The organism is Xenorhabdus sp. KJ12.1 (assembly GCF_963876495.1).
GTDB lineage: Bacteria > Pseudomonadota > Gammaproteobacteria > Enterobacterales > Enterobacteriaceae > Xenorhabdus > Xenorhabdus stockiae.
This window is the reverse complement of the sequence record NZ_CAWNQH010000059.1, coordinates 1-57,671: the sequence shown is the minus strand read 5'-3', so window position 1 is coordinate 57,671 and position 57,671 is coordinate 1. Positions and strand designations below refer to the sequence as shown.

At 41.5% G+C, this 57,671-nt stretch carries 55 protein-coding genes, 9 tRNA genes and 1 pseudogene (1 of these 65 running past the window's edge); 32 read left to right on the top strand and 33 right to left on the bottom strand.

Features of this window, described 5'->3' with window-relative positions:
• The 11 genes from pbpC to der form a co-directional block, all read left to right on the top strand.
• Positions 1-29, top strand: partial view of a peptidoglycan glycosyltransferase PbpC gene (pbpC, locus tag AACS92_RS06675; RefSeq protein WP_099110583.1) — the 3' portion only. Its footprint begins 2,293 nt before the window's first position; 29 of the gene's 2,322 nt are visible here — the last part of the coding sequence; its start codon lies beyond the left edge, outside the window; the stop codon is at positions 27-29.
• 184 nt (positions 30-213) lie between these two features.
• Positions 214-540 carry a hypothetical protein gene (locus tag AACS92_RS06670; protein WP_241537967.1) on the top strand — a complete coding sequence of 109 codons (327 nt, stop codon included), beginning with the start codon at positions 214-216 and terminating at the stop codon, positions 538-540.
• A 420-nt stretch (positions 541-960) separates the two neighbouring features.
• Positions 961-1,389: a nucleoside-diphosphate kinase gene (gene ndk, locus AACS92_RS06665; protein WP_086956086.1), complete on the top strand. Its 429-nt coding sequence runs from the start codon at positions 961-963 to the stop codon at positions 1,387-1,389.
• Positions 1,390-1,710: 321 nt separating this feature from the next.
• Positions 1,711-2,907, top strand: coding sequence for a bifunctional tRNA (adenosine(37)-C2)-methyltransferase TrmG/ribosomal RNA large subunit methyltransferase RlmN (locus AACS92_RS06660; protein WP_099110652.1), 1,197 nt, complete (start codon positions 1,711-1,713; stop codon positions 2,905-2,907).
• A gap of 71 nt (positions 2,908-2,978) precedes the next feature.
• Positions 2,979-3,422 carry a fimbrial assembly protein gene (locus tag AACS92_RS06655; RefSeq protein WP_099110582.1) on the top strand — a complete coding sequence of 148 codons (444 nt, stop codon included), beginning with the start codon at positions 2,979-2,981 and terminating at the stop codon, positions 3,420-3,422.
• Positions 3,423-3,565: 143 nt separating this feature from the next.
• Complete coding sequence (gene rodZ / locus AACS92_RS06650) at positions 3,566-4,639, top strand: cytoskeleton protein RodZ (RefSeq protein WP_099110580.1); 1,074 nt, start codon at positions 3,566-3,568, stop codon at positions 4,637-4,639.
• Positions 4,640-4,788: 149 nt separating this feature from the next.
• The gene (ispG, locus tag AACS92_RS06645; RefSeq protein ID WP_099110579.1) at positions 4,789-5,910 is read left to right on the top strand and encodes a flavodoxin-dependent (E)-4-hydroxy-3-methylbut-2-enyl-diphosphate synthase; all 1,122 of its coding nucleotides are present in this window, start codon (positions 4,789-4,791) and stop codon (positions 5,908-5,910) included.
• Positions 5,911-6,026: 116 nt separating this feature from the next.
• Complete coding sequence (hisS, locus tag AACS92_RS06640; protein WP_099110578.1) at positions 6,027-7,304, top strand: histidine--tRNA ligase; 1,278 nt, start codon at positions 6,027-6,029, stop codon at positions 7,302-7,304.
• Between the two features lie 11 nt (positions 7,305-7,315).
• The gene (locus AACS92_RS06635; RefSeq protein ID WP_099110576.1) at positions 7,316-7,936 is read left to right on the top strand and encodes a YfgM family protein; all 621 of its coding nucleotides are present in this window, start codon (positions 7,316-7,318) and stop codon (positions 7,934-7,936) included.
• A 14-nt stretch (positions 7,937-7,950) separates the two neighbouring features.
• Complete coding sequence (gene bamB / locus AACS92_RS06630; protein ID WP_099110575.1) at positions 7,951-9,123, top strand: outer membrane protein assembly factor BamB; 1,173 nt, start codon at positions 7,951-7,953, stop codon at positions 9,121-9,123.
• Between the two features lie 173 nt (positions 9,124-9,296).
• Entirely contained in the window at positions 9,297-10,790 is a 1,494-nt protein-coding gene (der, locus tag AACS92_RS06625) for a ribosome biogenesis GTPase Der (protein WP_099110573.1), read from the top strand.
• Between the two features lie 112 nt (positions 10,791-10,902).
• On the opposite strand, the gene AACS92_RS06620 is transcribed toward der, so the two are convergent.
• The 5 genes from AACS92_RS06620 to AACS92_RS06600 all read right to left on the bottom strand — a co-directional run bounded on the left by AACS92_RS06620 (position 10,903) and on the right by AACS92_RS06600 (position 15,770).
• Positions 10,903-11,100 (bottom strand): protealysin propeptide domain-containing protein, encoded by a 198-nt coding sequence (locus AACS92_RS06620; RefSeq protein ID WP_099110572.1) that lies wholly within the window; start codon positions 11,098-11,100, stop codon positions 10,903-10,905.
• 512 nt (positions 11,101-11,612) lie between these two features.
• Positions 11,613-12,659: a M4 family metallopeptidase gene (locus AACS92_RS06615; RefSeq protein ID WP_099110571.1), complete on the bottom strand. Its 1,047-nt coding sequence runs from the start codon at positions 12,657-12,659 to the stop codon at positions 11,613-11,615.
• A gap of 206 nt (positions 12,660-12,865) precedes the next feature.
• Positions 12,866-13,954, bottom strand: a complete 1,089-nt coding sequence (locus AACS92_RS06610) for a M4 family metallopeptidase (RefSeq protein WP_099110569.1) — start codon at positions 13,952-13,954, stop codon at positions 12,866-12,868.
• 315 nt (positions 13,955-14,269) lie between these two features.
• Positions 14,270-15,178 (bottom strand): oxygen-dependent coproporphyrinogen oxidase, encoded by a 909-nt coding sequence (gene hemF / locus AACS92_RS06605; protein WP_099110568.1) that lies wholly within the window; start codon positions 15,176-15,178, stop codon positions 14,270-14,272.
• Between the two features lie 334 nt (positions 15,179-15,512).
• The gene (locus tag AACS92_RS06600) at positions 15,513-15,770 is read right to left on the bottom strand and encodes a helix-turn-helix domain-containing protein (RefSeq protein ID WP_099110566.1); all 258 of its coding nucleotides are present in this window, start codon (positions 15,768-15,770) and stop codon (positions 15,513-15,515) included.
• A gap of 673 nt (positions 15,771-16,443) precedes the next feature.
• Between AACS92_RS06600 and AACS92_RS06595 the strand changes: the two genes are divergently transcribed.
• Both AACS92_RS06595 and AACS92_RS06590 read left to right on the top strand, forming a co-directional pair.
• A complete protein-coding gene (locus AACS92_RS06595) occupies positions 16,444-17,355 on the top strand; it encodes an endonuclease/exonuclease/phosphatase family protein (protein ID WP_099110565.1) in 912 nt (303 codons plus the stop codon).
• Positions 17,348-17,806: a hypothetical protein gene (locus AACS92_RS06590; protein ID WP_099110563.1), complete on the top strand. Its 459-nt coding sequence runs from the start codon at positions 17,348-17,350 to the stop codon at positions 17,804-17,806. The genes AACS92_RS06595 and AACS92_RS06590 overlap by 8 nt, the downstream gene beginning before the upstream one ends.
• A gap of 242 nt (positions 17,807-18,048) precedes the next feature.
• Here AACS92_RS06590 and AACS92_RS06585 read toward each other — a convergent pair whose 3' ends face one another.
• From AACS92_RS06585 to AACS92_RS06530, 12 genes and pseudogenes are all read right to left on the bottom strand, one after another.
• Entirely contained in the window at positions 18,049-19,710 is a 1,662-nt protein-coding gene (locus AACS92_RS06585) for a terminase large subunit (RefSeq protein WP_099110562.1), read from the bottom strand.
• Positions 19,707-20,060 (bottom strand): phage terminase small subunit P27 family, encoded by a 354-nt coding sequence (locus AACS92_RS06580; protein WP_047685603.1) that lies wholly within the window; start codon positions 20,058-20,060, stop codon positions 19,707-19,709. The genes AACS92_RS06585 and AACS92_RS06580 overlap by 4 nt, the downstream gene beginning before the upstream one ends.
• Before the next feature lie 118 nt (positions 20,061-20,178).
• Complete coding sequence (locus AACS92_RS06575) at positions 20,179-20,604, bottom strand: HNH endonuclease (RefSeq protein WP_099110560.1); 426 nt, start codon at positions 20,602-20,604, stop codon at positions 20,179-20,181.
• Positions 20,604-20,905: pseudogene (locus AACS92_RS06570) on the bottom strand (head-tail connector protein). Before AACS92_RS06570 ends, AACS92_RS06575 begins: the two are co-directional and overlap by 1 nt.
• Complete coding sequence (locus tag AACS92_RS06565; RefSeq protein ID WP_099110559.1) at positions 20,902-21,237, bottom strand: phage head closure protein; 336 nt, start codon at positions 21,235-21,237, stop codon at positions 20,902-20,904. The pseudogene AACS92_RS06570 and the gene AACS92_RS06565 overlap by 4 nt, the downstream one beginning before the upstream one ends.
• Positions 21,234-22,451 carry a phage portal protein gene (locus AACS92_RS06560; RefSeq protein ID WP_369800394.1) on the bottom strand — a complete coding sequence of 406 codons (1,218 nt, stop codon included), beginning with the start codon at positions 22,449-22,451 and terminating at the stop codon, positions 21,234-21,236. Before AACS92_RS06560 ends, AACS92_RS06565 begins: the two co-directional genes overlap by 4 nt.
• Positions 22,452-22,453: 2 nt before the next feature.
• A complete protein-coding gene (locus AACS92_RS06555) occupies positions 22,454-23,002 on the bottom strand; it encodes an HK97 family phage prohead protease (protein WP_099110556.1) in 549 nt (182 codons plus the stop codon).
• A gap of 18 nt (positions 23,003-23,020) precedes the next feature.
• Entirely contained in the window at positions 23,021-24,166 is a 1,146-nt protein-coding gene (locus AACS92_RS06550; RefSeq protein ID WP_099110555.1) for a phage major capsid protein, read from the bottom strand.
• Positions 24,167-24,291: 125 nt separating this feature from the next.
• Positions 24,292-24,969: a hypothetical protein gene (locus AACS92_RS06545; RefSeq protein ID WP_153044774.1), complete on the bottom strand. Its 678-nt coding sequence runs from the start codon at positions 24,967-24,969 to the stop codon at positions 24,292-24,294.
• A gap of 483 nt (positions 24,970-25,452) precedes the next feature.
• Positions 25,453-28,191, bottom strand: coding sequence for a DUF927 domain-containing protein (locus tag AACS92_RS06540; protein WP_241537966.1), 2,739 nt, complete (start codon positions 28,189-28,191; stop codon positions 25,453-25,455).
• Between the two features lie 2 nt (positions 28,192-28,193).
• Positions 28,194-28,604 (bottom strand): hypothetical protein, encoded by a 411-nt coding sequence (locus tag AACS92_RS06535; protein WP_193756949.1) that lies wholly within the window; start codon positions 28,602-28,604, stop codon positions 28,194-28,196.
• Positions 28,594-28,854 (bottom strand): hypothetical protein, encoded by a 261-nt coding sequence (locus AACS92_RS06530; protein WP_153044773.1) that lies wholly within the window; start codon positions 28,852-28,854, stop codon positions 28,594-28,596. The genes AACS92_RS06535 and AACS92_RS06530 overlap by 11 nt, the downstream gene beginning before the upstream one ends.
• Before the next feature lie 61 nt (positions 28,855-28,915).
• Between AACS92_RS06530 and AACS92_RS06525 the strand changes: the two genes are divergently transcribed.
• Entirely contained in the window at positions 28,916-29,095 is a 180-nt protein-coding gene (locus AACS92_RS06525; protein ID WP_099110550.1) for a YlcI/YnfO family protein, read from the top strand.
• A gap of 177 nt (positions 29,096-29,272) precedes the next feature.
• Here the strand turns inward: AACS92_RS06525 and AACS92_RS06520 are convergent, their stop codons facing one another.
• Positions 29,273-29,551, bottom strand: a complete 279-nt coding sequence (locus tag AACS92_RS06520) for a helix-turn-helix transcriptional regulator (RefSeq protein WP_193756948.1) — start codon at positions 29,549-29,551, stop codon at positions 29,273-29,275.
• Between the two features lie 133 nt (positions 29,552-29,684).
• Positions 29,685-30,902 (bottom strand): tyrosine-type recombinase/integrase, encoded by a 1,218-nt coding sequence (locus tag AACS92_RS06515; protein ID WP_099110649.1) that lies wholly within the window; start codon positions 30,900-30,902, stop codon positions 29,685-29,687.
• Between the two features lie 320 nt (positions 30,903-31,222).
• Between AACS92_RS06515 and AACS92_RS06510 the strand changes: the two genes are divergently transcribed.
• A complete protein-coding gene (locus AACS92_RS06510) occupies positions 31,223-31,645 on the top strand; it encodes a GNAT family acetyltransferase (protein WP_099110548.1) in 423 nt (140 codons plus the stop codon).
• 27 nt (positions 31,646-31,672) lie between these two features.
• On the opposite strand, the gene AACS92_RS06505 is transcribed toward AACS92_RS06510, so the two are convergent.
• Positions 31,673-32,125, bottom strand: coding sequence for a hypothetical protein (locus tag AACS92_RS06505; RefSeq protein WP_153044772.1), 453 nt, complete (start codon positions 32,123-32,125; stop codon positions 31,673-31,675).
• Positions 32,126-32,335: 210 nt separating this feature from the next.
• On the opposite strand from AACS92_RS06505, the gene AACS92_RS06500 reads away from it, so the two are divergent.
• From AACS92_RS06500 to cysM, 5 genes are all read left to right on the top strand, one after another.
• Positions 32,336-32,962 carry an RpoE-regulated lipoprotein gene (locus AACS92_RS06500; protein WP_099110545.1) on the top strand — a complete coding sequence of 209 codons (627 nt, stop codon included), beginning with the start codon at positions 32,336-32,338 and terminating at the stop codon, positions 32,960-32,962.
• A gap of 442 nt (positions 32,963-33,404) precedes the next feature.
• Positions 33,405-34,238, top strand: coding sequence for a sulfate/thiosulfate ABC transporter permease CysT (gene cysT, locus AACS92_RS06495; RefSeq protein ID WP_099110543.1), 834 nt, complete (start codon positions 33,405-33,407; stop codon positions 34,236-34,238).
• Entirely contained in the window at positions 34,238-35,086 is an 849-nt protein-coding gene (gene cysW / locus AACS92_RS06490; protein WP_099110542.1) for a sulfate/thiosulfate ABC transporter permease CysW, read from the top strand. The genes cysT and cysW overlap by 1 nt, the downstream gene beginning before the upstream one ends.
• A 20-nt stretch (positions 35,087-35,106) precedes the next feature.
• Complete coding sequence (cysA, locus tag AACS92_RS06485; protein WP_099110540.1) at positions 35,107-36,195, top strand: sulfate/thiosulfate ABC transporter ATP-binding protein CysA; 1,089 nt, start codon at positions 35,107-35,109, stop codon at positions 36,193-36,195.
• Positions 36,196-36,331: 136 nt separating this feature from the next.
• The gene (cysM, locus tag AACS92_RS06480) at positions 36,332-37,213 is read left to right on the top strand and encodes a cysteine synthase CysM (protein ID WP_099110539.1); all 882 of its coding nucleotides are present in this window, start codon (positions 36,332-36,334) and stop codon (positions 37,211-37,213) included.
• A 239-nt stretch (positions 37,214-37,452) separates the two neighbouring features.
• Here the strand turns inward: cysM and crr are convergent, their stop codons facing one another.
• From crr to cysZ, 5 genes are all read right to left on the bottom strand, one after another.
• Complete coding sequence (crr, locus tag AACS92_RS06475) at positions 37,453-37,962, bottom strand: PTS glucose transporter subunit IIA (protein ID WP_099110538.1); 510 nt, start codon at positions 37,960-37,962, stop codon at positions 37,453-37,455.
• Between the two features lie 65 nt (positions 37,963-38,027).
• Positions 38,028-39,755 carry a phosphoenolpyruvate-protein phosphotransferase PtsI gene (gene ptsI / locus AACS92_RS06470; protein WP_099110537.1) on the bottom strand — a complete coding sequence of 576 codons (1,728 nt, stop codon included), beginning with the start codon at positions 39,753-39,755 and terminating at the stop codon, positions 38,028-38,030.
• Positions 39,756-40,015: 260 nt separating this feature from the next.
• Positions 40,016-40,273, bottom strand: coding sequence for a phosphocarrier protein Hpr (ptsH, locus tag AACS92_RS06465; RefSeq protein ID WP_038262654.1), 258 nt, complete (start codon positions 40,271-40,273; stop codon positions 40,016-40,018).
• A 462-nt stretch (positions 40,274-40,735) separates the two neighbouring features.
• Positions 40,736-41,689 carry a cysteine synthase A gene (cysK, locus tag AACS92_RS06460; RefSeq protein WP_099110535.1) on the bottom strand — a complete coding sequence of 318 codons (954 nt, stop codon included), beginning with the start codon at positions 41,687-41,689 and terminating at the stop codon, positions 40,736-40,738.
• A 108-nt stretch (positions 41,690-41,797) separates the two neighbouring features.
• On the bottom strand, positions 41,798-42,565 hold the full coding sequence (cysZ, locus tag AACS92_RS06455) for a sulfate transporter CysZ (protein WP_099110534.1): 768 nt from the start codon (positions 42,563-42,565) through the stop codon (positions 41,798-41,800).
• A 220-nt stretch (positions 42,566-42,785) separates the two neighbouring features.
• Between cysZ and zipA the strand changes: the two genes are divergently transcribed.
• The 4 genes from zipA (at position 42,786) to AACS92_RS06435 (ending at position 47,510) form a co-directional block, all read left to right on the top strand.
• The gene (gene zipA / locus AACS92_RS06450; protein ID WP_099110532.1) at positions 42,786-43,703 is read left to right on the top strand and encodes a cell division protein ZipA; all 918 of its coding nucleotides are present in this window, start codon (positions 42,786-42,788) and stop codon (positions 43,701-43,703) included.
• 61 nt (positions 43,704-43,764) lie between these two features.
• Positions 43,765-45,798: an NAD-dependent DNA ligase LigA gene (ligA, locus tag AACS92_RS06445; RefSeq protein ID WP_099110531.1), complete on the top strand. Its 2,034-nt coding sequence runs from the start codon at positions 43,765-43,767 to the stop codon at positions 45,796-45,798.
• A 226-nt stretch (positions 45,799-46,024) separates the two neighbouring features.
• Entirely contained in the window at positions 46,025-47,215 is a 1,191-nt protein-coding gene (locus tag AACS92_RS06440; protein ID WP_099110530.1) for a NupC/NupG family nucleoside CNT transporter, read from the top strand.
• Between the two features lie 79 nt (positions 47,216-47,294).
• Complete coding sequence (locus AACS92_RS06435; RefSeq protein ID WP_099110528.1) at positions 47,295-47,510, top strand: DUF3820 family protein; 216 nt, start codon at positions 47,295-47,297, stop codon at positions 47,508-47,510.
• 83 nt (positions 47,511-47,593) lie between these two features.
• On the opposite strand, the gene AACS92_RS06430 is transcribed toward AACS92_RS06435, so the two are convergent.
• The gene (locus AACS92_RS06430; RefSeq protein WP_099110527.1) at positions 47,594-48,949 is read right to left on the bottom strand and encodes an MATE family efflux transporter; all 1,356 of its coding nucleotides are present in this window, start codon (positions 48,947-48,949) and stop codon (positions 47,594-47,596) included.
• 513 nt (positions 48,950-49,462) lie between these two features.
• Here AACS92_RS06430 and AACS92_RS06425 point away from each other — a divergent pair.
• On the top strand, positions 49,463-50,743 hold the full coding sequence (locus tag AACS92_RS06425) for a hypothetical protein (protein ID WP_099110525.1): 1,281 nt from the start codon (positions 49,463-49,465) through the stop codon (positions 50,741-50,743).
• A 105-nt stretch (positions 50,744-50,848) separates the two neighbouring features.
• On the opposite strand, the gene AACS92_RS06420 is transcribed toward AACS92_RS06425, so the two are convergent.
• The 3 genes from AACS92_RS06420 to gltX form a co-directional block, all read right to left on the bottom strand.
• Positions 50,849-50,924: transfer RNA gene (locus AACS92_RS06420), tRNA-Ala, on the bottom strand.
• A gap of 31 nt (positions 50,925-50,955) precedes the next feature.
• Positions 50,956-51,031: transfer RNA gene (locus AACS92_RS06415), tRNA-Ala, on the bottom strand.
• A 184-nt stretch (positions 51,032-51,215) separates the two neighbouring features.
• Positions 51,216-52,631, bottom strand: a complete 1,416-nt coding sequence (gene gltX / locus AACS92_RS06410) for a glutamate--tRNA ligase (protein ID WP_099110524.1) — start codon at positions 52,629-52,631, stop codon at positions 51,216-51,218.
• A gap of 281 nt (positions 52,632-52,912) precedes the next feature.
• Here gltX and AACS92_RS06405 point away from each other — a divergent pair.
• The 7 genes from AACS92_RS06405 to AACS92_RS06375 all read left to right on the top strand — a co-directional run bounded on the left by AACS92_RS06405 (position 52,913) and on the right by AACS92_RS06375 (position 53,703).
• Positions 52,913-52,988 (top strand) — tRNA-Val (locus AACS92_RS06405).
• Between the two features lie 58 nt (positions 52,989-53,046).
• Positions 53,047-53,122: transfer RNA gene (locus AACS92_RS06400), tRNA-Val, on the top strand.
• Positions 53,123-53,203: 81 nt separating this feature from the next.
• Positions 53,204-53,279 (top strand) — tRNA-Val (locus tag AACS92_RS06395).
• A gap of 42 nt (positions 53,280-53,321) precedes the next feature.
• Positions 53,322-53,397: transfer RNA gene (locus AACS92_RS06390), tRNA-Lys, on the top strand.
• A gap of 30 nt (positions 53,398-53,427) precedes the next feature.
• Positions 53,428-53,503, top strand: a tRNA-Lys gene (locus AACS92_RS06385).
• A 30-nt stretch (positions 53,504-53,533) separates the two neighbouring features.
• A tRNA-Lys gene (locus AACS92_RS06380) sits at positions 53,534-53,609 on the top strand.
• An 18-nt stretch (positions 53,610-53,627) separates the two neighbouring features.
• A tRNA-Val gene (locus AACS92_RS06375) sits at positions 53,628-53,703 on the top strand.
• A gap of 163 nt (positions 53,704-53,866) precedes the next feature.
• On the opposite strand, the gene AACS92_RS06370 is transcribed toward AACS92_RS06375, so the two are convergent.
• From AACS92_RS06370 to AACS92_RS06355, 4 genes are all read right to left on the bottom strand, one after another.
• Positions 53,867-54,538: an L-fuculose-phosphate aldolase gene (locus tag AACS92_RS06370; RefSeq protein ID WP_099110648.1), complete on the bottom strand. Its 672-nt coding sequence runs from the start codon at positions 54,536-54,538 to the stop codon at positions 53,867-53,869.
• Positions 54,539-54,551: 13 nt separating this feature from the next.
• Positions 54,552-55,655 carry an S-methyl-5-thioribose-1-phosphate isomerase gene (mtnA, locus tag AACS92_RS06365; protein WP_099110522.1) on the bottom strand — a complete coding sequence of 368 codons (1,104 nt, stop codon included), beginning with the start codon at positions 55,653-55,655 and terminating at the stop codon, positions 54,552-54,554.
• A 15-nt stretch (positions 55,656-55,670) separates the two neighbouring features.
• Positions 55,671-56,930 (bottom strand): S-methyl-5-thioribose kinase, encoded by a 1,260-nt coding sequence (gene mtnK, locus AACS92_RS06360; protein WP_099110521.1) that lies wholly within the window; start codon positions 56,928-56,930, stop codon positions 55,671-55,673.
• Positions 56,931-57,143: 213 nt separating this feature from the next.
• Entirely contained in the window at positions 57,144-57,509 is a 366-nt protein-coding gene (locus AACS92_RS06355) for a YkgJ family cysteine cluster protein (protein ID WP_099110519.1), read from the bottom strand.
• Positions 57,510-57,671 lie beyond the last annotated feature (162 nt).

Sequence of the window (57,671 nt, the reverse complement as noted above, 5' to 3'; positions counted from 1 at the left end):
TCAGCATAATTAATTTTGTATTAAAATAATCCGGTTACGATTTGTGGTGTAGGTCAAAAATTTCGTCATAGACAAAAAATTAAGCGTATTTTTTATTTTAAAGTAAACTTATTGCTGCTCTGTTCGGAATATATTGATCTTTTAAGATGTTGAGTCAGTAAGTTGTAATTTATTTAATAGCTGTATGTTAATTCAACCAGTGAGGAAATAAAGATGAAAGTTGTTTCATATGCTTTGTTACTGGGTTTATTTTATATACCCGTTTCTTTGGCAGATACATCAGCAAAAGATATTGATAATAAAATAGTCATTAAAGAAGTGGTTAATCAGGGCGCATTGAAAAAATGCACACATTTATTACCTGAAGGACATAAATATACTATTAGCATTATCGGTACTTCTGATAAGACAACAAAAGACAGTAATGAGCAGTTTACAGGGCAATTTGAAGTTTCTGATGAAACTAAAAAACCACTGGATGAGAAAAGACAAGAACAGGTTAAGCCTTTTATTCAGTGTGTGAAAGATACGGTTTTGTAACTGAAGTTGTTTAAATAATGATATAACGCGCGAAGTCAATGATCTTGGTCAGAATGCCTAAGCGGGAAATTATCGCCTGCATAGGCATTATTTTATAAAATGAATCAATAAGACAGTGCATATCGATAGAAAAGTAAGATATCTGAAATAGGAGTTAGTGCTGAAAATGTGTTTAACTCGTATCGTCTTTAATTGGTTTGTACTGCAAAAATGTGATTTGTGCTAAAAAATTATCATTTTCGCTAAGAATGTTTTAATAAAATGTTGTGTTTTTTGTAGGCAAGCCGAAAGTCTCCTCCTATAATCAACGCCTATTTTTATTCCTGTCAGGAAAACAGGATAAATTCTGTCCTTCTGTGTTATCAGGGGGAATATAAAATTAAAATGAATCATCGCTGAAAGTGCCAAAGGGGTTATCCAATGACGATTGAACGTACTTTTTCCATTATTAAACCTAATGCTGTGAAGAAAGATGTTATCGGTTCCATCTATGCTCGTTTTGAAAGTGCCGGTTTTAAAATCATCGCTGCTAAAATGCTGCATTTAACTCGTGAACAAGCTGAAGGTTTTTATGCCGAGCACAAAGGCCGCCCTTTCTTTGATGGTCTGGTAGAGTTCATGACATCCGGCCCAATCATGGTACAGGTTTTGGAAGGTGAAAATGCAGTTCAGCGTCACCGTGATCTGATGGGTGCAACTAACCCGGACAACGCGCTGGCCGGTACTCTGCGTGCTGATTATGCCGACAGTTTTACTGAAAATGCGGTACACGGCTCAGATTCCATTGAATCTGCAAACCGTGAAATTGCTTACTTCTTCAGTGATGATGAAGTTTTCTCTCGCAGCTAATATTCAATAAGTTTCGAGCCGCTTCAAAAAGACGACCTGAAAGATGGTCGGGATGTTTAGTTCTCGTAGCATCTGAACAGTAAAGTTTGTACAATGTCGCGCCCCGCTGATTTGACTTAGCGGGGCGTTTATTATTTCATTTCAACAAACGATTAACGCTGGATATGTTTTCGCAAAAGAGAACATGTATTGAGTTATGTTTATGAATATGAAGTCTGTTTACTGAATCAGTAGTCACCGCATGAAAACTTAGTGCTGAAATACAATCAGCACAGAGCCGAAAGTGTAACAACGAGGCGATGTAACAATATGTCCCAGACAATGTCCCAACCTAATACAGCCGAACAATGTTCAACTTTTGCCACTTCTTTCACACCTGATAAGACTTTTACGCGGGATAAGACAAGCGGCAAAATTAATCTGCTTGATCTCAACCGCAAACAAATGCGTCAGTTTTTCATTGAAATGGGGGAAAAACCTTTTCGTGCCGATCAGGTCATGAAATGGATGTACCACTATTGCTATGACGACTTTGAGCAAATGACTGATATCAATAAAGTGCTCAGGGCAAAACTACAACAGGTTGCTGAAATCAGAGCACCTGAAGTTGCAGAAGAACAGCGTTCTTCGGATGGTACTATCAAGTGGGCAATTACTGTTGGCGATCAACAGGTCGAAACAGTTTATATTCCGGAAGATGACCGGGCGACACTGTGTGTCTCATCTCAGGTAGGGTGCGCTTTAGAATGTAAGTTTTGCTCTACTGCTCAACAGGGTTTTAACCGCAACCTGCGGGTTTCTGAAATTATTGGTCAGGTCTGGCGTGCCGCTAAAATTATTGGCTCGCTGAAATCCAGTGGTCGCCGTCCAATCACCAACGTGGTAATGATGGGCATGGGTGAGCCGTTGCTGAACCTGAACAATGTGGTGCCGGCCATGGAAATCATGATGGATGATTTTGGATTTGGCCTGTCAAAACGTCGCGTAACCCTATCAACATCCGGCGTAGTGCCTGCACTGGATAAACTGGGTGATATGATCGACGTCGCTCTGGCAATTTCTCTTCATGCACCAACTGACGATATCCGTGATGAAATTGTACCGATTAACCGTAAGTACAATATCGAAGAGTTTCTGGCTGGTGTCCGCCGCTATCTGACTAAGTCGAATGCTAATCAGGGACGGGTCACTGTAGAGTATGTGATGCTCGATCACGTGAATGACAGCGTGGAACAGGCTCACCAATTAGCAGAATGTCTGAAAGATACACCAAGTAAAATCAACCTGATCCCCTGGAACCCGTTCCCCGGAGCACCTTACGGGCGTAGCTCCAACAGCCGGATTGACCGTTTTTCCAAAGTACTGATGGGATATGGCTTTACTACCATCGTGCGAAAAACCAGAGGTGATGATATCGATGCTGCCTGTGGACAGCTAGCTGGCGAAGTTATCGACAGAACCAAGCGGACAATGAGAAAACGTCTGGCAGGTGAACCTATTCAGGTAAAAACAGTCTAATTTTTTGTTCAATTCTTGTAATTGGCTAAAAATCTGGCGAAGTTTGACATATCCTTATAAATGAAAATGATATGATACGGAAATCAATAAATTGGTCTATAGTTTGTTTGAGTCTGGTGGCTGGTTGTGCGGAACATTCTCAGAACCGGGCTCATCATGCTGTTGCAGTAGATACCCGATTACAGTTAGGGAAAGCGTATCTGGCAGAACGGAATTTATCGGCTGCCAGATTTCATTTTCAGAAAGTTTTACTGGCTGAACCCCGTCATCCGCAAGCTCATTTGGGAATGGCGTTGCATGAACAATATGCGGACCAGCCTGAATCCGCCGACCGTCACTACAGAATGGCAATGCAGTACGGAGCAGGAGATGATACTGTAATAGGTCATTATTACGTTTTTCTCTGTGAACAAAGACGGTATAAAGAAGCTAAAAATTTGGTCTCGGACAATTTGGTCACAGATAATTTGGTTATAAAGAGTAACACCGGCTTCTATGCCCATTGCGGTGAATAATTGCAATAAGTAGGAGTTGTGATAAATGATTGCCTACGTTTTATGCAGTATGAAATGATTTCGCTACACAAGTTAAATTGTGTCTGATAGTCAATTAACTTGTGTGAATATTTTAACCTGAACAGTACCAGTGTCCTTAGATAATGAAGACTGAAACTCATCCAGAAGAAGCTAATCTGACAACGGGTCAGATCTTGCGTCAAGCTCGTGAAAAACATGAGCTTTCTCAGCAGACTGTGGCAGATCGCTTGTGTCTTAAAGTGTCCACTGTTCGTGATATTGAAGAAGATAATGTTCCTGACAATATCGTACCCACATTTTTTCGCGGTTATATCCGTGCTTATGCGAAACTTGTTCAGGTGCCTGAGTCTGAGATCTTAGCCAAGATCGATGTACAGATGCAGCATAAGGCAGTAAAAACATCTCAGATGCAGAGCTTTTCTGCCCAAAAAATACGTAAGAAACGTGATGGCTGGCTGATGAAATTCACATGGCTTGTCATTATTGTGTTATTGGGTATGACAGGTGTGTGGTGGTGGCAGAATTATAATATTCAGCAAAAAGACTTGGCTTCAATGACAGAACAGTCTGATATACAGGCACAAAAGTCTGCCAGTGAACTGAGTGATACTCAATCTGTGACAGCCAGTTCCAACCTAAATACGACAGAAGTGCAATCTGGTACAGCTCAGACAGAGAAGAATGTACAAGTACCATTAAATAGCACAACTACAGACAGTCAGGTGCCATTATCTTCCGGTGCTCCTTCATCAACTCAGACTGGCTCAGTGCCACAGTCGGGTAGTCAGCCGCTGACAGCTTCTGGCAATACTGCCTCCACTGGTGTTTCTCCTGTAAATCAGGGAGCAGAGAATTCAGTTACAACGAATATCACGCCAGATGCTGTGTCATCAACGAATCCTGTATCAACAACAACCCCCTTATCAACGACTGAAAATCAGTCCAGTGTCGCGAACAGCAATGAACTGGTATTTAATTTCAAAGGCAGATGCTGGCTGGAAATTAAAGATGCCAACGGTAAGAAACTGTTTAGTGGTACCAAAAGTAAGGGCGATAGCCTGAAATTATCAGGTGCTTTACCTTATTCACTTAATATCGGGGCACCTGCTCAGGTCGAGGTAGAGTTTCAGGGAAAACGTGTGAATATGGATGCGTTTATTAAGAAAGGCACCAATGCCAGACTGACACTGCCATAAGCGGATTTATGGTTTTGACACGTTTACTGGGCACATACTTTGAGACGAATGTTGAGCTGGGGTTCAGGTTCGTCTATGTGTATTATTCACCACAGCATAGTTGTAATTTTTATAAATAAAATACAGGGATGTAGGGGAGTAATGTAAAAATGCATAATGAATCACCGATAACAAGACGTAAATCCACACGTATCTATGTCGGTAATGTACCTATTGGAGATAATGCACCTATTGCGGTGCAGTCAATGACGAACACACGGACAACAGATGTTGAAGCGACTGTTAATCAGATCAAATCGTTGGAGCGTGTAGGTGTTGATATTGTCCGTGTTTCGGTGCCAACCATGGATGCGGCGGAAGCCTTTAAACTCATCAAGCAGCAAGTCAATGTCCCGTTAGTTGCCGATATCCATTTTGATTACCGTATCGCGTTAAAAGTTGCCGAATACGGTGTTGACTGTTTGCGTATTAATCCCGGGAATATTGGTAATGAAGAGCGGATCCGTCAGGTTGTAGATTGCGCCCGCCATCATAATATACCAATCCGTATTGGGGTTAATGGCGGCTCTTTGGAAAAAGATTTACAGGAAAAATACGGAGAACCGACACCAGAAGCCTTGGTGGAATCGGCTATGCGCCATGTGGATATTCTTGACCGTCTTAACTTTGATCAGTTCAAGGTTAGTGTCAAAGCATCTGACGTCTTTCTTGCTGTAGGTGCCTATCGTTTGCTGGCTCAGAAAATTGATCAGCCGCTTCATTTAGGCATTACCGAAGCAGGCGGTGCCCGTGCTGGTGCGGTGAAATCTTCAATCGGTTTAGGAATGCTGTTATCCGAAGGTATTGGGGACACTTTGCGTATCTCTCTGGCGGCAGATCCGGTAGAAGAGGTTAAAGTTGGCTTCGATATTCTGAAAGCACTGCGCATTCGTTCCAGAGGTATCAATTTCATTGCCTGCCCGACCTGCTCACGTCAGGAATTTGACGTTATCGGGACAGTCAATGCGCTTGAACAACGCCTTGAAGATCTGATCACTCCGATGGATGTTTCCATCATCGGCTGTGTTGTCAATGGTCCCGGAGAAGCTGAAGTTTCTACATTGGGCGTGACCGGCGCAAAAACAAAAAGTGGTTTTTATGAAGATGGCGTCCGTCAGAAAGAACGTCTCGATAATAATGATTTGATTGACCAGCTTGAAGCGAAAATCCGGGCCAAGGCTGCGATCCTTGATGCCAGTAAACGGATCAGTATTAATCAGCTCGAAAAGTAAAATTCAATACCGGCTCATGTTATTTGAGTCGGTATTATTTTGTTTGCTGATTGAACCTTGAGAATATTCGCTTTTATAATCGACTCTATTGTAAAAATATTAATAAGAGATAAAACATGGCAAAAAACATTTCGGCTATTCGTGGCATGAACGATTGCCTTCCTGCTGAAACAGCGATTTGGCAACGTGTTGAGTCTACAATAAAACGTGTGCTGGCTGGTTATGGCTTCAGTGAAATCAGAACACCGGTTGTAGAGCAGACCCCGTTATTCAAGCGAGCTATCGGGGAAGTGACTGATGTGGTCGAAAAAGAAATGTATACATTTAATGACCGCAACGGAGAAAGCCTGACCCTGCGCCCGGAAAACACTGCTGGTTGTGTTCGTGCCGGTATCGAACATGGTCTGCTGTACAATCAGGAACAGCGTTTATGGTACATCGGTCAGATGTTCCGTTATGAGCGCCCGCAAAAAGGCCGTTATCGTCAGTTTCATCAATTGGGTGCAGAAGTGTTTGGTCTTCAGGGGCCGGATATTGATGCTGAAATGATCCTGATGACTGCGCGCTGGTGGCGGGAATTGGGCATTGCTGAGCATGTGACACTAGAATTGAATTCCATCGGTTCTCTGGAAGCACGGGCAAACTATCGTGATGCTCTGGTTGCCTTCCTTGAGCAGCATAAAGATAAATTGGACGAAGATTGTCTGCGTCGCATGTATACTAACCCATTGCGCGTACTGGATTCTAAAAATCCGGAGGTTCAGGCACTTCTTAACGATGCTCCGGCTTTGTTTGATTATCTTGATGCAGAATCAAAAGAACACTTTGACGGACTGTGCCGGAATCTGGATGCTGCGGGTATTCAGTATCGTATCAACCAGCGTCTGGTGCGTGGTCTTGACTATTATAACCGCACCGTTTTTGAATGGGTCACTTCTGCTTTGGGTGCACAGGGTACGGTCTGTGCCGGTGGGCGTTATGATGGTCTGGTTGAGCAACTGGGTGGGAAATCAACACCTGCGGTCGGCTTTGCCATGGGCATGGAGCGCATGATCCTGTTAGTTCAGGAAGTGAACCCTGAATTTGTTGCAGACCTCATTGTTGCAGATGTTTACCTTTCTTCCTTCGGGGAAGGCAGTCAACAGGCAGCACTGATTCTGGCAGAGAAAATCCGTGATGAATTACCGGAATTACGCCTGATGACCAATCACGGTGGCGGTAACTTTAAGAAACAACTGGGGCGTGCGGGTAAGCACGGTGCCAAAATTGCCCTGCTCTTAGGGGAAGATGAAATTAGTACAGGTAATGTCACTGTGAAAGATTTACGTAATGGTGAGCAACAAACATTACCACAACAAACGATCGCAGCACGTTTGAGCGAACTGTTAGGCTAAGGAGAGACTCTGTGGAAGTCTATACCACTGAAACTGAACAAGTTGATGCAATAAAGCGTTTTTTCGTTAACAACGGTAAATATATTGCTGTTGGCTTAGTACTGGGGATTGGGGCAATTATTGGCTGGCGTTACTGGCAATCTCATCAAACAAATCAGTTACAAGATACTGCAACAGCATTTGAGCAAATGAACCAGTCATTAGCATCAGGTTCGAAAGAAGGTATCTCGGCCGCAGAGAAATTCGCTAACGAAACGAATAATATCTACGGTGTGATGGCAGATATGGAACTGGCAAAACATTCGGTTGATAAGAATGATTTGGCGCAGGCAGAGAAATATTTACTGACTGCTTCAGGTAAAGCTAAAGATCAGGATATGCAGGCTTTGTCTGATATTCGTCTGGCCCGCATTCAGTTAGCAGAAGATAAAACTGATGCAGCATTAAAAACGCTGGAGCAGGTAAAAAGCAAAGGATGGCAAATCATCACTGAGAATATCAGGGGTGATATTCTGGCGAAGAAAGGCGATATAGCAGGTGCGCGTGAAGCATACTCCAGAGGGTTGGAATCTCAGGGAGCTCAGGCTTTGAAAGAGAAAATGCAAGTTAAACTAGATAATTTATCCAACTAAGGGAGCCAACTCTAATGCAACTGCGTAAAACACTTCTGGTTGGGCTGGTTGCTTCTGTTCTGCTGGCGGGTTGCTCAAGTGAACAGGATACAGTCATAATGTCCCCGTTGCCAAAGGTTGAAAACCAATTCAATCCTCATGTGGTGTGGGATAAGTCAGTTGGAAGTGGAGTTGGTCATTACTACTCTCACTTATCACCTGCATGGCAAGGCTCTGCTGTATATGTTGCCGATCGTAATGGTATTATCAAAGCATTTGATATAGATAGCGGCAAAGAGTTGTGGTCTACCGATTTGTCAGAGAAAACAGGCTTTCTATCGTCACGTTTGCCTGCGTTATTGTCTGGTGGTTTGACGATATCAGGTGATCGTCTGTATGTTGGCACAGAGAAAGCCAAAGTGATCGCATTAGATGCTACAACCGGCAAAGTTGAGTGGGAAACTCAGGTTGCTGGTGAAGCGTTATCCCGTCCGGTGTTAAGTGATAACCTTATCCTGATTCATACCGGTAATGGGATGTTACAGGCATTGAATGAGAATGATGGCTCTATCGCCTGGTCCATCAATATGGATACACCGCCATTGTCTGTCCGTGGCGAATCAGCACCCGCTGTGGCATATGGCGCTGCGATTGTCGGTGGTGATAATGGTCGTGTCAGTGCTGTGCTGCTTTCACAGGGGCAACTTATTTGGCAACAGCGTATCTCTCAGGTCACTGGCGCAACGGAAATTGATCGTCTGAATGATGTTGATATGACACCGGTCATTTCTGATAATGTCATTTATGCCATTGCCTATAATGGCAATCTGGTTGCAATGGATATGCGTTCTGGTCAGATAATCTGGAAACGTGATCTTGGTTCCGTCAATGATATGGTTGTGACTGACAACAATATTTTTGTTGTAGATCAGGATGATCGTATTTTATCCCTGCGTAAAAGTGATGGGGTAACCATTTGGTCCCAGAACGATTTGTTGCACCGTAATCTGACAGCCCCGGAAATGTATAACGGCTATCTGGTTGTGGGGGATGGAGAAGGTTATCTGCACTGGCTGAATATGGAAGATGGTCAGTTTATGGCTCAGCATAAGGTTGATAGCTCAGGCTTATTAAGCCGTCCGGTTATCGCCAGTGATAAACTGATGGTGCAGGCAAGGAATGGTAAAGTTTACCTGTATACACGCTGATATACAGTAAATATTTTAATGCGTTTTATCCGAACACGGCTCCTGTAATGACAGGAGCCGTGTCGTCTTTTTAGTATCTTGCAGTTATGAGAAGAAGATTTTGTTGTGAACGAACTTCAAGCGCCTCTTTTTTTGCGGGATATCGATTTACATTTAGTCATGAGGCATCAAAAATGATACCTGTCGTTGCGCTGGTTGGGCGCCCCAATGTCGGAAAGTCTACTTTATTTAACCGCTTAACCCGTACCAGAGATGCATTGGTCGCGGATTTTCCCGGTTTAACCCGCGACCGTAAATATGGACGTGCGGAAGTTGAAGGGAAAGAATTTATTATCGTTGATACCGGTGGTATTGACGGAACAGAAGAGGGCGTAGAAACACATATGGCTACGCAATCTTTGATGGCAATCGAAGAAGCAGACATTGTCCTGTTTATGGTTGATGCCAGATCCGGGTTGATGCCTGCGGATCATGCGATTGCAAAGCATTTACGCAGTCGTGAAAAATCGTCGTTTTTAGTCGCAAATAAGACTGACGGTATCGATATTGATACATCTGTTGCTGAATTTTATTCTCTGGGATTGGGGGATATACATTCTATCGCTGCTTCTCATGGGCGTGGCGTAACACAATTGATTGAGCACGCACTGTTGCCTTTCTATGCAGACGAGGAAGGTGCAGAGGAAATTGAATTAACGGAAGAAGAAGCTAACGCTGCTTACTGGGCTGAGTTAGAACAGGCTGAACAAGACGCTGTCGAAGAAGCTGAGCAGGAAGATGATTTCGATCCGACAACACTGCCATTGAAGTTAGCAATCGTCGGGCGTCCAAATGTGGGTAAGTCCACACTGACTAACCGTATTTTGGGTGAAGAGCGCGTTGTTGTCTTCGATATGCCGGGTACAACTCGTGACAGCATCTATATTCCGATGGAGCGTGATGGCCGTGAATATGTGCTGATTGACACAGCGGGAGTTCGTAAGCGTGGCAAGGTGACAGAAACGGTAGAGAAATTCTCTGTTATCAAAACACTTCAGGCAATTGAAGATGCGAACGTCGTTATGCTGGTGGTTGATGCTCGTGAAGGCATTTCGGATCAGGATCTTTCCCTGTTGGGCTTTATTCTTAACAGCGGCCGCTCCTTAGTCATCGCGGTGAATAAATGGGATGGCATGACTCAGGAAGATCGTGATCATGTTAAGGATATGCTGGACTTACGTCTGGGGTTTGTTGATTTTGCCCGTGTCCACTTTATTTCTGCTTTGCATGGCAGCGGAGTAGGGAATCTGTTTGATTCTATTCTGGAAGCTTATGAAAGTGCGACCCGTCGTGTGAATACGTCCATGCTTACCCGTATTATGCGTATGGCCGAAGATGATCATCAGCCACCAATAATACGCGGGCGCAGAGTTAAAATGAAATATGCTCATGCCGGAGGATATAATCCGCCAATCGTTGTTATTCACGGCAATCAGGTAACAGGTTTGCCTGATTCGTATAAGCGCTACTTAATGAATTATTTCCGCCGTTCTTTAAAAGTGATGGGTACACCTATTCGTATTCAGTTTAAAGAAGGGGCTAACCCGTATGCGGGTAAGAAAAATACATTAACGGCAACACAGTTGCGTAAACGTAAGCGTTTGATGGAACATTTGAAAAAGCGTTAATTAATCAAAAAAATAAAGAGCTATTTATAGCTCTTTATTTTTGTTTAAGACTATTAACAATTGAATAATTGAATTGATTACCTTCTGGGTTATACTTCTTAATATCGAATGATTAATTACTTTTTTCTTTATCAATTTTAGTTATATCTTTTTTTTGTAACGGAGAATTTTGGGCTGATTTTTTCATTAACTTATTAACATCATGCAATGTTTTTAGCACATACTCCTTATCTTTTTCATCGCAGTGCTTTGCAATATACTCCAGCAAATGGGGCGGGACTATACAGCGTTGATTTGTTGTGTTGCACATAATATACCCAATTTGTTAGTGTGTGAGCCTGGTATCTATATAATATCCTCCGTTTTTCAAGTGCTTCTTTGCTGGCTACACTCACGCACTCCACTCACCGTTTTTATAAATATACGATGCGCTATGATTCCAGAGATTAATGAGCGGCTTTTGTGTTCCATCGGAAACCAGCCTTTATCATTCCTTTGCCGCCGTGATACACATTGAAACTCGTTGGATATAACATACCTTGCTAGTCTAAATGTTAGTCAAAATAATTAAATCAGTCACTACTAAAAATGTAAATTTTTTTATTCATTTATTTTGTTAATTATATATGTAATAAGAAAATAAATTTTCAGAACCACAGCTGATCTTATATTATTGGGAATTCATGTGGTTGAAGAATTTAATTAAGATAAAACTGATTTGATTAGAAAAAATCATAGCCTGATAAAAAAGAATATAGAAATAAATATGACGATAACAACAGGGGTTTTCCTAACCCCTGTGCCAAAAATATTATTTTATCGTCAGCGCAGGACACCCACTTGATGCCATGCATCAGTGACAAGATTTGAAACATTTTTACCAAAGAGCTTGCAGGCATTACTTACCGTTAATTTAGCAAAATCATCAAAATTTGCTTTGTTAGACAGATTATTATCTGTCAAAGTGCTGTACCAGATTTTACCTGCTTGCTCCCATGAATACCCTCCTAAAGCTGTTGCTAACAGGTAGAATGCTCTATTTGGAATGCCTGAATATTTATGAACTCCGCCGTTGTCATTTGAAAAAGGAAGATCTTCATACTGATCCATATGACCTATTTGATCATCATCTGAATACGCAGCTCCCGGCTCCTTGAACGAACGCAGGGCAAGATTTGGATCATTATTAGGGTTCATTTTTGGCCCGAAGATCCCCTGACCAATCAGCCAGTCAGATTCGCCTGCTTTCTGATTATTCGAAAATTGTTTCACCATAATACCGAATACATCTGAAATAGACTCGTTGAGAGCACCTGCTTGATAGGCATAGTCCAGATTTGCTTCATATTGAGTGACACCGTGTGTCATTTCATGGGCGGTAACATCAATACAGGATGTGAAGCGATTAAGATACGACTTCATACCGTCACCAAAAACCATCTGGTTGTCTGCCCAAAACGCATTTGCATAATTTTCAAGATAATGTACTGTAGCGACTAACTTAAGTCCTTTATTATCAATTGAGTTACGGCCAAAAATTTCTTTATAGAATTGATAAGTTATACCAAGATGTTCATAGGCTTCATCAACACAAATATCCTTACTTTCAGAGGAGTCTTCAGTCCGTACTGTTTTTATACCTGGATACTTATCTGTATTTTCGGCATCATATATTATTCTATCCAGATTCTCATTATCTCCTGGATTATATATCAGTGATGAACTTCCCATGCCAGCATAATAATTCATTAAATTATAAGTATGATTTAAAGCTTTTAATATTGGAGCCTTATCATTTTCATCGCAATTTTTAATAATATATTCGAATAAATTTGGAGGAATAATGTTGTGTATCGTATTTTTGTACATAGTGATACCCCGATTTATTTTTAGATGCTGTGTATTTTTTGGGATCCCAATTAAATTATTAGCCTAAGTCACAAGGTTTTCTACTAATTAAATGCTTTTTTCTTATTTTGTTTTTATTAATCTATAAATATAACAAAGAGCTAAAATGGCTATTTGATATTAATTATATGATTAAGATGAAATTAATTTAATGTTGATGAATAATACTATATTAATGTTTTTTCTGCTGTTTTTTTAGGTAAAAGAACGCCAACTTCTTTCCAACACTCTTTGGTAATGTGGGCGATATTCTTGCCAAATAATCTTTCTGCACTCTTAATAGTTAATGTAGCGAACTCATCAAAAGTGGCATATGAAGATAAACGATTATCTAATAAAGTTTCATACCAGATTTTTCCAGCTCTCTCCCATGAATAACCTCCCAGTGCAATTGCAAGTAAGTAAAATGCTTTGTTCGGGATCCCTGAATATATATGAACTCCTCCATTATCCAGCGTAATTGGTAGCTCTTCATATTGATCCATATGAGCAACCTGCCTATCGTTGGAAAATGCTGTACCCGGCCTTATAAATGAGCGTAAGGCAATATCAGGTTTATTCTCTGGGTTAAAACGAGGACCCAGTATTCCTTTTCCCAGTAACCAGTCGGATTCATCCGCTCTTTGATTATTGGCATACTGTTTTACCATTATGCCAAATGCATCTGAAATAGACTCATTCAGAGCACCAGACTGGTAGGCATAGTAGAGATTAACTTCATTTTGAATAACTCCATGTGTTAGTTCGTGTGCTACCACATCAATAGCAGAGGTAAAACGATTGAAGAACTGACCATCGCCATCACCGAAAACCATTTGCTTTCTTGACCAAAAAGCATTTAAGTAATTTTTACCATAATGAACAGTGGCAACTAATTTCAGCCCTTGGTTGTCAAGTGAATTGCGATCAAAAGCCTGACTATAAAACTCATGAGTTTTTCCAAGGTACTCATAGGCTTCATTAATGGCAATATCGTCGCTGTCAGGCATACCTTCACTTCGGATTAATTTCTTTCCGGGGAACTCTTCTTTCTGTTCTGCATCATAAATAGTTCTGTGTAATTTTATTTTTTCATCATGTTTTATCTCATATTCCGGCTGTGGAATACCTTCAAATTCCGTAATGTTCATTAAATTATAAACATGATCTAATGTTTTTAATACATATTGGTTAGTACACTCGTCACAGTGATTGGATATTTGTTCTAAGACAAATGGAGGAATTAAACTGCATCTATTAATTGCTTGTCTGTCCATAATTATCCCCTGTTTTGTCAGTGCTATGTTTATTGTTTTGGGCGCCCATTTGCATACTATCGATAATTAAAGTGATAGTCATTAGGGTAAATATTGACTTTTTATAACAGAATATTGTTAATGGAATGCTATCAATAAATTTATTAATCTATTGATATAAAATCAGGGTTGTAATATATGCAATTAAACTCAAGATGCGTAGCCAGCAAAGAGATAACTTGAAAGTCGATGTGTATATTAAATTTTAAATTTAGATTAGAGTAGTGATAAATAGCCCAATACATATTTATACTATTGGGCTACTCTCGGATTTATTTATATCCAATCTTTTTTTATCAGAAATGATGTATAGAGCTCTTCTTCGGAAGAATTTGGCTCAGGGGAATAATTATACTCCCAGCGAACTAAAGGAGGCATGGACATCAGTATAGATTCTGTTCGTCCGCCACTTTGCAGACCGAACAATGTTCCTCTATCCCAGACTAAATTAAATTCAACATAGCGACCACGGCGATATAATTGGAATTGCCTTTCCCGCTCTCCCCAGCCGATATCTTTTCTTCTTTCAACAATAGGTAGATAAGCTGACAGGAAACCATTACCCACAGCTTGTGTGAAATTGAAGCAAGTATCAAAATCGGGGCTATTTAAATCATCATAAAACAGCCCGCCAATACCGCGAGGCTCATTACGATGCTTAATAAAGAAATAATCATCACACCACTTTTTATATGTGGGATAAATATCCTCACCAAATGGCTGGCATAACGTACTGGCAACAGTGTGCCAGTGAACGGCATCCTCTTTAAAGCCATAATAGGGAGTGAGATCAAACCCGCCACCAAACCACCAGATGGGGGACTCGCCTTCTTTTTCTGCAACAAAAAAGCGTACATTAGCGTGACTGGTTGGAACATAAGGGTTCTGGGGGTGAATAACAAGGGAAACTCCCATTGCCTGATAGCTGCGCCCCGCCAGTTCAGGGCGGTGAGCTGTTGCTGACGAAGGCAGGGAATCTCCGGTTACATGGGAAAAGTTCACGCCTGCCTGCTCAAAAACCTTACCTGATTTTAAGACACGGCTGCGTCCGCCACCTCCTTCCTCCCGTTGCCAGCACTCTTCGATGAAATGGGAATGATCATCCAGACGTTCAAGTTGTTTACAGATTTCGTCCTGTAATGAGAGGAAAAAAGTCTTAACTTGAGATATATTAGCTATATTCATAATTAAAGCATAACCATTTGATATTGTTTAAATAATTGTAATTATTTAACGAGATTGTTTTTATTTGTTTATGCAATTGTTTATACATAGAACGCTGAACAAACCTATAAACAAGACATAAGATAAGAACAGTGTAAAAGAAAAGACAGGAAAGAATAAGAGTGAATTTGTGCTCAATAAAACGAGGCTAATGTGCTAACCGTTCTGATCTTGTGAAGAAGTTGCGGTTTATCTCGCTGAAAGTTTTTAGGAGGGACAATTACGAATGTTACTGCTAGTGAGAAGATACCCACGGCTATCTTCCCGATGATTTTCAAGTGGTGGATTACTATTTTTATGATTTATCCCGAACCTTGCGTTCAATCAATTCACCATACGAATCAAAATAGCGACTCGGCCAGATTTCAGAGGGATGTATTTCGAGATAGTTAGCAATAATCCATTCGCCTTTCGGCCACGGTCTACTAAGAGTATTTGCCAGTGTAGATGAACTAAGGCCAGATTCACGAGAAACAGCCGCTAAGGTAGTACCACGCTTACGTAATGCGGCGATAATGTCGGCTTGATGCCAATCATTTTTAACATTATTCATTCCTGTTACCCCTTCCATTAATTGAGAAAATTGATGGTGGCGATTCAAGCAAGGTTCGCATTACCGGGCTAAGATTCCGGTGAGGCCGAAGCCTCCCCTGCCTGAATCACCATTGAAAGGGTGAACGAGGTCACTGGTAGAAACTTCCTACCAGTGTTCTTAGCTCAGGGATGCGAAGCCCTGACCACTAGATTTTGCTAATGGCGGGGCTACTTTAACTGATTGGTTTATCGGACTCAATAAGCGAATCAGTATAAACGCTTAACTTTTTACGTTATATGCTGTCCAGATGAGATTTGATACCTTTGCTACTCTAGATTCAAGCAAATATGACAGTCAGCTCAGTGCCAGATATAGTCATTCACACCCTGAGAGTTACACTGTGAGGTAATTCAGGGTAATTTACTGTTATTGGAAAATAAGAACCTATTACGACGAAGCAAAATACTTACTGGCACTCAAAGATCGAAATTTGCCTTTGCTTAAAGATTAAAAAGTTTGGCGAGTGTTTCAGGGTGTGAAGCGGACGTTGTTGAGACAGTACTATGCCAATAAATTTTTACTAAAATGCTGCAACTCTCTAAGACTCTGGTCTGATCACTTAACTAGCATTGACGCAAGACCTGCTTGAAATTAGTATTAATATAAATTCCTTCAAGCTAATGATTTTTTTATGAAAAAAACAGGAAGAATTACCTTAGGATGGTGGAATACGAGTCTGTCACCCAAAACAAGGGAAAATCAGGCTACAGAAGAACATAAGTCATATGTTGCGTCCATTTTGTTTCATTTGCTCAATGAAAGATGGGTAGACATAATGTGTTTATGTGAAGTAACTCCTGAGGATATTGATAACATATCAGATGTATTAGGCGAAGAATTTAGTATCTATAATGGTGCGTTTAGAGAAAAGAAAAAAAAGTTTGATATCTGCGTAATTTATAGAATCCAAGTCGTTAAGTTCGTTGAGTCTAGTTTGGTCAGCAGGCCTCACCAGACAGGTAAAACAATTTATGCTGGTCAAAAGGTTGAGTTTGTTATCAATGAAACAACTGAAGCCTTGGTTTTATTTATAGCCCATTGGTCAAGTAGGCTATATGACTATGTTGACTCTCCCAAAAAAGCCCAGTTAGGTATGTTGCTCCAGACAGCTATACATGACTGTATTGATAGTAAAAAAAATAAAGTTATAGTTTTAGGTGATTTCAATGAAGAGCCTTTCAATGAAAGCATTACAGAGCATTTGGGTGCATCACGTGATATAGCATTGGTAAAAAAGCGTCCAGGGCTTTTATACAACCCATTCTGGCGTCATCTGATGTATGCGGCATTGCATCCTAATTCAAATACAACAAGTATTCACGGTGGGACATACTACTATAAAAATGATGATTCAAGTAGATGGAAAACATTTGACCAAATGATGTTTTCTTCCGAGTTTATCGCCGGTAAGTCTTGGCATTTGAACGAAACCGAAACAATGGTGTTCAGTGATTCTAAGCTTATTGGATATATTAACAATGCAAAATCAAAATTCGATCATTTACCTATTTTATCAGTAATAGAGAGGGTCAACAATGGCTGATTTTAGACAATCATTTTCAACGGGAGTCGCAGCAGCGCAAGCTGCCGCTGCAAATAAAAAAGAGATAAATGATTTAATTATGGAGGTTAACAAACAACTTAAAGAAACTTACGATGGCAAAGTTCATTTTGGTGTTTGGAATCTATCAAAGAAATTGCGCAAAAAAGGCACAGTGACAAATGTATTTGTGGATGCATTCAATCTTGATGTGGTGGAATACCAAGGGCTATGCATAACCAATTCCGACAACAAAGAACCAATAGCATTAGTTGAATGGAAAATATCGGAGAATGGATATCCCTGCATTATAAAATATGATGATAGAGATGCTTACTGCTACAATAAAGAAGATCTAGTTACTGAGTTTTCAACTTTGCTCAGTGATGTTAAAACAGGTAAGGCTATTCTTAAACAGTTAGAAATTTTCTCTGAAAAAGGACAAACCACATAAATAGTTTGCACTAGATTGAATGTTATTTGCTAATGGATGTGGCTATAACCAGTCCTGCGCATTTCTACCTAAACCTAAACTAAAATTGATGACTACAAAAGCTCCTGTTCAATTATGTGGTAATTGTCTAACCTACCAACGTCAGCTATTCGCTCATAGCTGACTATCAAATTTAGTCGCACTTTTCTACAGAACACGTCAGATAAAGCAGCGACTAAAATAATAAAAAATCAATTATATATCTAAACCCCATCAAAGCTAGTCAGTCGCTGCTGTTGTTCCTCATTTAAGCTAAACGCAAATTCTTCATGCTCTGCCTGCCATGTACCAAAACTCATCAGGAACGCAATCGCCGGATCTACCTTGTTCGCAGATTTCTTCTTATTCGGTTTGATATTGGCGTTCGCGTCCGTTTCCATCACCACATTGGACATCGCCCACGCGAGCACTGGATCACCATTGTGACGAATGACTTTACGGTTGACAAACACCTCAGCAGATTTTGCCACGGGGCTAAAGCGCATGTAAGTTTGCGGAAACGGCTCAACATCCAGCCCTGCACCCTGTAGTTGAGTACGTAGGTGTGTGGCGTTCCATGTATCAAAGCCCACCAGCTTGATATCAAAGTGCTGGCTGTCTTTGAGAATATCATCACGGATACGGTCATAATCAATGCAATCACCTACCGTGGTGCGTATCCAGCCTGCCTGTACCCATTGGCGATAAACAGCCCGGTTCTTATTGGCCGGGTTCTGTAGCTGGGCTTCCGGTAAATAATGACGGGTCAGTAATAACAGTTCGTTATCCACGGGGAAGATGTAGCAGACGCTGGTGATATCGCCTGTGGAAGAGAGATCCAGTCCGGCGTAGCACTCCAAGCCTTTGAGGTCGTTTTCATCGTATTCTGTCTGGCAGGCTTTCCATGCGCCTTCGCCCATCCACGGTGTTTCACCCTGACACCAGATATTAAAGCGTTTGGTTAACATTTCCGTCCATTGTGAGGGAATGCCGCGGGCTTTCTGTATCGTGTCATGCAATGCGTCACTGTCTACCGAGACATTGAGATTGGGGTTAGCCTTGATCCAAAGTGTTTCATCATCAATTTCGTTCTCGTCGTCCAGCTCGTAGATCAACGCAAACAGTGATTCGTTCAGTTCTTCTCCGCTCAGTATCTGGCAACAATAATCATAGTGCTGTTTACAGGCTGAGATCACGTTACTGCCTGCTGTCGTGATGGCAAACAGAATGCCTTCGGGACGTGCGCCCATTCCCAACTCAAGCGCAGAATACACCGCGTTATCAGGGTGTAAATGATATTCATCGACAATTGCCAGACTGGGATTAGTCCCTTCAATGGTGGCGGCTTTGGCTGCCAATGGTTTTAACAGGCTGTTGCTCTTTGCATAAGTGACTTTGTGTTGTTGGACAGTCACCCGTTTTTTGAGCGGTTTTGATAACAGACACATCTGGCGGGCATCATCAAACACGATACGCGCCTGATCACGGCTCACGGCGGCGGTGTAGATATCCTGCTGCCCGTCCTCCATCACCAGAAACCAGTTAGCCAGTATCGCGGCAACGGTAGATTTAGCATTTTTGCGCGGTACCTGAATATAGGCACTGCGGTATTTCCGGCGACCGGTGGCCTTCACTTTGAAGCCGAACAAGTTGGCAAAAGCGAACTGCTGCCACGGTTCAAGCATAATGGGTTTGCCCCGCAAATGGCCTTTGACGTGAGGACAGTAGCGGGAAAATGCAATAAATCGTGCCACTACATCAGAATCAAACACATAAAGCGGGTTATTCAGATCGTTGAGATAGCGTTTCACGGCCTGTTTTACCCGTTTACAGGCCGGAATTGTGCCATTTTCGATATCAAAAGCGTATTGTTCCCATGAGTTCATAGTCGGTCTAGCTCGTCCTCTTCTTCGGTTTCCACCGGATTTTTCCGCCGTGATACCGGATCAAAACCCAGCAATGAGGACATTTTTATCATGATTTTTTCTGCATCAGCCTTTGCACTTAGTGACGGATTGCGGCTCTCGCTGCCCTGACTGTTGACGATACTAAAACCCCTGATATCAAGGTCTGCCACCGCTTTTCGGTAAATGGCATAGTTAACGCAGTAGAGTTCTAAATTGTTCCAATCAGCGGCGTTCAGGTCTTCCCGCTCGCTTAAGATTTTGCCTTTGGCTTTCCATTGACTGGCGGCAATCTCATTTAAATAAGTAGGCGGTTTCGGTGCTCTTGCCATAATGTTCTCTGTTCCTTGTGATTTATTTTCAAAAAAATTGCCGTGCGTAAAAATTGAAGGAGGGGGCGGTTCCGTTCAGAGGGGCATTTGTCATTTTTGATACCCCCACCCCGTTATTTCAGTTTGTTATTATTCCGAAGTGAACCAACCGTGCCGCTTCTGCTTCCTGTTCCTGATAGCTTCCCTGTTTGCGCTTGGCTTTGGTGATGGGGTCTGTCTGGACGGTCTTACGGTTATGGCAGGCATGGCATAGTGCTTGATGATTGAAGGCAGGCCAAAACAGCACATCCGCTTCACCCTGTATCGGGATGATGTGATCCACAATGGTGGCTGGTGTGTAACTGTTCTGCTTGAGGCAATGCACACATAAGGGATGCGTTTTGAGATACATCAACCTGTATCTGCTCCATCGGTTACTGTAGCCACGTTCGGTACGGGTGCCGCGCTGCCTGTTCTGTTCCCGCCGATGTGCCTCACAGCGACCGGACTTTACCCGTTGCTTACAACTCGGATAACTACAACGCCTTAATGGTTGCCACGGCATCAGTAGATCCCCACATCACGATAGACAGACCACAGTGATTTGATGGTAAAAGGCACTTCTTTCAGCTCAACATCTGTCACCATTTCCCGATTTTCATACAACAAGCCGATATAGAGCAGGCAACCGACTTTAATCGCTGGGGTAAAAGCCAGATTATTACCAAAGCGTTTACCGATATGTTGCTGGCAGACTTCCAACGCAGCGGCGGCATAGTCTGTTAATAAGCTATCATCAAGGGTGTAACTTCCTCCAGTCGGCAATGCTGTTTGATTTCACTCAGGGGAATTTCAATCTGGCTCATCGGAATATCCCTCCCTTGCACAGCAACTCTAGGCGGGTGTATTTCGCATCGGGGATGACCGCCATAATGCTAAAAGCGGTGCCCGTCGTGTTCGCTCCGTGAAAGGTAATGCTGTTCGCTGTGGTCACATCAGCACGATAACGCAGCCAGATACGCACGGTGGCTTCTGAGAACACCGCGCCGGAGGCCACCAGCTCCCGCCCGCTAATGGCTTGGACTTCTGCCCAGACCGTGGCTAAATCCACCCAGTTGTTGAGCACTTCACCAAATTTACCCCGACTGGCTTCATTTTTTTGGATTGTCACCCGGTGCCGTAATCTACCTGCTCTCATTCGTTACTCTCCTTGTCTTGTTTGATTTCCACGGTTTGCTTCCATGCCTGACTGAATTCATCGCCACCGGTACGGGGTGATAATCCCTCGCGTTCACGGGCTTCATTCGGGCACATCACGCCGGATTTAATCGCGGTTTCATAACTCTGAAAGCGTTCTTTCGGATTGGCGCGAAGCAGATCGGCTGTGTCGAATTCGACTTGGTAGCGAATGCCTTTTGTTGGTGAATTCATCAGTAAAGCGAATTTGATTTGCTGCTCGAAATTGGCTAACCACGGGCGCATAGTGATTGTCAGAAAAGCACGGGAAGCCTCGCTAAAGTTACTGTAGGTACTGTTCGAATACTCTTGCAGAAAGATCGGACTGACGTTGAACATACGGGCGATATCATCAATGGTGAAACGGCGGGAGGACAGCCACTCCGCATCCTGATTGCTCATGCCTAATTGCTGGTACTCCATCCCGCCTTCAAGTATCGGTGTTTTGCCTGCATTGCGAGCGCCTTTATAGCGTTCAAGGGCTTCCAGTGCCTTATTCCCTTTGATGCCATCCAGCCAGTCAGCGGCTTTAATCACGCCTGCTGCCATCATGCCCTCTTTCATAATGCTTGCCCCGTGGCGCTGTTGCGCCAACCCCAAACCCAGCGTTTCCCGGCAAATCGTGACAGGCGAGCGCCCCAAAAAGCCATCTTCGGTGGCATAACGCAAATGCAACACTTCTTCCTGTAGATAGGTTTTGACTTTGCCGCTATAGGGTTCGGTAATGGTATAAGCAAAGCGGTGATCGGATAATCGTTGCGGTACAACCGCTGACGGCGGGTAAGGGTGTAATGATTGTGGCTGTCCGTCTTTTCCCCAGACGATGACCGCATATGCATTGCCATTTAACAGGCAATGACGCATCAGGGTTCGCTTAAACTGAAACGGGGTCTGGCAGTCGTTCGGGTATTCATTGAGCAAATAATCAACCGGATGATCGCTCAACCATTCGCGGGATTCTTTCCCGTTCTGGTGCTGAACCCGATAAAGATAGCAGGGCATGGTGGCAATAGCTTCACTAATCACGGTGACGGCATTCATTACTGCGGGCAAACCCTCGGCGGTCGAGGGGGAAACATGTTCGCCCGATTTAGTGTTAGTTATGCCTGCCAGAGAAAAAAATTCATCTACCGTCATGCTACGTCGTTCTGGAGAATTTCGCTTAAAAGGCCACATCATCACACCTCAGACAGTCGCAGCCAGTAATGATACAAATCCGCATTGCAGAGCTTCACCGCATTTAGCGAACGTTTGGCAATCTCTACGCCGCTTTCAGGATAAGCAGGTAAGCTAGTGATCGTGATTTCTCGTAGTTCCGCTTCCAATACTGTTCTGATATACGGCTCTTGACTTGTATCCCATTGATCTTTGATTGCTCTGAATCCAAAACTCATTCCGGCAATATCACCCCGCTCAACCAGTGTCAGCACATCGCGTCCTAGCTGCGTATCAGGCGGGGTGAGTTCGAAACGTAATCCGGTGGCATCCTCACTCAATTGCAATGTACCGGACGTAGTGCGGCCTAACAGGTTCATATGATCATGCTCATACAGTGCTCTGATATCAGCACTTGCCGCTAGACTGGCGCTAAAGGCGTTAGGGGCGAACTGTTCGACAAATTCATCCCACAAGACTTGTGATCGGCTGTTCCACTTAATCACATAACCGGTCAATTTCTTATCATTGGTAGATAATGAAGCGGTACGGATTTCAAAATCATTCTTCATCGATAAACTCCAATATTATCAAGCGGCTTTGATTTCCAGCACCTTGATTGCGTTGGAGTCCACCAGCCCACCGCCCAAATATTTATCGGTGTGTACCTTATAGAATCCCGGCTCGGTGATATTGTCGGGGCGAGTACGAATGCCCGTTTGATGGTCAGCGATGAAGTAACCGCGTTTGAAGTCACCTAGCGCAATGATGTTATCCGGCATAAATTCGAGATAGTGGACAGGCAAGCCCAGCAACATATCAGGATCACCCGCTTGCAGACGTTCGCGCCAGATGTAATCGCCATTGCCGTTTTTTAGTTTTTGCACTTTGGCGGCGGTCGTGGAGTTCATCACCCACACCGCATTTTTACGGTATTTGTTTTTGAGCAAGAATTTCAGGTCAATCAGGCTATCGGCTTCAAGACTGGTTGCTTCCAGCTTTTGTAGTGTACCGAACGCACGTACCTTGTCAGCTTGGGTATCACGGGGATAAGACAGAAAGCCTTTCGCTTTTTTGCTACCGTCACCGCTAACCAGATCTGTTTCTTCGGTATCAACGAAAGTATCTGCGATCTCAGCAGTTAGCCAGCCTAAAATATCCACATCACTAAAATCGATAATCTCTTGCGTGGTTTTAGGGTAGGCATAGACAGGAAACAGCTTGATGCTGACTTCTTCCATCTTCGGCGTGGCAGTCTCACTGCGTACTTTTCCTTCTTCCCCATGAGCAACCGCTGCGCCCCCGACCGAAACAAGCTGTTTATACTCGTTGCTGCGTGTTGTCTTAATCGTACAGATCCGGCGCATGACCGACTCATCAGCCAGTTGCTGCATGATTTGTTTGTTCAGCTCAGGGATAACGGTATAGCCGCCGTCTGCGGGGACGCCTGTAGACAGAGAACGGGCTTCACCCGTCAGAATATAGTGGCGCAGTTCATCATTATTGAGTGTTTCACTGGTTGGCTGAGTCTTTGCTTGATTGCGTTCTGCATCAGATAAAGCCTCATAACGGGCAATTTCCGTATTCAGGTTATCGGACTGGCTGCGCAGCTCGTCGAACTGTTTGGCTTCATCAGCATTGAGTGAGCGTTTTTCATTTTCGGCTTTGGTCAGCAGCGAACGCATTTGTTGGGTTAAATCGGCTTTCTGTTGGCGTAATTCGAGTAGTTTTTTCATGGTGTTTTTTATATCCAGTTTTTCAGTAAAAGATATTTAACAACATGAAAAATAATAAAAAAGCCCTCACCAGATGAAGGCTAAGCATATGAAAACATGAATACAAAAAAATTACATTATTTTACTTAATGGGCTTGATTATACTCTTTAATTAGCTCCTTGACTTTTTTATAAGTAAAATAATTTGGATTTTCTGAACTGAAAAAAGCCGAAAACACTACCAGTAGTATAAAGCAAGAAAAGTAATACACCGTTAACTTCATACTACCCTCACCACCTACAATGTTTAAAGAAGCAGCTAGAGATAATGCTCCCAAAAAACTTGATACTAAGAATAATATAGTTTGAATTATTGTCATTACCCATGTTTTTAATAAATAAAAAAAGCCAATTTCTTTTTCTAACCTCGAATTTTTTACTGGAAATAAAGAATAAACTTTTTTATATGATTCCATTGGAATATTTTTATTTTTATGAAATAAAATTAATTTCGCCCAAACATTTTGAACATCAACACTAAGATTACACTTTAAATAGAATGAATTTAAAGTTCTAATTTCTTCATTTTTTGCCAATGCTCTTATATCTTCTGATATTTTATCATTTCTTGATATCCTTCGAAGAGATTTTATTTTTGTCAGTAACTTTTTCTCTGGATTAAAAATAACGAATGTTTTATACAATAAAGTATTATGTATATTTACAATAGTTAAAATAAATAGTAAGTAAATAAAAACAAATAATAAAAACCCCATCCGTCCATGACTAGATATTAGCTCCATAATTTTGGCAAAATCCATCATAAATCCTCATTGTTAATCTGTGAATTATTCTTAAGCATTTAACACCTGACCAACTTTATAAAACATCCTCTCAATTTAATTTTCATCCAAAAGTAAAACACCGAATACATTATTATAGGATAAATCCCCTAACTATACGTAAATAAATATACATCTATGTAGATTTTCACGGGATAACGGGATATTTAGCTATATTCATTATATTTCAAATAGTTAACTAACCCCGTTTTATCCCACATACCCCGTAGAAAAAATTATTAATCGTAATTATTTAATACCTAATTAATTACTGCCTACCAAATGGAAATTTTTTTCGATGATACAATTAATATAATACTATATAATTTATCATCACATAATGTTACGGGATATAATGGGATAATGCGGGTTAATTAAAATAAATATAACTATCTGATAAATATCCAATTAACTATTTACTGTCCCGTTACCCCGCTATCCCAATGTTTTTATCTTACGTGAGGATTAATCTTCATCATTGAAAACCAGCACTACAAACCGCCCTTGAGTACCATTCACTGAAATAGTTTTACTGATAAAGCGATCTTTCTCCGTTTTAATCAACATTCCGGCTTCTTCCAGAGCTTCAAAGCCTGATTTCTTCTGTAATCCCTGCAATATCTCCTCTTCAAATACACTGGGGATAATGTGATATTCCACCCGCCCATCACTGCGGCGATTATTCACCAGATAGCCTGCAAGATTGTTGATTCTCATTGCGTGAACGGTATCTATGTTTCCATTCAATTTTCCGTAGGCATAAGGCTGAAAACGCGACAGACCGTACTTCTGGATAAAATCACGGGCGCGGGTGACAACCTGATATTTTTCACGGTTTCCGATACCAAAATCTGTTAACCAGTCATCAAAACTTTGCCTTATCGCACTATGGCAATCTTCTTTGCCCCAACCGGTGATATGAGTCGCCAACTCTCCGGCTGCATCCAATAAAGCGAAACGCACAGCTACACGTTTTACTTGGGCTGAGGCTTCTTCTGGCAGGCTATCCAACCACGCTTTCTCTTTACGGGTCACGATTTCTATTGCCTGTTCCTGATTTTCAGACAGCCATAAGATCCATGCCCGTCCCGCTGTACCACAATAACGCTTAGATTCACGCTTAATTGCCCTTGCGTGGGTGTCACCATCCTCATAACCATTGAAAAATTCAGTATCAATAAAAGGAACACTTAACAGCCTGACGAGCTGCCCTGCTTTTGGTGTAATTCCGCCTTTTATCAAAAAGGTTTCTAAATCCTCTTCCCCCGTTGAAAGCGCGGCTATCTTCCAGCGAATAACGGCACGGTTTCCACCTTCTCGTTTACCCTGAATTTTACCGACACCGTTAAACAAGCTGTAAGCACTGTTTGCGACTTCTTTCGAATTAGCACTTTGTCCGATTTCGTCAATGGGCAAAAAACCATCATTGCGAGCGGCGGCTTCATTATTTAAGCCGTGGTGCGTGCCGTGCCACGATAATTTTAGTTCTTCGGGATCACCATATAAGCTACTGGCAGCTTCAACGGTGGTCGTTTTTCCCGCTGAGGATTGGGCGAACAAGTGAACACCAAAACAGCTACCGCCTGCTAACGAATTGAGTGGGGCAGCTAGTCCCACCAGCACACCCAACATCATTGAGCGGTTTCCTTTCATTAATGAAGCAACATGGTTTTTCCATTCGTCGGCAGTTCCCCTAACCACATAACCCGCAACCGCCGATGTACCACCACAGAACGCCACTGGCATATAAGGCTGACCAATAATTTCGCCATCCGGCATAACATACGCCCCACAGTGCCAGCCTGCCGTTTGTGTTACTTCCCACTGGCGGCGATCTCCGCTGCGCTGTAAATGGTCAGATAAAATCGGTAAGAGGCTATTTTTGGTTGTGATATTTATCCCTCTAGAACGCAACCGCGCCCAGCCTATCGGCATCCCAATTTCACGGCGGGGCATGGCCTCAAAGGTTAGTTTGTCTGTACCTTCCTGAGATAATTTAATAATGAGATAACCTTCTCCGCCATCGTTGCCAATGCCGACAACTTCCATGTAATCACTTAACCATTTTTCAATCTCAATGATTTCGCCATTCTGCTCTTTAGGTTCAACCCAATAAATACCCTCTTTTCGGGTATCAACATGCGGTTTTAATGGATCACGCTCTTTTTCCCGATGTTCATCCAAATTAGCTATGATTGATTTTGACACTGATTCTTCTTTCCCTACCTGATATAACCCGTTGCTGAATGCCTGCTTTGCTGCTTCGATACCATGATGTTGGCGATAATCGTCCCAATCAGATTTCAATGCCATAGGCGGTAGCGTGACCCAGCCGTTAATCGCTATAGCGGCTTTTTCTGCCGCTATCTTGCCGACATTCTTTTTTAGCCTGCCGTTTTTGTCCCGCTCTTCCGGTTCGTGCCAATCGTTATCAGCGGCAAGGATAATTTTTGCGTTAGGCCACTGTGTTCTGACCTGCTCGGCAATGGTGAATAAATTGCTTTCATCAATAGCTGCCAATACCACACCCTCATGTAACTGGCTGACGGTTAACGCGGTGGCGTAACCCTCGGTAATGATGAAAGTGTCCGGCGTTCCGGTAATCTCTGAGACGGGAATAAAACTCCCTTTTTTCTGCGTACCTGTAACAAGGCGTTTTTCACCGTTTGGCTTAATGGTCTGTGCGCCCGTGATTGTGCCGTCCAGCGTCTGAGTCACCAGCAATAAAGAGCCATCTTTCAATAACCGCTGATTGGGGCATTGAAGCCCCTTTTTAGTCAGATACTGAGATTCACCGATGATAGAAGTTGCAACCAGTGCAGCGATGCGTTCTGCAATCGGTTTTACTGTTCGGGGGTGCTCTTGGGCGGACTTGGGTTCAGGTAAAGGAAGTGCCAGCGCATCAGCTACCAACTTAGCGGCGGCAAAGATTGTGATCCCTTTGGTTCTTGCCACTAAATCCAGCCCATCACCATAATTAGGTTCATCGCACTGGCGGCAATGCCAATCACCGTTATGGTTATCATCAATAAAATGAAAACGATCAGTGCCGCCGCATATCGGGCAAGCACCATGCTTGCCTTTTACCGGAACTTCAACACCACAAGCAGGCAACAGGCTTTGCCAGTGATTGATGGCTGATGTTTTCACTGTTCGAATCACATCTAACGGGCGGCTTTTCTGATTATTATTTCCCTGATTCATGATCACTCGTCCTCGCCATTAACTGCTGCATAAAGCGAATAGTAGACTTCCTGATTGATATCACAGGCCAGCGAAAGCAAATCATGTAATTCTTCCGAGCAGTGTTGGCTGGCCTGCTCAAGAATGACCTCATATAAAGAGATACATAAACCAGCACGAAATGAGGCCTGACCTAATGGATCGGATTTTCTGTATACAATGCAATTTAATAATTTATTCATCGGTGGCTGAGGAGCATGTTTCAACAGCGCGCGGTGAACCTCCTGATGAATGTCGTGCGCCAATGCAATCAGATTATTTAAATTGGTTTCGCAGCGTTCACCTTTGGCTTTTTGGGTAATGAACGTGAAAAGTGAAATACTCAGACCTGCACGATATAGCGCTTGTTTTAGTGAGATAGGTTTATGACTCATTGTATGCCCCCTGACATAATGCGAAGATCAAAGAGGGCATATCAGCCAGCCGCTGAGTGCCGAATACAATAAGGAATGTAAATTTAAGGCGAGTTTGGTTAGACTGTGTATCAGCCATAGCATTAGCTCCGATAATGTTGTGGTCAGACGCCTCGATAGTGTTAGCGCACTTCGGGGCGTTGCTGTTTGTATCACCTGAATAAAGCATGGTGTCAGCCACCATCGTATTTTTAAGTGTCAGCCACGTCAATTCTTTTTTATAAAAATTTTTTGCGTATACTGTCAGCCACCAACTACTAATGGATGCAGATATGGCAACGAAAGCAGTAAACGCAAAGTCAAAAAAATTAGAAGCTCGTGTACCGCATGAGCTTGTTGATTCAATGGAAAAATTTAAAGAAGAAGGCGAAAGCACTGCGCAATTCATAATTTCGGCTATGTCGGGTGAAATCAAACGCCGCCAACGTAAAGCCAAAGTATCATCTGAGTAAGAATCATCAATTAACCCTCTTAAAGAGGGTTGTCTCTCAAATTGATGGTTATTAAGTATCAAAGAATTTCTATAACTAATATCTACCATCACATCAATTATTCCCGAAATTAAGCTGCTTTTAGGGTGAATTTGGCCGCTGCCAATTAAGGCAGTTAATTTTTTATGACGTTATTATTTAATTGGTAGATTTGCGGCTATATGGGTTATTCACGTTTTCTACTGTGGGCGGATTATGCACCCAATGCAGCAGATCGCTAAGCAACCAAGCGCAGGAGTTACGGCCTAGTGGCTTACGGGCAGGGAAACGACCTTCATTTTCCAATTTCCATGCTGATGTTCTGGAAATAGAGGTGATGTGCTGGCGTTCTTTTTCACGTATAAGCCGATCATAAGGTTCACCATATTCGGAAAGGATAGAGCGACGTTCTTCTGGTGTAGGAGTGCTGTATTGCATGATTATGTTACCCTCACTGTTTAATTGTTTTTGTGAGGGTATTTTACTTAACAGAAATTATTAAGAAAGAAAGCCACATTTGTTACGTATATATCACAATGATCATGTTCATCATCAAACTCATTAGTTCCCATTATTGAGCTGCTTTTAATATAACCACGTTATCATGATTAGCCGCCAATAGATCTAGCCTCTCGCACCACTGGTTTAAAGCAACTCGTTTCTCTGGTAGGTATTGGCTCTTGTTGTATATCGCCATGACGCCCGGCAAAATATGGCCTAAAAGTTGATCAACAATATGTGGGGCTACTTTCATATCATTTAATTTTGTGGAAAAAGTGCGCCTTAAATCATGCAAAGACCATTTATCTACATGGCCTAATCTTCTCCATATCTTCGTTCCATACTCAGATACTGTTTCGGTGCTTTTAAATTCCCCTAATAGGTAATCACTTTTATTATTTTGATAAACAAGGTTTTCTAAGAATGATTTCATACACTCAGGTATCGGGCGAATAATTCTTTCACCTGTCTTGCTATTTTCTTTTGGGACAGTCCATAACATAGAATTCAAATTCCATTCTGAACATTTAGATAATCTAATCTCTCTCGTCCGGTAACCAAATACAATCAAAATTTTCAATAAATTATTATAATAGGGCAGGTAGCTTCCTGATCTTATAGATTCCCATAATTGACCAAGTTCATTATCTTCTAAATAACGCTGGCCTTTAGTTTGTTTTTTTCCGACATCAGAAATAGTCAAATCATCCAATACATGGCTAATTGCATATCTTCTTACACGGCAAAATTTTAGAGCTTGTTTGCATAATTGAAGCATCCCGCCAGCAGCTACAGGAGCTTCCTTTTTCATTTTATCAAAGCATTGTAGCCAATATGTTATTTCACAGTCAGATAATGCCATTTCACCAATATAGAGATAAATATGCTTTTCTAATTGGCGAATGAGGGCATCAATATTGGCTCGATTGTCTCTGCCATAGTGTTCAATCCAATACTCAATGGCGTCTTTTACGGTGACTGGTTTTAATGATTCCTGCATCGTTAAATTAAATTGCAGCTTTGGATCTTTACCGGATGCCAACCAGTTACGGCATTTATCCCGTGTTTCACGGGCTTGCTTCAGGGGCATATCAGGGTAGCGTCCAATGGTGAGACGATTTAACTTTTTTCCATCAAGTCGGTAGGTAAAGACCCAGCTAATACCACCAACTTTAGAGGCTTTTGCACTCAATCCAGCGCCATCGGCAAAAAATTCAATCTTATTCCTTTCTTTTCCGTGTAGGGTTTTAAGTTTTTTATCACTGAGCTTGTTTAATTCGGCAGCCATGATCATTAAAGATATTTATATAATTGTTTATACATAGTGTGCTGCAAGAGAGGTAAAACGTCAATAAGCACTGGAACAATATACAGGTAGGTAAATAATTAATCATTTGATTTTAAAATAAAAACAATAATCATAGACAAACATCGAAACATTAAACTAATATATATTAGCTATATTCATTTCTGCTTTCATTCTGGTTAGTTTATGGCTATAGGCAGTATACCTGTTAGTATCAATGAACGCATTTTCATATTGATTCCGAAATGAAAGTAGTGATTATTGACATTAAACTGATTGCTTATTAAACAGGCTGGCTAACTATGGAAATTAGGGTATTTCGGCAAGAAGATTTTGAAGCCGCTATCACGCTTTGGGAGCGTTGTGATCTGATTAATCCCGGTGATGATCCGGAACTCGATATTGAGCGTAAATTAACTCATGATGCTGATTTATTTCTGGTTGCCGAAGTGGCAGGAGAAGTTGTTGGGACTGTAATGGGTGGCTACGATGGGCATCGTGGTCATGCTTATTATTTAGGTGTTCATCCCGAATTCAGAGGGAGAGGCATTGCTAATGCATTGGTTTCCCGTCTTGAGAAAAAATTATTAGCGAGAGGTTGCCCTAGTATTCTAATCATGGTTCCAGAAGAGAATGATGCCACAATTTGTATGTGTGAAAAAATGGAATATGATTATTGGGGGCAGGAACATACTGTATTTAATAAGCGTCTGATTATTGATTAAATATTGAAGGTAAATGGCTGGGAAATATTATGTTGTTCGGCCATGAACCGCCCCTTTATACAAAAAGCTCAATAATTTCCTCGCTGTTTTTTTTATCGCATGATGAAATTTGAATTTATATTTACTTTCTGCAATGAGACTTTTTGATATTAAATAATTTTCATGTTCAATTTCAGGCGTAATCACAACCTGAATTTTTCCATTGCTATCTTTGAAGAAATAATAATGATATTTAATTGGTGATTCAGGTTTTTTTATTAAAATCCGCCAGTTGATTAAAGGAAGATTGCAGACTTTATTATCCGTTATATTTTCGGGTGTCTTTTTATTTTTCTGAATTATAATATCTTTTTTTATATCATTTGTCAGATATAGCATTTGAGGTATTGCTGTTTTGATCATATCCCTTGTTGTTACAAAACTGTTTGTTACAGTAGGGATATCTAGAAAATTAATAAATGTTGGGATCATTGCCGCCACCACGCACTTTCACCATTGGTTTATATTTATTCCATGATCCGATATGATATCTACCTATTTGTAAATAATTGCACAATGGATTTATAAAACTGTATTTTTATCTGTCTTTTTTATAGGCCTCTGTATTAAGGAAGTTATTCATTCTTAACTTGCTGTTTTTGAATGATATCAATAATAAGATGTTAGAATAGTCAAAGGTAATGATTTGTAATGAAAAGATATTTTTTATTTAGCCTGTTATTTAAAAAAAGAATTATGGCGTTCAGTGGCCTGATAGGCGGTTCATTGTTATTAACTGCCTGTGCAGGAACATCAGGGTTTTCATGGTCTTCCCTGTCTCCTTTAAATTGGTTTAGTCGTACTTTGGAGGTATCTGAACAGGGCGTAGGGAAAGTCAATAAACAGACAGATATGAACTTATCTGTCATTCAGCAGGGGTTGGATAACAGATATCGCCTGCGTAGCGGTATGGAGATGAAAAATGGCCAATTTTTCAGTGTAATACAGGGAATGGAGGGAGATCAGGTCAGAATTGAATTATCGGGTCTGAATAATGGAAAGGTAGCTCATATTATCATTCTGGATGAAGGGATTAAGACCGCTTGGGGAACAAAAATAGGTACATCTTTCTCTACGCTGTATGACAAAGCTTATGGTGCCTGCCAGCGTTCCGACGACATAATAACTGTGCAGCAGGAGATTGTCTGTATTGCTCCCCAAAGCCGAAATATCAGTTATGTATTTACCGGAACATGGAATGGTTCGGAAGAGTTGCTCCCTCCAGATGATGTGCTGAAAACATGGAAAATTTCCCGCATTATCTGGAAAGCCAACTAAAAGATATATCTAATAAATTTCAAATTATTGTGGCGGCAAGGGAGTGCTGCCAATAAAGAGACCATTTGAACGATGGAGGTTATACAGGAAGTATTTTAATCAAGTCAATATTCCGGTCGACAAAATCAGCTCCAGTATGTCAGATGTTAATTCCCTCAGCCCTCAGTTAATAACCCTTTATTTTTTATAGCTTATCTCGTTTCATCATTTCTCATAAAAATTCGGTATATAAAACAGGAGATAGTTAACTATCCTGTTATAAATATTCTGGATACAGTATGGATAACTTATTGTTAAAAATAGTCGTTAAAAAATTCTTGCTGAATAGCTTGATGGGTAAGGTTTGAATGAAGCTTGTGGTCGAGTTACTGAGTAATTCTGATAAAAATTTACTTCAACACTGGGAATGTGTGGGAGCAACTTTGAGAAATGGGTGCCAATAATGTTTGTTGCATCCAGTAAACGAGTATTACCCGGATTTGGGCTGAGTCTGGGTTGTAGCCTGCTTTATACTTGCCTGATCCTGCTACTACCGCTAAGCGCATTGGTCATACAGCTTTCCAGCATGACATGGGAACAATATTGGCAGGTCATTGCGAATCCACAGGTTGTCGCAGCTTATCAGGTAACTTTATTGGCAGCGGCTGTCGCTAGCTTATTCAATATGTTTTTTGGAATGCTAATGGCGTGGATACTTACCCGCTATCGTTTTCCGGGGCGCTACTTGCTTGACGGATTAATGGATTTACCATTTGCATTGCCGACAGCAGTCGCAGGGCTAACTCTAGCAACTCTATTTTCTACAACCGGATGGTATGGCTCTTGGCTTGCTCATTTTGATATTAAAGTCGCCAATACTTGGCTGGGAATTGCGGTTGCAATGGCATTTACCAGCCTGCCTTTTGTTGTTCGTACCGTTCAGCCAGTACTCGAAGAATTAGGGCCTGAATATGAAGAAGCAGCTCAGACATTAGGGGCGAATCGCTGGCAGACTTTTCGGCGGGTTATTTTGCAAGAAGTCTCTCCTGCATTGATAGCAGGCACAGTGCTCTCTTTTACTCGTAGTCTGGGAGAATTCGGCGCAGTTATTTTTATTGCGGGTAATATTGCGTGGCAAACCGAAGTGGCTTCCCTGATGATTTTCGTCCGGTTGCAGGAGTTTGATTATCCCGCGGCCAGCGCAATTGCTTCAGTTATTCTTGCGGTATCACTGTTATTGCTGTTTAGCGTTAACTTATTACAAAGTCGCTTTGGTAAGCGGATCGGGGGACGTTAGTGGCTGATTTCTCTGAATACACGCAGATGATGCGCCCCTCAATAAACTGGGGAAAATGGTTCCTGATTGGGGCGGGAGTGGTTATTTCCATCCTGTTTCTGGTCATTCCGATAGCGTGGATTTTTCTGACTGCTTTTTCACAGGGAATCGATATTCTTACCCAGAATCTTATTGATCCCGATATGCTCCATGCTATTTGGCTAACCGTGCTGATCGCACTTATTACTGTTCCTATTAATCTGATTTTTGGCGTAGTCACTGCATGGCTGGTAACCCGCTTCCAATTTCCCGGCAGACAATTGTTGCTGACATTAATTGATATTCCATTCGCCGTTTCACCTGTTGTGGCTGGGTTGCTTTACCTGCTGTTTTACGGTGTTAACGGCTGGATGGGAGAATGGCTGGGAAACTATGACATCCAGTTAATGTTTTCATGGCCGGGTATGGTTCTGGTCACGGTATTTGTTACATGCCCATTCGTTGTCCGTGAATTGGTGCCGGTAATGCTGAGTCAGGGCAGTCAGGAGGATGAAGCGGCAATATTATTAGGTGCTTCTGGCTGGCAAATGTTCTGGCGTGTGACATTACCGAATATTCGTTGGGCATTGCTGTATGGCATTGTTTTAACTAATGCCCGGGCAATTGGTGAATTTGGTGCGGTATCTGTGGTATCCGGCGCAATCAGAGGGGAAACATACACTTTACCTTTGCAGGTTGAACTGCTTTACCAGGATTACAACACTGTTGGTGCATTTGTGGCGGCGGCTTTATTGGCAGTGATGGCGATTATTACCCTGATTGTCAAAAGTGCTTTGCAGTGGCGTTTGAGTTATTTGAATCGCCAGTAAATAAAGGTCGGGAGCAGGATATGAGTATTGAAATCAGCAAAATCAGTAAATCTTTTGGTCGTGTTCAGATACTGAATGATATATCACTGAATATTGAATCTGGTGAAATGGTTGCTTTGCTTGGCCCATCCGGTTCCGGCAAGACGACTTTACTGAGGATTATTGCCGGACTTGAACAGCACAGTGCGGGGCAACTTAAGTTTCATGATAAGGATGTCAGTCAGGTACATGCAAAAGATCGGCAAGTTGGTTTTGTTTTTCAGCATTATGCTCTGTTTCGTCATATGAGCGTGTTTGATAACGTTGCTTTTGGTTTAACTGTACTTCCTCGGCGTCAGCGGCCTGAGCGAGAGGCACTGCGCCGCAAGGTAATGTCGTTACTTGATATGGTGCAATTATCTCACCTTGCAGATCGCTATCCGTCACAGCTTTCTGGTGGACAGAAACAGCGGGTAGCATTGGCAAGGGCACTCGCTGTTGAGCCTCAGATCCTCTTACTGGATGAGCCATTTGGTGCTCTGGATGCGCAGGTTCGAATGGAATTACGCCGTTGGTTACGCCAGCTTCATGAAGAATTGCAATTTACCAGTGTTTTTGTCACACATGATCAGGAAGAGGCAATGGAAGTTGCTGATCGGATTGTAGTGATGAATCAAGGTGCTATCGAGCAGGTTGGCACGCCACAGCAGGTATGGAAAGAGCCGGAAAGCCGTTTTGTGATGGAATTCATGGGCGAAGTGAATCAGTTACATGGTGAGATTAAAGGCTCTCAGTTGTGGGTTGGCGGAAAAACTTTTCCATTGGAAGTGGCACCATTGCATCAGGGAAGTGTTGATGTATTCCTGCGACCGTGGGATATGAACCTCAGTAAACAACAAACATCATCCTGCCCTTTGCCTGTTAAAGTGACGGAAGTTAATCCACGGGGGCATTTTTCACTGTTGTCTGTCCAGCCTGTTGGTTGGGGAGACGAGAGTTTATCGGTTATCTGGTCGGATAGTTCATCAATTCCAGTTCGTGGCAGCCAGTATTTCATGGGAGGCAAAGGTGCCCATCTGTATGAAGGGGATTCACCATTAAAAGTATTAAAACTCGCTGAATCTGCTTAATTTTTCATTATTCTCTTAACCCTTGGGTTTCCCCTGTTTTCTATAAGAAAACAGGGGTTTTTTATTTAGAGCTTGCGACAGTTTTCTGAATACGATTATTCTGTTGCCTATTCTCATATGTGATTCAGGTAATGCAGTGGCAAGCTTAGAAAATTTTATCGGTAATACTCCGTTGGTGAAATTACAACGAGTTACTGAAAGTATTGATGCAGAAATTTGGGTGAAACTTGAGGGCAACAATCCTGCTGGCTCTGTAAAAGACAGGGCCGCTCTCTCAATGATCCAACAAGCCGAACTACGGGGAGAAATTTCACCGGGGGATGTCCTGATTGAAGCCACAAGTGGTAATACGGGCATTGCATTGGCGATGATTGCAGCAGTAAAAGGTTACCGGCTTAAGCTACTGATGCCTGAAAATATGAGCCTTGAGCGTCAGGCATCAATGCGGGCTTATGGTGCTGAATTAATTTTGGTCAGTAAAGAATTGGGAATGGAAGGTGCCAGAGATTTAGCACAGCAAATGGAGCTGAATGGCGAAGGAAAGGTGCTTGATCAATTTAATAATACAGATAATTCGCTGGCACACTTCAAGACAACAGGGCCGGAAATTTGGCAGCAAACGCAAGGGCGTATCACCCATTTTGTCTCCAGTATGGGCACAACCGGCACTATTACCGGAGTGAGCCGTTACCTGAAATTTCAGTCAGATAATATACAAACCATAGGATTACAGCCGGCAGAAAACAGCCATATTCCCGGTATTCGGCGCTGGTCACCAGCATATATGCCCGGAATTTATCAGAAAGATCTGGTGGATCAAATACTGGATATTACCCAGAATGAGGCGGAAACGATGATGCGGTTGTTGGCACAGAAAGAGGGTATTTTCTGTGGGGTGAGCTCTGGCGGAGCTGTTTCTGGAGCGCTGCGTATCGCAGCTGAAAATCCGGGAGCCGTTATTGGGGTAATTATTTGTGATCGCGGCGATAGATATTTATCTACAGGTGTTTTTAATTAACTTTTTTATTTACTGAATCTAACTTAGTGAGTAAAGGTTATGTCGTTATTTTCAATACCGATGCCAGATTGATAATTTTGCGTCTTTGGCATTGGCAAAGTCTGCCGGATTGACATTGTTTGGCAAATGGGAAATGGTTTCTCCTGATTCAATTAGTTAATAAAGAAATCGCCTCTGTTTTATCGGGTTAAATGATAAAACAGAGGCGACCCACAACAGCTTACCAGTGATGTATTCAGCTACTTCTTAATTCGCATGATAACCGATTCACCAACGACCACTGATCCACTGACTTTAGATAATTCTTTGATTTCATCCATGTTAGAGATAACAACAGGAGTTAAGGTTGACTTGGCTCTTTCTTCCAGAAACGCTAAATCAAACTCTAAAACCAAATCACCTTTCTGTACTCGCTGGCCCTCTTCGGCAATCCGTTTAAAGCCTTCACCTTTCAGTTCAACGGTATCAATACCGAAGTGAACGAAAAGCTCTATCCCGTTATCAGATTCGATGGAAAAAGCGTGATTAGTTTCGAAGATTTTACCAATGGTGCCATCAACAGGGGAGACAATCTTATTACCTGTAGGTTTGATAGCGATACCATCACCTACAATTTTTTCCGCAAAAACAACATCCGGAACATCTTCGATATTAACTATCTCACCTGATAATGGAGCGATAATTTCAATACTGCCGCTGTTCTTTTTATCATCTGAAACTAATGATTTCAGTTTATCAAGCAGACCCATAAATCTTCTCCTAATTGTTTTAATGGGACCGTGTACTGGCTAAGGTGCTGTCTTGGTCAATTGACTTAGCAGAGAGTTTTTTCTCTGATAAAAGTATCAACCAATTCCATCAACTCCTGTGCAGTTGGCTGAGTTAAAGCTTGTTCTGCTAGCGCTTTTGCATCACCGTAATTCGCATTACGAATGATTTTCTTGATGCCTGGAATGGATATTGCACTCATACTGAATTCATCCAGTCCCATGCCCAGAAGCAATAGTGTAGCACGCTCATCTCCAGCCAGCTCACCGCACATGCCCGTCCATTTACCCTCTGCGTGTGAGGCGTCAATCACCTGTTTGATCAGATTCAACACTGCTGGCGACATTGGATTATAGAGATGAGAAATCAGCTCATTACCACGGTCTACCGCAAGAGTATACTGAGTTAGATCGTTTGTCCCAATACTAAAAAAGTCAACTTCTTTTGCAAGATGTTTAGCAATGGTTGCAGCAGCAGGCGTTTCTACCATGATGCCGACTTCAATCGATTCATCGAACGCTTTATTTTCGTTACGTAGCTGATCTTTAAGCATCAATAGTTCTGCTTTCAGTTCCCGAATTTCTTCAACAGAAATGATCATTGGGAACATGATGCGAAGTTTACCGAATGCAGAGGCTCGGAGAATAGCACGTAACTGAGAATGTAATATTTCTTTGCGATCCAGGCAAATACGGATTGCACGCCAGCCAAGGAACGGGTTCTCTTCTTTGGGCAGATTCATATAAGGCAGTTCTTTATCACCGCCGATATCCATAGTACGGATAATAACAGCCTGATTACCAACGGATTCGGCAACAGCCTTATAGGCTTCAAACTGTTCTTCTTCAGTTGGCAGAGAATCGCGATCCATAAACAGGAACTCGGTACGGTACAAGCCGACGCCTTCTGCCCCATTACGTTCTGCGCCCGCAATATCACGGACTGTGCCGATATTGGCGCAGACTTCTACCTGATGACCATCCAGCGTAATGGCTGGTAAATCCTTCAGTTTTGCTAATTCGGTTTTTTCTGACAGATATTCGTTTTTGATTTTTTTGAGTTGTTCAATTTCAGTGTCAGATGGATCTATATAGATATGATTATTAACAGCATCCAGAATAAGGTAGCTGCCATTTTTAATCTGAGTTGTTGCGTTGGTTGTCCCGACAATGGCAGGCAGTTCCAGAGAACGTGCCATAATTGAAGTGTGAGATGTCCGGCCACCTAAATCTGTAATGAACCCCAGTACTTTATCCAGATTGAGCTGTGCGGTTTCTGAAGGTGTCAGGTCATTTGCAACCAGAATAACTTCTTCTGCAATGGAGCCTAAGTCAATAATCGGCATACCCAGAATATTTTTCAGCAGGCGCTTACCAATATCACGAACATCAGCGGCACGCTCTTTTAAATACTCATCATCCAGCTCTTCCAGTGCCTTAGCCTGATCTTCGATAACAGAGTGTACGGCGGCATCTGCTGTAGCCAGATTTTTCTTTATCAGCGTAATAATTTCCTGTTCCAGCTCTTCATCTTCCAGCAACATGATGTGGCCTTCGAAGATTTCGGCTTTTTCTGCACCCAGATTTTTTTCAGCTGTATCTTTGATGACTTCTAACTGAGCAGAGGCTTTATCCCGGCCTTGTTTAAAGCGTGAGATCTCTTGTTCGACCTGTTCAGGAGTGATTTTTTTATGATTGATAATGATGGGGTCTTCTTTCAGCAATAATGCCTTACCGAAAGCAATACCTGGTGATACTAAGATGCCTGAAATCATACTATATGACCTTAACTGCGGGTGATTATATTTCATTGCGCCTTCAGAGGCAGGCTCTAAATATCCCCAGATTTTGTATTCCGGGGATGGTACTGGATGAAATAGACTGGCTTTGTATACTCGGTGTATTTCAAGTTGGTTCTTTTTTGGCTGTACTTACTATAGACACCGTTTTATAAGAATACGGTGCTCTATACTCCAAAGATTAGCTCCCTTGCCATCGTGATGCCACTTGAAATCCATTGAGTATGAGTGAGTGACTATTCCAGTTCACCCATCAGTTTCACTAAATGTTCAACAGCTTGTTGTTCATCTTCACCTTCAGCAGAGATTGTAACAACAGTTCCTTGAGTCAGTCCCAGCGTTTGCAATTTAAACAGACTTTTCGCACTGGCTGATTTGCCGCCAGAAGTAAGAGTAATATCGGAAGAAAAACCCTTCGCTTCTTTAACAAATTGTGCAGCAGGGCGAGTGTGCAGGCCATTTGGTGCAGTAATAGTAACTTCTTGCTGGAACATAGTATTTCCTCAATAACTTAAATTTTTGTTGGTAAGCCAAGAGAATACTAAAACTAGTTTAGCTGGATTAATCCTGACTTGTACAACCGTTAAATGAATAATGATATATGCCTTTACTCTTTCAGGTCGTTTTTTAGCAGCTTTATACATTTGCAGCTTTGATACAGCACGAAATCCATAGGTATAAAATGCATGAAATCATTATCAAAAAATTAACATATTTGATGCCACTCTATTGTTGACTGGATGTTAATACACACTAACCCAATATGAGTTGAACCAAACAAGATTCTTTATGGCAGTCTTACGATTAATTTCGTGCATCAAAATAATTACTGGTTAAATACTAAAGCTGCCTGAATAAATCATCTAAGAAAGTTTTAAACTTTGATCTGATGCACAAAAAAGCACCCTTGAGGTGCTTTTTTGTCAATAAAGTTGAAAAAGGAATGAGGTGAAGATTTAATCGTTGGCTAAATCGGCAAACAGTGCAGTGCTCAGGTAACGTTCAGCAGAAGAAGGCAGAATGACAACAATATTCTTATCCTTGTACTCGTCTTCCTGTGAGAGTTTAATGGCCGCAGCAACCGCAGCACCTGAAGAAATGCCAGAAAGAATTCCTTCTTTTTCAGTGATTTCGCGAGCTGTTTTAATGGCTTCTTCGTTACTGATTTTAAATACACGGTCAACTAATGTTAAATCCAAGTTATCAGGGATGAAACCTGCACCAATCCCCTGAATTTTGTGTGGGCCTGGTTTCAGTTCTTCACCTGCCAGTTTTTGGCTGATTACGGGTGAATCTTCAGGCTCGACAGCAACAATTTTTACTTGCTTACCTTGTGTATTCTTCAGATAGCGGGCAACACCGGTAATAGTGCCTCCTGTACCTACACCAGCGACAAAAACATCAACATTTCCATCGGTATCTTCCCAAATTTCTGGCCCTGTCGTTTTTTCGTGGATTTCAGGGTTTGCTGGGTTACTAAATTGCTGTAGCAGGACATATCGTTCAGGCGCACTGTCACGGATTTCATTCGCTTTATCAATAGCACCTTTCATGCCCTTAGCGCCTTCGGTCAGCACTAATTTTGCTCCCAACGCTTTTAGCAGCTTACGGCGTTCTAAGCTCATGGTTTCCGGCATTGTTAGTGTCAATTTATAGCCACGGGCCGCAGCGACATAAGCAAGAGCAATTCCCGTATTACCACTGGTCGGCTCGATAAGCTCTTTATCCTTTGTCAAAATGCCACGTTTTTCTGCATCCCAAATCATGTTGGCACCGATACGGCATTTCACACTGAAACTCGGATTACGAGACTCTATTTTGGCCAGAATGCGACCATTTCCGAAATTTTTCAGGCGTACCAGTGGAGTGTGACCGATGGTCAACGAATTATCTTCATAAATTTTGCTCATTGTCCGATTGCCCTTAAGATGCTCATGAGTTGTGATTAATTAACCATACGCGAACAGCTTATGAATGGAAATAAAGTTTCAGTCTATTCTTATTATATAAAAGAATATTTAACGATTTCTGATAGCATGCTGAGCACGGTAACGATCAACCCACATAGCTGTAGCACCACAAACGGCAACAGGCATAATGAACAAATTGATGACTGGGATCATCGTTAATATACTTACTGTTGCTCCAAATTGCAGGTTGTCAATTTTGTCCTGTCGCAGGGTATTACGCATACCTATAAAACTGACCTTGTGGTTATCAAAAGGGTAATCGCAATATTGGATAGCCAGCATCCAGGCACTGAAAATAAACCAGAGAACGGGGGCTATAGTTTGCCCAATACCCGGAATAAAATACAATAATAATAGAGCGATAGCGCGAGGGAGGTAGTAGAGGATTTTGACTATCTCACGTTTCAGAATACGGGGAACATCTTTCAGTAAATCAAAAATGTCTGTATCGGGTGCAGGAATGCCAGTCAATTGCGCTTCCAGTTTTTCTGCTAATAATCCGTTAAAGGGCGATGCAATAAAATTTGCCAGTGTGCTGAAAAAATAGGTAAAAATAAGTAAAACAGAAATAACAGCAAGCGGCCATATTAAATAGCTGAGCCATTGCATCCAGTCCGGTACTTTATCTAGCGCCCACTGTATCCAACCATCCATTTTCTGATATAGCCACCAGAAAGCACCACCAATTAATAAGATATTAGCCAGTAAAGGCAATAAAACGAATCTTTTGATGCCCGGGCGGGTTACCAGATGCCAACCTTGTACAATATAATGAAAACCGCCTAGATGTTTTGGCAATTTTGTCGAATTCGTCATATTTTCTTATTCTCTCCTGAGTGATTGAGACGGTATGATATAGGCAGGATTTTCCACTGACCAGTGGTTTTATGTGTAAAAAACACTCGAAAAAACAGGGGATATCTCTCTTTATGATAAGAAAAGTACGCAGAGGCTTGCACTTGTGCTATTTGACAAATACTCTTATCTAAAGAATATTCAGCCGTGGTGGCAATTAATTTAAACAACAGAGATAGCAATGATGCAGGATTTGCGTCTGATATTAATCGTTGTTGGTGCGATAGCCATAATAGCTTTGCTATTACATGGGTTGTGGACCAGCCGTAAAGAGCGTTCGTCACTCTTTCGTGATCGCCCAGTGAAACGTCGTAAACAGGAGCGTGAGAAAGAGTCAGAGGATAATGATGGCGATGAGCTATTTAATAATCCGTCAAATTCACCAGTTCATGAATCAGCGAAATCTCGCCATGAACATCGTGAAGAGCCGGTTATTGAGCGTAATGCACCTGATTTGTCAGAAGTAACATCGGATAATGGAATCGATCCTTTACTCTCAAAACAACAACCTGAAGCACCAGTGGCAAAAGAGAATGCCATTAATGAAAGCCAGAAAGAATCGCAGCTTGGCCTGTTTGAATCTGCTGAGCAAAATGGTGCGGAAGGTAAGGAAGCGGAGGCTGTCAGCGAGCAGTCTGAGTTGGAAAATGCCGCGAAAACAGAAGCTGAGCAAGCTAAAAAAGAGACTGTGTTGGTACTGCATGTAGCAGCTCATCATGGTCAGGAGCTGAATGGCGAAGTGTTGCTTCAGAGTATTTTACAGTCCGGTTTCCGTTTTGGGGATATGAATATTTTCCACCGCCACCTTAACCCATCGGGTAGTGGTGCAGTACTGTTCAGTCTGGCTAATATGGTTAAGCCGGGGTCATTTGATCCAGAACGTATGACTGATTTCAGCACTCCGGGGATCTCCATGTTTATGCTCGTTCCTTCATATGGTGATTCTAATCAGAATTTTAAACTGATGTTGCAGGCAGCACAGCGTATTGCTTCTGATGTAGGAGGAGTGGTGTTAGATGCCGAGCGTAAGATATTAACACCGCAAATGATTGAGAATTATAAGGCACGTATTCGCAATACACTCAGTGCTCAGGAATAAATTTTCTTTTTAGTATTAAGCCCCCGCTCAGTCGGGGGTTTTTCATCTCTGGTGAGAAGTCATGAAAAATATTATTCAAAAAATTAACGAACTAAGAACAACATTGCGTCATCATGAGTATTTGTACCATGTTATGGATGCACCAGAGATCCCGGATGCGGAATATGACCGCTTGATGCGGGAACTAAAATCACTGGAAGAACAGCACCCGGAACTTATTACCGCAGATTCTCCTACCCAGCGGGTCGGGGCAGCACCATTAACTGCATTTGAGCAGGTGCGTCATGAAATCCCAATGTTATCTCTGGATAACGTATTTGATCAAGAAAGCTATTTGGCGTTTGATAAACGTGTTCGTGATCGTCTGAAAGACAGTCGTGAACTGGTATTTTGCTGTGAACTCAAACTTGATGGTCTGGCTGTTAGCTTGTTGTATGAAAACGGCGAGTTAGTGCGGGCAGCTACCCGTGGTGATGGTACTACGGGAGAAAATATAACCGCTAATGTTCGTACGATCCGGGCAATTCCTCTGCGTTTGAAAGGAGACAATATTCCAGATCGTGTCGAGATCCGTGGTGAAGTCTTTATGAAGCAGGCAGGTTTTGAAAAACTCAACGAAGAAGCCCGTCGGACAGGTAATAAAGTATTTGCCAATCCTCGCAATGCCGCAGCCGGATCATTGCGCCAACTTGATCCAAGGATTACAGCCAAGCGACCACTGACTTTTTATTGTTATGGTGTTGGCGTTATTGAAGGCGGAGATTCGGAAAACGGGCAGCTGCCAGCAAGCCATTACGGGCGCCTGATGCAATTCAGGCAGTGGGGGCTTCCGGTCAGTGACAAAGTGAAATTATGTCAGGGAACCCAGCAGGTATTGGATTTTTACCGTGAGATAGAGCAACAGCGCCCTGAGCTGGGTTTTGATATTGACGGTGTTGTTATCAAAGTTGACTCCCTTGAATTGCAGGAAGCATTAGGATTTGTAGCCAGAGCACCTCGCTGGGCGACAGCATTCAAGTTTCCGGCACAAGAACAAATAACCATCGTGCGGGATGTTGAATTTCAGGTAGGGCGTACGGGGGCTATTACACCGGTTGCACGTCTGGAGCCGGTACAGGTTGCAGGTGTAATCGTTAGTAATGCCACTTTGCATAATGCAGATGAAATTGAGCGTCTGGGATTACGTATAGGCGATACTGTTGTTATCCGCCGTGCAGGTGATGTTATTCCACAGGTTGTCGGTGTCATTCAGGAAAAAAGGCCAACAGAGAGCCAGGAAGTTGTTTTCCCGGAGCATTGCCCTGTTTGTGGCTCTGATATTGAACGTGTTGAAGGGGAAGCGGTAGCACGTTGTACCGGTGGATTATTCTGTGGTGCACAGCGTAAAGAAGCATTAAGGCATTTCGTTTCCCGTCGTGCAATGGATGTGGATGGAATGGGAGAAAAAATTATTGAGCAGCTGGTTGATAAGGAATATGTAAAAACTCCGGCTGATCTATTCCGTCTTACCGCAGGGAAATTAACGGGTCTTGAGCGTATGGGACCAAAATCCGCTCAGAACGTGGTGAATGCGCTGGAAAAATCCAAGAAAACAACCTTTGCCCGTTTTATTTATTCACTGGGAATTCGCGAGGTCGGAGAGGCGACGGCTGCTAATTTAGTTACTCATTTCGGTACACTGGAAAAATTGCGTGTAGCAGATACGCAAGCTTTGATTGCTGTTCAGGATGTGGGAGAAATTGTTGCCAGTCATGTGGTTAATTTCTTCAATGAACCACATAATCAGGCAGTCATTGATGATCTCGTCAATAATATTGGTATCCACTGGGAATCGGTAGAAATACCACAAGCCGCAGATATTGATAGCCCATTTGCTGGTAAGACTGTGGTGTTGACCGGATCACTAAGTCGTTTATCCAGGGATGAGGCTAAAGACAAATTGGCTGCTTTGGGAGCTAAAGTTACAGGCAGTGTTTCCAAAAAAACCGATCTGGTGATTGCTGGTGAAGCAGCTGGCTCCAAATTAGCGAAAGCCACAGAGTTGGGGATAGCTGTTATTGATGAAGAAGAAATGCTCCGTCTTTTAGGTGAGTAACAAGTAGGGACGTAATCTTCAGAAAGGCGCTATTTGAGGTTTCCGTAGCGCCTATAATTTGCATGCATGATAGCCATGTTTTGGTTAAAAATGTGATCCGGTTTGCTAAATTTAGGTTTTGTTGCCTCTTACATAATGAATTAATGTGATAATTGTCACGATTTATTATCGTGTATTACGAAATGCGGTTATAAATTTGCACCTCGTCAGATTTGGAGTTCCTTTTATGTCTCATATTTTTCATTTTGTCCTCGCTTTAGTGCTCATTGGTGGCCTGGCGATTTTGGCGAGTAATAACCGGAAGGATATAAGGGTCCGGTATATTATTCAGTTACTTGTTATTGAACTTGTTCTGGCGTGGTTCTTCCTGAATTCGAATGCCGGACTAGGGATCGTCAAAGGATTTGACAACCTGTTTGTTCACTTGTTGTCTTATGCCGCAGAAGGTACTAACTTTGTTTTCGGTGGTATGATTGACGCAAAACTGGCGTTTTTCTTCCTGAACGTACTTTGTCCTATCATCTTTATTTCCGCCCTGATTGGTATTCTGCAGCACATTAAAATTCTGCCGATTGTCATTCGTGCTATTGGTACAGTGCTCTCCAAAGTGAATGGTATGGGGAAACTGGAATCTTTCAATGCAGTCAGTTCATTGATTCTGGGCCAGTCAGAGAATTTCATCGCTTATAAAGATGTATTGGACAAAATGTCTGAACGCCGGATGTACACCATGGCAGCAACCGCGATGTCTACAGTATCTATGTCCATCGTGGGTGCTTATATGACGATGCTGGATGCAAAATATGTGGTTGCAGCTCTAATACTTAATATGTTCAGCACCTTTATCGTTCTGTCTCTCATCAACCCTTACTCTGTTAAAAGTGAAGGGGATATTCATATGAGCAACTTGCATGAAGGGCAAAGTTTCTTTGAAATGCTCGGTGAATATATTCTGGCGGGTTTCAAAGTAGCATTGATCGTATCGGCCATGCTGATTGGTTTTATTGCTCTGATTGCGGCTATCAATGCTGTCTTTGATATTATCTTTGGCATTACCTTTCAGCAATGTTTGGGTTATGTTTTTTATCCGTTTGCCTGGATCATTGGTATTCCTAGTGATGAAGCACTGAAAGTAGGTAGCATCATGGCGACTAAGCTGGTTTCTAATGAATTTGTTGCTATGCAGGGTTTACAGGAAATTGCCGGGCAATTGAGTGAGCGTTCAAAAGGAATTCTGTCGGTATTTTTGGTTTCTTTTGCCAATTTTTCCTCTATCGGCATTGTTGCCGGAGCTATCAAGGGATTGAATGAAAAACAGGGAAATACTGTTGCACGTTTTGGTCTGAAACTGTTGTTTGGTTCAACATTGGTGAGTTTCCTGTCCGCAGCCATTACCGGACTGATAATGAGTTTTTAAATTCACAGTAACCTGTGTTTCAGAATGAAAATGGCATCTTACAGGTGCCATTTTTTTACATAAAGAAAAGGATTAAAGAATGAATAAAGAAAATCTACTGGAAATTGCTAATACAGTAATGCCATTTGGAAAATATAAAGGAAGAATGTTAATTGACCTTCCGGAAGAATATCTGCTTTGGTTTGCCCGTAAGGGAGAATTTCCACAAGGCAAGCTGGGGGCACTAATGGAAATGACCCTTGCAATTAAGATTGAAGGGCTGGATTCACTGGTAAAACCATTGAAAAAATCCTAATTAACCGTAAGTTGGATCAAGTGGCGCTATCGGTGATGAAATATCGATTAGTGCACCACTTTTATATAAATCTATACGAACATTTATGATGTATGTTTAAGTATGCTCTTAAATTTGAGAGCTAATACCATTGATAGAGTTATACAGTTTGTTAATAAGCCAAAAACAAGCCCATACCAAAAGCCAATAAAGCCCATTTTCTCTGTAATCAGGTCTGTTAACCCTAATGTAAAAGCCAAAGGTACGCCAATAAACCAATAACCGAAAAGAGGAACATAGAAAACTATTTTTGTCTCATGAAACCCACGTAAAATCCCTGATAATATGGAGTGTATAGAATCAAATAGTTGAAATAAGAATAAAAAGACGATTACTCCGAGAGCTATATTTATTACAAGAATATCTCTTGTATATAAACTGATAATATGTTCAGCATAAAGAAAAAATATAATTCCTAGCATAAGAGTAATCAATGTAGTAGATATTAAAGAGAGTAAACTAAATCTTAGTGTTGATGAATAATCTTTCTTAGCACTCAAGTAGCTTATTTTTACTGTTGTAACAGCAGAAAATCCACCGCTAATAGTTATTATCATGGATGATATTATAATTATAATATTATTAGCTGCAATATATACAGTACCTAAAGTTGCAATGCCAAGTGAAATGGCATCAATAAATATAACTTCAACAAAGAGTGCTAATCCACTTGGGATACCGATCAAAAACAATCTTTTTAATCCTGAGTTGAATTTTAGAGATAATTTAAATCTGTATTTTTCATATTCTTTTTTCCGTAAAAAATAGATAATCAGCAAAATAGCACTGAGAGCGTTGATAATTGCAGTTGTGATCCCTGCTCCTACTCCGCCCATTTCTGGTACGCCAAATTTACCAAAAACGAAAATGTAGTTTAAAGGTATATTGACTATAAGAGCAAAAATAGAGATATACATCGCAACTTTGGTGTTTTCAAGTGCTTGCAACAAAGAACGAAAAACATTGAATATCATCACACCCGGTACACCAAATGCCATAGCTGTAATATAACCTTTTGTGATGTGTACAACATCTTCATCAATACCAATAAGCGATAAAAGTTGAACCGCTAATAATAAGAAGACAACAATAGGAATAGATAAAATCAATGCGGCAGATATGTAGTTATTAACACACTCTTTAATGCCTTCGATATCATTATTTGCCCGAAGTTTAGCAACATCAGCTGATAGCATCAGAATAACGCCAAAACCCAATACAAAGATGGGGAACCAAATACTACTTCCCAGCGATACGGCAGCAAGCGCATTTGTTGAATAGTGGCCTGATACGATAACATCCACGGCGCTCATTGCTATTCTGGTAAGCTGCGTTACTATGATCGGTGTTGATAGTAAAAAAAGATACTTGATATCGTTCAATAAGGCTGTTTTTTGCATGATAGTCCCTGTGAAAATATTATTTTTTCAATTATCCTGTATTAATTTCAACATAATAGAATGATTGTAGAAGTAGCTACAGTATTTTATTTTTTAAGAAACTTATTACTGAGTAGCATAGATGAAGAGTAGAATATGTTATTAGTACTGAAATTTTTTAGCTTAATTGGAACTAAAACTAATTATAATCATCAAATAAAAATTAATGCAACATATTGCTAACACTTTATTCGTAAAATGTCACTTTCATTAGGTTTTGAGAGTACGGCTACTTTAGGTATTCTATTAATCATTTGATATGTAGGGGATTAATTATTTTATTCTATGTTAATGACAGACAGGTTTTTGTTGTAAGGGTAGTATTTTAACTTTTGTGATTGTATTTTCAGGTGATAACTATTTTTCATTATCAAAATAATTTCTATTTCTTTAATGTGTTTTATGGTTTTCTTATATTGAATATGATGTTTTTTATTTTATTGGGTTTATACTAAATTATTTTAAGGTGGTAATATGAATATTGATAATAATATAGTTTTATCTGAGAAAAAAGAAGAGTCGTCACCTATTATTGTATCTATACCTGATGGTGCTGATGTTATTGTTGGGCAACATATATATCTAGTTGTAACAGTGAAATCACCACAGGTTAAATCTATTAAAAGTATCACAATAGATGTTCCAAATAATAATATAGTGGTAAAAAAGGAAGAGGATTGGAAACTCATTGATGATACTTCTGGAAAAGCGATGTTTATGTTGGAGATTGATGATAAATTATCATCAAATACTTCAATTAGCTATACGGTTCATGCTTATACGGATAAGAATGTTGATGTAGAGGGAATTGCACCTTTGATAGTAAATTATACAACAAAAAAAGTGAATGAATGGGGGAACTCTATTTCATTATCACCAAATATGATTCTTATTCAATTACAACAAAAAAGTAATCCTATTGATGATCCAAATAGTAAATATATTACTTATTCAGGAAAGCTTTTCGATGAGGATAAGAATCCATTAAGAAATATGCAATTAGCAGTATTGTCTGCCTCATTTGGGAGGCCATTATTTGATGTGAGTATTACAACAGATCCAGTTGATGGTGAAACTCCTGGTCTTATAGATATTAAATCTATAGACAATCGTGATGATTTTTTCATTATTAATAGTGATGGAAATGGTAATGTGAGATTTCGAGTTTATCCAAAAGAACATCATAGTGTAATACTAGAGCTAAATACTCAAATATTGGGTATGGGCTATGAAATTCCTCTTCAAACTACATATATTATTGCAGGGGATATTTCCTCTCCAAAACTTTCTGCACCAAGAGTTATTGGAATGTTAGCTGGAGGAGTGATTAAAAAAGAAAAAGAAGATAAAAAGTTCAGAGTATATATTCCTAACTATTTAAATTCTAGCTCAAGAGATGCTGTTATATTTTTAATTAAAGATGAAAATAATAATAATATCACACTGGGATCAACAATTATAGGGGAAGTTAATCTTTCTGGTTATAGTTTTCAGTTATCATATGGAAAAGTACCATTTAATAAAAAGCTTGGGTTTTATTATATAGTTTTAAATATAGCTGCAGATTATGCGTATTCCAAGAAATTAAACGTTATCTTTGAAGATGATTCAGGATCTGGAACTAATCCCAATAATGGCGGCAACACAGGAAATGGAAATCACTGCGACAACGGTCTCTATAATAAAGTCGATGTAGACTCAAATTATGAAGACGGAAAATTCAGCTTAAAAATAAAAAGCATCACACTGATTTAATGTTTTTAAAACACCTGAGCATCAAAAGAAAAGCAGGGCGATTTTTCTATACACGACCATAAGAAAAAATCCCTGAAAACTTGCGTCTTCAGGGATTCAGAATTTTGGTGGAGCTAAGCGGGATCGAACCGCTGACCTCTTGCATGCCATGCAAGCGCTCTCCCAGCTGAGCTATAGCCCCACAAATGTGGCGTTCCGAATCAAGATATTTTTGGTGGAGCTAAGCGGGATCGAACCGCTGACCTCTTGCATGCCATGCAAGCGCTCTCCCAGCTGAGCTATAGCCCCAAATCAAAATCCTGTGGAACGGAGCGCATCATATGAAACCCAGAGAATTCTGTCAACGAATTCATTAGTATTCTATGTATAAGCGCTGAAAAAGCCATCAATACTAGGTGTGAGAATAAAAAAATAAAGGCACAACAATAAACTGAGTGCCTTTACACTTACGTTAGCCTGTTTCTAATGCTGATTATTGAGCTTCACGCTGTGCAATATAAGCCAGTGCTTTATCAATACGACTCAATGAACGAGCCTGATTGATGGCGTGAATGGTCACATCAACACTTGGTGATTGGCCTGCGCCGGTAACAGCAACACGCAGTGGCATACCTACTTTACCCATTCCAACTTCCAGCTCGTCAGCCGTTGCCTGAATAGCGTGATGAATATTTTCAGGTGTCCATTCGGTAATGGCTGCCAGTTTAGTGCGTACAACTTCTAATGGCTGACGCGCAACCGGACGCAGATGTTTTTTCGCGGCATCAGCATCGAACTCTGCAAACTCTTCATAGAAATAACGACCAGCGCTGGCCATTTCTTTTAATGTCTTGCAACGTTCGCCCAGCAGTTTGATCAGATCCACTAGCTCTGGGCCTGTGCGGGTATCGATACCTTGTTGTTCAATATGCCATGCTAAATGAACAGCAACTTCTTCTGCTGGCAGGGTATTGATGTAATGATGGTTCAGCCAAAGCAATTTTTCAGTATTGAAAGCACTGGCTGATTTGCTGATAGCATCAAGGCTGAACAGCTCAGTCATTTCTTCAACTGTGAAAATTTCCTGATCACCGTGTGACCAACCCAAACGAACCAGATAGTTCAGCAATGCTTCTGGCAAGTAACCATCATCGCGATATTGCATTACGCTGACCGCGCCATGGCGTTTGGACAGTTTTTTACCGTCGTCACCGAGGATCATAGAAACATGTGCATATTCTGGTACCGGCGCGTTGAGCGCTTTCAGAATATTAATCTGACGTGGTGTGTTGTTGATATGGTCTTCACCACGAATAACGTGAGTAATTTCCATATCCCAGTCATCAATAACCACACAGAAGTTATAAGTTGGTGAACCATCAGTACGGCGGATGATCAAATCGTCCAGTTCCTGATTGCTGAATTCAATCGGGCCACGGATGCTGTCATTAAAAATAACAGAACCTTCCTGTGGATTGCGGAAACGTACAACATGAGGTTCATCATGGCTATGCTGGCACTCACTATCACGGCAACGGCCGTCATAACGAGGTTTTTCACCATTTGCCATCTGAGTTTCACGCAATTGCTCCAGATGTTCTTTGGAACAGTAACAACGATAAGCTGTACCATTGACCAGCATTTCATCAATAACCTGGTTGTAGCGGTCAAAACGTTTAGTCTGATAATAAGGGCCTTCATCCCAATTCAGGTTTAACCAGTTCATTCCGTCCATAATCGCATCAATGGCTTCCTGAGTTGAGCGCTCCAGATCAGTGTCTTCAATGCGCAGAACGAATTCACCTTTGTTATGGCGACTGTATAGCCAGGAATAAAGGGCGGTACGTGCGCCACCAACGTGAAGGTAGCCAGTAGGACTTGGCGCAAAACGGGTTTTTATTTTACTCATCAGGAGTTGCCTTAATGACGTTCTACTTGCTAGAGAACGTTTTGGATGATTGAAGTAACAATTAAAATAACAATAGTGGGGTGCATTTTATCACTGGACTTCAATTCCTCAATGGCGTTGATGGTAGGTTATTGAGAAAAACCAAAATACATTGTCCAAATGATAACCTTATGTGATTATAATTGTTTCATTCTGTGTAATTTTGCGACGAACGGAAATTTTAGCAATAAAAACCGTTGACTCACCTCGAACTATCCCTATAATGCGACTCCATCACGACGGGGCGATTAGCTCAGTTGGTAGAGCATCTCCCTTACAAGGAGGGGGTCATCAGTTCGAATCTGGTATCGCCCACCACTCTCAGTGATAAACTGAAAGCGGTAAGGCCGTAGTGATAAAAAATGATTTTATGATTGGGCGATTAGCTCAGTTGGTAGAGCATCTCCCTTACAAGGAGGGGGTCATCAGTTCGAATCTGGTATCGCCCACCAATCATAAATCAGTGATATATCGATGTTGTTACAGATAATTATTCAGTAATAGTCATCATGCAGTAATAGTCAGCATGAAGTGGGCGATTAGCTCAGTTGGTAGAGCATCTCCCTTACAAGGAGGGGGTCATCAGTTCGAATCTGGTATCGCCCACCACTTCATTAGATTGTTCCGCAGTATCACACTGATATTTTAGATGGGTCGTTAGCTCAGTCGGTAGAGCAGTTGACTTTTAATCAATTGGTCGCAGGTTCGAATCCTGCACGACCCACCATCTAAATATTAAAATCAAAATTATCTAATTGGGTCGTTAGCTCAGTCGGTAGAGCAGTTGACTTTTAATCAATTGGTCGCAGGTTCGAATCCTGCACGACCCACCATTTAGATATAAAAATCAGAATTACCTAATTGGGTCGTTAGCTCAGTCGGTAGAGCAGTTGACTTTTAATCAATTGGTCGCAGGTTCGAATCCTGCACGACCCACCATTTAGGTAGCCATGAAGTGGGCGATTAGCTCAGTTGGTAGAGCATCTCCCTTACAAGGAGGGGGTCATCAGTTCGAATCTGGTATCGCCCACCACTTCATATAATTCCCCTAAGAAACCATCAAAAAATATAAAACCAAGCAAGGTTTATATTCAAATTTTATTCAAACAATTCCTGTTATTACCGCGAATGAGTAATGCAAATAAAACAGCATTATCTTTTAGTGAAATAAAAATATGCTGTTTTTTAATCTTTTATTACGCTTTCAATCCGTAACTTTTGAACTTGATCAATACTTTTTGCATTTCTTCGGGTGAGAGTACAGGGATCCGTTCTGCAATATTTTCTACAGGGTTTCCGATCACGGGGAGTATTTTCAAATAGAGTTGTGCCAATATCTCTATTTCATTGGCCAGCCATAATGCTTTTTCCAGACTGACTTCCATCGCAATCATACCGTGATGCTGCATTAACAGTGCTTTGCTGTGCCTAATTCCTGTTTTAACGCTTTCTGCCAGTTCTTGTGTCCCGAAGGTTGAATAGGGAATACAGGGCACATGATCCGTTCCTGTCACTGCCACCATATAATGAATAGCCGGGATACCATGATTGAGAATTGAAACGGCAGTTGCATTGACTGCATGATTATGTACAACAGCATTTAATTCAGGGCGTGCTTCATAGCATGAAAGATGGAAGTGCCATTCGCTTGAGGGGATTTTATCTGGTTCTGCTTCTCCCGAATAATTAATGTAGACAATTTGCTCTGGAGTCAATTTTTCATAGGGGATCCCGCTGGGGGTGATAAGAAATCCATCTTGATAACGGGCACTGATGTTACCAGATGTGCCTTGATTTAAACCCAGAGCATTCATCTTAAGGCAAGCGTCGATAATTGCTTGAGAAATATGTTTTCTACTGACAGTCATAAAAAAATAATCATTATAAATTATATGGATATAAATCAGAAAAGAGCATGCGTAAGCCTTCTGCGCTGGCATCACAAATTCCACGTTCTGTAATCAACCCGGTAATTAATTCTGCCGGGGTAACATCAAACGCATAATTCCCGCAAACCGTTCCCTGAGGTGCTGTATTGACCCAACTGTGTTTTCCTTCAGCCGTCATTCCGTAGACGTGTGACTGTTCATTGCCTGAACGTTGTTCAATGGGGATCTCTTTTACGCCATCCCAGACGGTAAAATCCAGTGTCGGTGATGGTAATGCAACATAAAAGGGTACCTGATTTGCTTTTGCCGCCAGAGCCTTGAGGTAAGTGCCAATTTTATTACACACATCACCTCTTGCGGTTGTCCGGTCTGTACCTACGATACACAGATCCACTTTGCCATGCTGCATTAAATGCCCACCCGCATTATCGGCAATTAAAGTGTGTGATACACCATGTGAACCTAACTCAAAAGCCGTCAATCCCCCTTGATTACGAGGGCGAGTTTCATCAACCCAGACATGAACCTTGATACCCGCATCGTGTGCCATGTAAATAGGTGATAGGGCGGTTCCCCAATCCACAGTTGCCAACCACCCAGCATTGCAGTGAGTTAATATATTTACTATTTCACCTGCTGGTTTTTGGGCCGCAATTTCCTGTATGATTTTCAAACCATTTTGACCAATCTTATGACACAGCTCGACATCTTCATCTGCTATTTCATTGGCAATACGATAAGCAGTTTCTACACGCTGAACGGGAGGTGTATTTCCTAATGCCTGATATGCGCGATCCAGTGCCCATTTCAAATTAATGGCGGTTGGTCGGGTTTTAACTAAAGTATCGTAAGTCATTTGCAGATTTTCATCGCTGCTACTTTGACGCATCGCCAGTGCCATACCATACGCAGCAACTGCGCCAATTAAAGGTGCACCTCTTACCCACATATCTTTGATAGCTGTTGCAGCATCTTGAAAGGTATTCAACTGAATAGTTTTTAATTCAAAAGGCAGTTTGGTCTGGTCGAAAATTTCGACAGTATACCCATCGTCAGCAAGCCAAACAGAGCGATAATGGGTTCCATTAATCTTCATCTCGGTTTCTTAACCTTATGTAATATGATGTTTAATCTGTGAAAAATTCTGGTACTTATGCTTGTTGACAATTAACTCACGTGCCAGTTTTAGTGCTTGTTTTTCACAACCGGCTCGTAATGTCGGGTCATCAATCTGTTTGAAATCAGCAACACCGGCGAAGCCTATAATGCGGCGATTAATTTCAAGCCCGGCATATACCAGAGTTTCTTCGAATAAATTGGAGAAAAAATCATCCTGGGCAGTTTTAAGGAACGATGAATTGAAAGTTCCCTGTTGGTAAATGGTGACAGGATAGGCTTCTCCGGTTATTTTTTCATTCCATAATTGACGAAAACGATGTTCAAATATTTCCCACGTTGTTTCAAGCTGCATGAAGAGCCATGATTGATAATCAGCACATTGCTCTATATTCTCCCGCAGAGCAGGTTGAGCAAAATAAGCCATAAACAGATTGCCGATATAATTGCCTATATCGAATGCCATTGGGCCTATAAAGCTAAATTCTGGATCAATCACTTTTGTGGAATCAGGTGTGACCATAATCGAGCCTGAGTGAAGATCACCATGCAAAAGTGCCTGCGTTTCAGTCATGAATTTGTATTTATACCGCATTGCAGTTTGGATCATGGCTTGATCCTGCCAAATGGCATGAATATCATTATCAAGTTGAGGAGAAGTCCAATTGTTTCTTTCAGCATTAAAATAGGGCTCTGTAAAAATCAGATCTTCAGTGATTTTACAAAGTTCATGATTATTGGCGAAACGGCTTACCAGTTCTTTTTTCTCTTTGCTGTCCATCCCGATATCAGAGGTATGGAATAGTGTATTAGCAAGAAAAATGCCAATGTCTTTAGCTAGGTGGGGGAATTTTTCACCAGAAATCAGCTTATTGCGTAAGATAATGTGTTTATCCAAATACTCCATTGCAAACAAAGACATTTCTTCATCATAGAAATAGACATCGGGTACATACTGATGAGCAAATTTCTTTTCTTCCAATAGGGCATGGTATTCGAAATAGGTCCTGACAAGGGAAAGCTGCCATGATTCACCTGCAGCCCGAACGTAAGGTAAGGATTGTTTGACTACAATAGTTTTTTCTGTTCCGGCAACAATAAAAACTAAATTCAGGTTTCCATCACCTACTTCTTGTATCTGCCAGATTTCAGGCAATCCTCCGAGTGAGATGGTGGCGGGTAAATTTTTCGCAAGATAATGTGGTAAAGATTCACAGGTCTGGGGGATATACTCAGTAGGAACATAAACAGACATTATTTTTCATCCTGATAATATCATGAAGGAAAGTTCATAAAATGAACAGGGATAACACATTTTGCGGCAACGGGTTTTTACTGTTGTTAACTATAAGTATACAAAAGTAAAGTGTCTGTGATGAAAATAACGAATATGGCCTGATAACAATAAGATATACCCAAGATATTTCACATTGAATCGCAATGATAAAAGTACGGCAAATGGGCTAGCTCAGGTTTGTGGTTTTGGTAGTGGAGGAAGGCCATAAGAGGCTCTGGCACGATCACAGGCTTCATTGTAATTGTCAGTTTCCCATGCCTGCGAAAATTCTCGGCAAGGGGAAGGCCGCTTGTCATAAATAGTACAGGAAACCGAGTGACCAACTTCGCCCTGTAAGTTTATACAACGGGGATGGGGTTCGTTTGTACCTTTCATGCAACACATAAAATCGTTCAGTTTCTCAGTGGCAGCAACCGGGACTGTACCTCCTCCGTCCTCAGCTTCCGCCCAATAAAATGAGACCCTGAAAAATGCACAGCAGGCACCACAGCTGATGCAAAAATTATTCTGTGATTGGGTATTTAATATATGATCCATACCAGACGTCTCTATCTGATGTTTAAGAGCCACATTTTGACGAAGTTATTAACTATGGAAAATTATCTTTTTTGTATAAAGATATTTAATGTATCACAAATAGTCAATATAAGGTGTATTTAGTCATGAATTTATTTTAATTAACTGATTTTTAATTTAATT

Bases quoted from the DNA above. Each gene is read 5' to 3' on its own strand.
- ligA (WP_099110531.1), top strand. From the start codon at position 43,765: ATGAAAAATATTATTCAAAAAATTAACGAACTAAGAACAACATTGCGT.
- AACS92_RS06615 (WP_099110571.1), bottom strand. From the start codon at position 12,659: ATGTACAAAAATACGATACACAACATTATTCCTCCAAATTTATTCGAA.
- AACS92_RS06555 (WP_099110556.1), bottom strand. From the start codon at position 23,002: ATGAAGAATGATTTTGAAATCCGTACCGCTTCATTATCTACCAATGAT.
- mtnK (WP_099110521.1), bottom strand. From the start codon at position 56,930: ATGTCTGTTTATGTTCCTACTGAGTATATCCCCCAGACCTGTGAATCT.
- AACS92_RS06535 (WP_193756949.1), bottom strand. From the start codon at position 28,604: ATGAGTCATAAACCTATCTCACTAAAACAAGCGCTATATCGTGCAGGT.
- cysK (WP_099110535.1), bottom strand. From the start codon at position 41,689: ATGAGCAAAATTTATGAAGATAATTCGTTGACCATCGGTCACACTCCA.
- AACS92_RS06540 (WP_241537966.1), bottom strand. From the start codon at position 28,191: ATGAATCAGGGAAATAATAATCAGAAAAGCCGCCCGTTAGATGTGATT.
- AACS92_RS06560 (WP_369800394.1), bottom strand. From the start codon at position 22,451: ATGTGGCCTTTTAAGCGAAATTCTCCAGAACGACGTAGCATGACGGTA.
- AACS92_RS06515 (WP_099110649.1), bottom strand. From the start codon at position 30,902: ATGGCTGCCGAATTAAACAAGCTCAGTGATAAAAAACTTAAAACCCTA.
- hemF (WP_099110568.1), bottom strand. From the start codon at position 15,178: ATGAATATAGCTAATATATCTCAAGTTAAGACTTTTTTCCTCTCATTA.
- AACS92_RS06610 (WP_099110569.1), bottom strand. From the start codon at position 13,954: ATGGACAGACAAGCAATTAATAGATGCAGTTTAATTCCTCCATTTGTC.
- AACS92_RS06520 (WP_193756948.1), bottom strand. From the start codon at position 29,551: ATGCAATACAGCACTCCTACACCAGAAGAACGTCGCTCTATCCTTTCC.
- AACS92_RS06655 (WP_099110582.1), top strand. From the start codon at position 2,979: ATGATACGGAAATCAATAAATTGGTCTATAGTTTGTTTGAGTCTGGTG.
- AACS92_RS06565 (WP_099110559.1), bottom strand. From the start codon at position 21,237: ATGAGAGCAGGTAGATTACGGCACCGGGTGACAATCCAAAAAAATGAA.
- AACS92_RS06595 (WP_099110565.1), top strand. From the start codon at position 16,444: ATGAAAAAAACAGGAAGAATTACCTTAGGATGGTGGAATACGAGTCTG.
- cysZ (WP_099110534.1), bottom strand. From the start codon at position 42,565: ATGACGAATTCGACAAAATTGCCAAAACATCTAGGCGGTTTTCATTAT.
- AACS92_RS06585 (WP_099110562.1), bottom strand. From the start codon at position 19,710: ATGAACTCATGGGAACAATACGCTTTTGATATCGAAAATGGCACAATT.
- AACS92_RS06620 (WP_099110572.1), bottom strand. From the start codon at position 11,100: ATGTGCAACACAACAAATCAACGCTGTATAGTCCCGCCCCATTTGCTG.
- AACS92_RS06500 (WP_099110545.1), top strand. From the start codon at position 32,336: ATGAAAAGATATTTTTTATTTAGCCTGTTATTTAAAAAAAGAATTATG.
- AACS92_RS06435 (WP_099110528.1), top strand. From the start codon at position 47,295: ATGAATAAAGAAAATCTACTGGAAATTGCTAATACAGTAATGCCATTT.
- AACS92_RS06580 (WP_047685603.1), bottom strand. From the start codon at position 20,060: ATGGCAAGAGCACCGAAACCGCCTACTTATTTAAATGAGATTGCCGCC.
- ndk (WP_086956086.1), top strand. From the start codon at position 961: ATGACGATTGAACGTACTTTTTCCATTATTAAACCTAATGCTGTGAAG.
- AACS92_RS06425 (WP_099110525.1), top strand. From the start codon at position 49,463: ATGAATATTGATAATAATATAGTTTTATCTGAGAAAAAAGAAGAGTCG.
- AACS92_RS06660 (WP_099110652.1), top strand. From the start codon at position 1,711: ATGTCCCAACCTAATACAGCCGAACAATGTTCAACTTTTGCCACTTCT.
- mtnA (WP_099110522.1), bottom strand. From the start codon at position 55,655: ATGAAGATTAATGGAACCCATTATCGCTCTGTTTGGCTTGCTGACGAT.
- gltX (WP_099110524.1), bottom strand. From the start codon at position 52,631: ATGAGTAAAATAAAAACCCGTTTTGCGCCAAGTCCTACTGGCTACCTT.
- AACS92_RS06600 (WP_099110566.1), bottom strand. From the start codon at position 15,770: ATGAATAATGTTAAAAATGATTGGCATCAAGCCGACATTATCGCCGCA.
- AACS92_RS06525 (WP_099110550.1), top strand. From the start codon at position 28,916: ATGGCAACGAAAGCAGTAAACGCAAAGTCAAAAAAATTAGAAGCTCGT.
- cysA (WP_099110540.1), top strand. From the start codon at position 35,107: ATGAGTATTGAAATCAGCAAAATCAGTAAATCTTTTGGTCGTGTTCAG.
- crr (WP_099110538.1), bottom strand. From the start codon at position 37,962: ATGGGTCTGCTTGATAAACTGAAATCATTAGTTTCAGATGATAAAAAG.
- AACS92_RS06370 (WP_099110648.1), bottom strand. From the start codon at position 54,538: ATGACTGTCAGTAGAAAACATATTTCTCAAGCAATTATCGACGCTTGC.
- AACS92_RS06355 (WP_099110519.1), bottom strand. From the start codon at position 57,509: ATGGATCATATATTAAATACCCAATCACAGAATAATTTTTGCATCAGC.
- ptsH (WP_038262654.1), bottom strand. From the start codon at position 40,273: ATGTTCCAGCAAGAAGTTACTATTACTGCACCAAATGGCCTGCACACT.
- AACS92_RS06670 (WP_241537967.1), top strand. From the start codon at position 214: ATGAAAGTTGTTTCATATGCTTTGTTACTGGGTTTATTTTATATACCC.
- AACS92_RS06575 (WP_099110560.1), bottom strand. From the start codon at position 20,604: ATGCCGTGGCAACCATTAAGGCGTTGTAGTTATCCGAGTTGTAAGCAA.
- zipA (WP_099110532.1), top strand. From the start codon at position 42,786: ATGATGCAGGATTTGCGTCTGATATTAATCGTTGTTGGTGCGATAGCC.
- hisS (WP_099110578.1), top strand. From the start codon at position 6,027: ATGGCAAAAAACATTTCGGCTATTCGTGGCATGAACGATTGCCTTCCT.
- AACS92_RS06440 (WP_099110530.1), top strand. From the start codon at position 46,025: ATGTCTCATATTTTTCATTTTGTCCTCGCTTTAGTGCTCATTGGTGGC.
- rodZ (WP_099110580.1), top strand. From the start codon at position 3,566: ATGAAGACTGAAACTCATCCAGAAGAAGCTAATCTGACAACGGGTCAG.
- cysT (WP_099110543.1), top strand. From the start codon at position 33,405: ATGTTTGTTGCATCCAGTAAACGAGTATTACCCGGATTTGGGCTGAGT.
- AACS92_RS06545 (WP_153044774.1), bottom strand. From the start codon at position 24,969: ATGATGGATTTTGCCAAAATTATGGAGCTAATATCTAGTCATGGACGG.
- ptsI (WP_099110537.1), bottom strand. From the start codon at position 39,755: ATGATTTCAGGCATCTTAGTATCACCAGGTATTGCTTTCGGTAAGGCA.
- AACS92_RS06430 (WP_099110527.1), bottom strand. From the start codon at position 48,949: ATGCAAAAAACAGCCTTATTGAACGATATCAAGTATCTTTTTTTACTA.
- der (WP_099110573.1), top strand. From the start codon at position 9,297: ATGATACCTGTCGTTGCGCTGGTTGGGCGCCCCAATGTCGGAAAGTCT.
- bamB (WP_099110575.1), top strand. From the start codon at position 7,951: ATGCAACTGCGTAAAACACTTCTGGTTGGGCTGGTTGCTTCTGTTCTG.
- ispG (WP_099110579.1), top strand. From the start codon at position 4,789: ATGCATAATGAATCACCGATAACAAGACGTAAATCCACACGTATCTAT.
- AACS92_RS06590 (WP_099110563.1), top strand. From the start codon at position 17,348: ATGGCTGATTTTAGACAATCATTTTCAACGGGAGTCGCAGCAGCGCAA.
- AACS92_RS06510 (WP_099110548.1), top strand. From the start codon at position 31,223: ATGGAAATTAGGGTATTTCGGCAAGAAGATTTTGAAGCCGCTATCACG.
- AACS92_RS06550 (WP_099110555.1), bottom strand. From the start codon at position 24,166: ATGAAAAAACTACTCGAATTACGCCAACAGAAAGCCGATTTAACCCAA.